Below are 53,521 nucleotides of genomic sequence, written 5' to 3' on the forward strand. Positions count from 1 at the left end.
AGACCGAACTCCGCGCGATGGGCAAGACCGAGGCGCGGGAAATCAGCGACGCACTGTTCGAGCGGCTGTCCGGGCTGGCTCGGGAGAGCGCCGCGTACAGCTATGTCCGCGGCACGATCATCGAACTGAACATGCCGCTGGTGCGGTTCATCGCGGCCCGCTTCCGGCACCGGGCCGAGGACATGGACGACATCCTCCAGGTGGGCACGATCGGCCTGATCAAGGCCGTCGACGGCTACGACCCGCAGCGCGGCGTCGAGTTCGTCACCTATGCCATCCCCACCATCGCCGGCGAGATGAAGCGCTTCTTCCGGGACACCTCCTGGCCGGTCCGGGTGCCGCGCAGCATGCAGGAGCTGTACCTGACGGTGGCCCGCGGCTCGGACCGGCTCGAACAGCAGCTCGGCCGCCTCCCGCAGCCGGAGGAGATCGCCCAGGATCTCCACCTGAGCGTCGAGCAGGCCACCGAGGGCCTGGTCGCGGGCCGGGTCTACCGCCCCAGCTCGCTGGACGCGCTGCGGGACCAGGACACCGACGAGAGCGGCAGCGCGATGCTGGACCGCCTCGGCGGCTGCGACCCCGGCATCGAACTCGCCGACTTCCGCACCGCCGTGCGCCCCCTGCTCGCCGAACTGCCCGAGCGCGAGCAGACGGTGCTCAAGCTGCGCTTCTGGGAGGGCCGGACCCAGTCCGAGATCGCCGCGCGGATCGGCGTCTCCCAGATGCACGTCTCCCGGCTGCTCTCGGCCACGCTGACCCGGCTGCGCGAGCAGCTCGAGGACCGCGACGCGCCGGGCTGGGCAGACCAGACGGCCGAGGAGGAATGACCTTTCCCCGCGCCGGGTGTTTCCGACCCCCCGCAGCGGTTACTCGCGCTGCGGGGGGTTGTCGTGTGAAGGGCTGAAGGAGGAGCACCGTGTCCCCGAAGGTTTCCGACCACATCCTGGAACGACTGCGCGCCTGGGACGTCCAGTACGTCTTCGGCTATCCCGGCGACGGCATCAACGGACTGCTCGCGGCCTGGGGCCGCGCCGACAACAAGCCCGTCTTCGTCCAGGCCCGGCACGAGGAGATGGCCGCCTTCGAGGCCGTTGGCTATGCCAAGTTCTCCGGCCGCACCGGAGTGTGCGTGGCCACCTCGGGCCCGGGCGCGATCCACCTGCTCAACGGGCTGTACGACGCCAAGCTGGACCACGTGCCGGTGGTGGCCCTGGTCGGGCAGACCAACCGCAGCGCGATGGGCGGCTCCTACCAGCAGGAGGTCGACCTGCTGAGCCTGTACAAGGACGTCGCCGCCGAGTACTGCCAGATGGTGACCGTCCCCGAGCAGCTGCCCAACGTGCTCGACCGGGCGATGCGCACCGCCGCCGCCCGCCGCACCGTCACCGCCGTGATCGTGCCCGCCGACGTCCAGGAGCTGGACTACAGTCCGCCGGAGCACGCCTTCAAGATGGTGCCCTCCAGCCTGGGCTCCCCGCAGTGGACGGTCGTCCCCGAGGACGACGAGCTGCGCCGGGCCGCCGACGTGCTCAACGCCGGCAGCAAGGTCGCCATCCTGGTCGGCCAGGGCGCCCGCAGCGCCCGCCGGCAGGTCCAGCAGACGGCCGAACTGCTCGGCGCCGGGGTCGCCAAGGCGCTGCTAGGCAAGGACGTGCTGCCCGACACGCTGCCCTACGTCACCGGGTCGATCGGCCTGCTCGGCACCCGCCCCTCGTACGAGCTGATGCGCGACTGCGACACCCTGCTGACCATCGGCTCGTCCTTCCCGTACAGCCAGTTCCTGCCCGAGTTCGGGCAGGCCAGGGCCGTGCAGATCGACCTCGACCCGTTCATGGTCGGGATGCGCTACCCGTACGAGGTCAACCTGGTCGGCGACGCCGCCCGCACGCTGGACCGGCTGCTGCCGCTGTTGGTCCGCAAGGAGGACCGGGACTGGTACCGCACCATCTGCGACAACACCGAGCGCTGGTGGGAGGTGATGGAGCGGCGCGCCGGGGTCGAGGCCGACCCGATCAACCCCGAGTACGCGATCCACGCCCTCGACCACCTGCTGCCCGACGACGTCATGGTCAGCGCCGACTCCGGCTCCGCCGCCAACTGGTACGCCCGCCACCTGCGCTTCCGCGGCCGGATGCGCGGCTCGCTGTCCGGCACCCTGGCCACCATGGGCCCCGGTGTCCCGTACGCGATCGGCGCCAAGTTCGCCCACCCCGACCGGCCCGCCATCGCCATCGTCGGCGACGGCGCGATGCAGATGAACGGCCTCGCCGAGCTGATCACCATCGCCAAGTACTGGCAGCAGTGGGAGGACCCGCGGCTGGTGGTGGCGGTGCTCAACAACCGCGACCTCAACCAGGTCACCTGGGAGATGCGGGCCATGGAGGGCGCCCCGAGCTTCCTGCCCTCCCAGCAGCTGCCCGACATCGACTACGCGGGCTTCGCGCGTACCCTCGGCCTGGGCGCCGAACGCGCCCTCTCGCCGGGCGACGTCCCCAGCGGCTGGCAGCACGCGCTCACCGCGGACCGCCCGTTCGTCCTGGAACTGCGCACCGACCCGGCCGTCCCGCCGATCCCGCCGCACGCCACCTGGGACCAGATCCAGGCCGCCGCGGCGTCCGTGCTGCGCGGCGACGCCGACCGCACGGCGATGGTCCGCCAGGGGTTCAAGGCGAAGCTCCAGGAGCTGCTGCCGTCCTTCGGAGGCCGGCATGGCCATCACTGACCCGCTCCGCCGGGGCACCGGCCTGGTGCTGCGCAACGTCCGCACCGGGCGCTTCCAGCGCTCGCTCGCCCTCGCGACCGGCGTCGGCTCGGTGATCACCGCCGCCGAGATCTACCTGGAGCACGACCGGGCCGGCTTCGGCAACCGCGTCATGTGGTGGCCGGTCTGGCTCGGCCCGGTCGGCGCCGTCGCCGGGGTGGCCGGGGCGCTCAGCCCCCGGGCCGCGCGCACCCTGCTGCCGGTCGCCTCCGCGTCCATCGTCGCCAACGGCCTGCAGGGCACCTGGCTGCACGTGCGCGGCATCGCCGAGAAGCCCGGCGGCTGGGAAATGGCCCGCTACAACGTCGAGATGGGCCCGCCGCTGTTCGCGCCGCTGCTGATGAGCTTCGTCGGAGGGATGGGCCTGGTGGCCGCCGTACTGCGCCGGGAGTCGCCCGATGCCTGAGCCCCGCTTCCCCGGTTTCGACGTGCTCTCCCAGGCCCGGTACTGGGACCGCGAGACGACGGCCGTCGTGGTCGCCCGCACCGGCCCCCAGCCACCGCTCAGGTTCTTCACCCCCGCCGAGGAGGCCACCGCCCGCGCCCTGCTCGACCAGCTGCTCGACCACCCCGACGTCCCGCTGCTGCCGGCGATCGACGCCCGGCTCGCCGAACTGGAGACCGACGGCTGGCACTACGCCGACATGCCGATGGACGACGAGGCCTGGCGCCGCTCACTGCACGCCCTCGACGAGGAGGCCGACGGCCCCTTCGCCGCGCTCAGCGAGGTCCAGCAGCGGGCCCTCATCGGGCGGGTCCAGGAACTCACCGGCGAGCACTGGCACGGCATGCCCGCCAAGCACGTCTGGAGCCTGTGGACCAGGTACGCCTGCACCGCGTACTACTCCCACCCCACCGCCTGGAACGAGATCGGCTTCGGCGGCCCCGCCCACCCGCGCGGCTACCTGCGCCTCGGCACGGACCAGCGCGAACCCTGGGAGGTCGCCGACGCCCACTCCAGCCCGCCCCGGCCCCCCGACGACGAGCCGCCCCACCCCGTGCCCCCCGCCACCGACCCCGGTCGGCACTCCCGGCTGCGTGCCGCCGCAGGAACCGTACGGGCCAACGCCGCCGCCCAGCGCGAGGTCCGCCGCACCAACGCCTCCGCCTGGCTGCTGCCCGAGGACGGCCAGGGCTTCGACCACACCCTGCGGCGCGACATGCGGCGCTACGCGGACTCCGACGAGGTCGACCTGCTGATCGTCGGCTGCGGCGCGGGCGGCTCCACGCTGGCCCAGCGGATGGCCCGCCGGGGCTGGAGCGTCGTGGTGCTGGAGGCCGGCCCGTTCTGGGACCCGCTCACCGACTGGGTCAGCGACGAGGCCGCCTCCCACCACCTGTACTGGACCGAGCCCCGACTCATCTCGGGCAGCGACCCGGTACCGCTCGGCTCCAACAACTCAGGCCGCGGCGTGGGCGGTTCGATGGTCCACTTCGCCGGCTACGCGCCCCGCTTCCACCCCTCCGACTTCCGCACCCACAGCCTCGACGGCGTCGGCGCCGACTGGCCGGTCGACTACGACGACCTGCGCGACTCCTACCGCCGCGTCGAGTACGAACTCCCCGTCGCCGGCCAGTACTGGCCCTGGGGCGACCCCCACCCCTACCCGCACCCGCCGCACCCCGTCGGCGGCAACGGCGAGATCTTCCTGCGCGGCGCCGCCGCCCTCGGCATCCAGGCCCGGGTCGGCCCGGTCGCCATCACCAACGGCCGCTTCGGCCGCCGCCCGCACTGCATCTACCGGGGCTTCTGCCTCCAGGGCTGCAAGGTCAACGCCAAGGCCTCCCCGCTGATCACCCACGTCCCCGACGCCCTCGCCCACGGCGCCGAGATCCGCGCCGACTGCATGGCCGCCGCCGTCGAACTCGGCCCCGACGGACTCGCCCGCGGCGTCCGCTACTTCCACAACGGCCGCGAGCACCTCCAGCTCGCCCGTACCGTCGCCGTCGCCGGCTACGCCATCGAGACCCCGCGGCTGCTGCTCAACTCCGCCTGCCCGCGCTTCCCCGACGGCCTGTGCAACGACCACGACCTGGTCGGCCGCTACGTCATGGTGCAGGGCGCCCCGCAGACCTCCGGCCGCTTCGAGGAGGAGATCCGCGCCCACAAGGCCCCGCCGCCCGAGGTCTCCACCGAGCAGTACTACGAGACCGACCCCGACAAGCCGTACAAGCGCGGCTTCACCATCCAGAACATCTCCCCGCTGCCCATCACCTGGGCCGAGCACGTCGTCGCCCAGGGCCACTGGGGCGCCGACCTGCGCAGGTACCTCTCCGACTACGTCCACTGGGCCACCCTCGGCGCCATGGCCGAACTGCTGCCCCAGCCGGACAACCGGATCACCCTCGCCGAGCAGACCGACCGCTACGGACTGCCGGTCGCCAACTTCGCCTTCTCCCAGTGCGACAACGACCGGATGCTGATCAAGGCCGCCCGCGGGGTGATGGAGTCCATCCTGCGCGCCGCCGGCGCCAGCGAGGTCATCACCATCGACCGCTACGCCCACCTGGTCGGCGGCTGCCGGATGGCGGACAACCCGCGCGCCGGGGTCGTCGACCACCGGCTGCGCACCTTCGCCGTGCCCAACCTGCTGATCACCGACGGCAGCGTGCTGCCCACCCAGGGCAGCGCCAACCCGGCGCTGACCATCATGGCCCTGGTCGACCGGGCCGCCGGGCTGCTGGCGGCGGGCGAACGCTCCGGACTGCGGGCACCTTCGTGATGCCCCGGCGCCGGCTCCGGCCCCGGCTTCCGCTCCCGCTCCGGCTCCGGCGCAAGGGAAAGGACTGAAGACCATGACGACCACCGCGGCGGCGCTCTTCGACGTCGACGGCACCCTGCTCGACACCACGTACTTCCACGCCCTCGCCTGGTGGGAGGCCCTGCGGCAGTACGACCGCACCCTGCCCGTCGCCCGGGTGCACCGGGCCATCGGCATGGGCTCCGACCAACTCCTCGACCACCTGCTCGGCACCGAGCGGGACCACGGCGACGACGAGGGCATCACCGCCGCCCACGCCGCCCTCTACGCCCGGTTCTGGCCCCACATCCAGCCACTGCCGGGCGCCGCCGACCTGTTGCGCGCCTGCGCCGACCGCGGCTGGGCGGTCGTCCTCGCCAGCTCCGCGTCCGAGCGGGAACTCGCGGTGCTGCGCCGCGCGCTCGACGCCGACGAGGCGATCACCGCGGTCACCTCCGCCGACGACGTGGAGGCCACCAAGCCCGCCCCCGACCTGGTGCGCGCCGCCCTCGACCGTGCGGGTGCCGAGCCCGAGCACGCCGTCTTCATCGGCGACACGGTGTGGGACGTGACCGCGGCCGGCCGCGCCCGGGTCCCGTGCGTCGCGGTGGAGAGCGGCGGCTTCGACACCCGGGAACTCCTCGGCGCGGGCGCCGCCGAGGTCCACCGGGACACCGCCGAACTGCTGGCCGACCTCGACCGCAGCCTGCTGGGCCGCCCACCGGCCTGAGCCGCCCCGAACCGGGGCGGAGTGAACTCCCCTGGGCGGGGTACCCGTGGGAGCGTCCCGAACGGATCCCACGGAGGAGGCCGCGATGGACCGGCACGCCGAACACCCCGATCTGCCTCGCACGGCCCGGACGGAGCCGGACGGCTGGCCGCTGGACGAGCCCGGGGGCCGTCTGCCGCCCGACCGGGCGCAGGCGATCCTGGAGGCGGCGAAGCGGATCGGCTCGCTGCTGAAGGCCAAGGACCACCCGTTCGCGCTGGCGGGCGGGGTGGCCGCCTACGCCCACGGTGCCGACGTCCGGCTCCAGCACGACGCCGACTTCTGCATCCGCCGCGAGGACGCCGAGGCCGTCACCCACACCCTGCGCGAGGCCGGGCTCCAGGTCTTCCTGCCCCCGGAGGACTGGCTGATCAAGGCCCGTTGCCTGGGCCAGGACGTCGACCTGATCCTGGAACTCGCCAAGCGGCCGGTCACCTCGGAGCTGCTGGACCGCGCCGAGGTGCTGCCGGTGGACTCCGTGCGCATGCCGGTGCTCTCCGCCACCGACCTGGTCAGCGGCCTGCTCGCCGCCTTCTCCGAGCACCACTGCGACTTCGGGGCGGCGCTCTCGGTGGTACGGCCGCTGCGGGAGAAGATCGACTGGCGGCGGCTGCGGGCGGAGCGCGGCGAGCAGCCGATGCCCGCCGCCTTCCTGTACCTCCTGGAACGGCTCCAGGTGATCGAGCCCGAGGAGGCCGCCGTATGACCGCCGCCGACGCCACCGGATCCGACGAGGCCGAGTACCGGCTCGCCCATCTGCGCGACCGCCTCGCCGACGACGAGGTCGGCGAGTTGGGCCTGCGGATCGAACTGCACGGCAGCCACGTCACGGTACGCGGCACCGTGCCGAGCGAGGAGCGGCGCGCCGCCGTCGAGCGCATCGTCGCCGAGGTCATGGACGGACTGAAGGTGCACACCGACATCGTGCTGGCCGACGACCGGCCGCCGACCTGGGCGGAGGACCTGCCGTGATCCGGGTCGCCGCGGTCGGGGACATCCACCTCGGCCCGGACAGCCGGGGTCTGCTGCGGCCCGCCTTCGCCACCCTGGACGAGCTGGCGGACGTGCTCCTGCTGGCCGGTGACCTCACCCGGCACGGCACCCCCGAGGAGGCCGCGGTGGTGGGGGAGGAGGTCGGCGGACTGCCCGTGCCGGTGATCGCCGTACTCGGCAACCACGACTACGACGCCGGCCGGCCGGAGGAGGTCACCCGGATCCTGGCCTCGCACGGCGTCCAGGTGCTGGAACGCAGCTCGACCGCCGTCCGGGTGGACGGCACGCTGGTCGGCGTGGCCGGCACCAAGGGCTTCGGCGGCGGTTTCGCGGGCCGCAGCGCCGGCGAGTTCGGCGAACCCGAGATGAAGGCCTTCGTCCGGCACAGCCGCGAGTGCGCCGACGGGCTGCGCACCGCCCTCGACCGGCTCGCGGCCGAGGGCTGCGACCTGCGGATCGCCCTGACCCACTTCGCCCCCGTCCCCGACACCCTGGCCGGGGAGCCGACGGAGATCCACCCGTTCCTGGGCAGCTACCTGCTCGCCGAGGCGATCGACGGGGCCGGCGCCGACCTTGCCCTGCACGGCCACGCGCACCTGGGCACCGAACGCGGCCTGACCGCCTGCGGGGTGCGGGTGCGCAACGTGGCCCAGCCCGTCATCGGCCGTGCCTTCGCCGTCTACCGGCTGCACCCGCCGGTCGGCTGACGCCCGCCCTACTGGGCCAGCCGGGCCGCGGACTCCAGCAGCATGGCGTGCACGAACGCCTGCGGCAGGTTGCCGCGCTGCTGGCGCTGGGCGATGTCGTACTCCTCGGAGAACAGGCCGGCCGAGCCGCAGAGGCCGCGGGTGGTCTCGAACCAGCGGGCGGCCTCGACGGCGTCGCCCTGCTGGTGCTCGGCGAGGGCCATCAGGAAGCCGCAGAGCACGAACGCGCCCTCGGCCTCGGCGAGCGGGCGTTCGTCGTGCCGGAAGCGGTAGGCGTAGTGCCCGTCGGTGAGCTGCTCGCGGCAGGCCCGCAGGGTGGCGACGGTGCGCGGGTCGTCGGGGGGCGGCCAGCCGCGCACCGGCGGTAGCAGCAGGCACATGTCGGCCGCCGGGTCGTTGGGGGAGCGCTGCCAGCGGCCGGACGGGTGCAGGGCGCGGCGGGCGGCACGGGCGGACAGCCGGTCGGCCAGCGCGCTCCACTCGGCCGCGAGCCCGTCCGAGAGCCCGGCTGGCCCGGCCACCTCGGGGCGGCTGATCGCGCGCAGCCCGGCAGCGCAGATCAGCCTGCTGTGGGTCCACAGGCGGGGTTCCAACTCCCAGATGCCGGCGTCGGGTTCGCGCCAGCGGGCGGCGATGGCCGCGGTCGCCGTACGGGCCGCCCGGCGGGACTCCGGATCGAGCCGGCCGTGCCGGGCGGCGGCCGCGAACAGCAGCAGGGCCTCGCCGAAGGCGTCCAGCTGGAACTGCCGGGTGATCTGGTTGCCGACCTGGTCGTGGCCGCCCGGGTACCCGGGCAGGTCGACGGTGTGCTGGTCCGGCACCTTCCCGCCGGTCACGGTGTAGGCGGGGGCGAGGCGCGGCCCGTCCTCCTCCAGCCGCGCGGTGGTGAACCGTACGGCGTCGTCCAGGAGCCGGTCGGGCCCGCAGGCGGCGACGGCCTGGCCGGCCAGGCACTGGTCGCGGATCCAGACGTAGCGGTAGTCGTAGTTGCGGCCCTCCTCGGCGCGTTCGGGCAGGCTGGTGGTGGCCGCGGCCACCATGCCGCCGGTGGCGGGGGAGGTGAGGCCGAGCAGCACGGCGTACGAGAAGCGGGCGTCGCGCTCGTCGTAGGTGTGCCGCAGGTCCGGCACGGCGGCGTGCCAGGCGTGCTCGGTGGCCCGCCAGCACCGTTCGGGGTCCGGCGGCGGCCCGTCCAGGCCGTGGTCGGAGACCTCCAGGACCAGGTCCAGCCGCTCACCCGGGGCGAGGGCGACCTCCGTGGCGAGGCATCCGTCCGGTCCGGGGCGGGCCGCCGCGGCGCCCGTCCAGCGCAGCCGCAGCCGCCCGGCGCGGATCGTCCAGCCGTTCGCCGTCCGCTGGGGAGGGTGCGGGCGGTCCGTGCCGAAGCCGGTGCCGGCCGCCAGCCGCAGCCGCAGGCGGACCGGGCCGTAGTCGGCCTCGACGCGGCGCAGCAGCACCAGCCGGTGCGGGTCGGCGGGCAGGGCGAGGGCCTCCCGGCAGACCACCATGCCCTGCTCGGTGATCCACCGGCCGCGCCGGACCAGCCCGCGGTCCTCGTAGTAGCCGCCGGGGACGAACCGGCCGACCGGGGTCACCGCGTACTCGCCGGTGCCGCCGACCAGTCCCGCGAAGACCGGTTCGGAGTCCCAGCGGGGCGCGCAGAGCCAGGCGACCTCGCCGGACGGTCCGACCAGGGCGCCGCGTTCGCCGTCGGCGAGCAGGGCGTACTCGCGCAGGCTGCGGGGCGGGAAGGCCGTCAAGTGAGTCTCCCTCAGGCGGTTCGGGGCAGGACGTGTTCGCGGTAGAAGTCGAAGAAGCCCTCCTGGTCCGGGCCGATCTGGCCGACGTAGACCTCGTCGAAGCCCGCGTCGACGTAGCCGCGCAGCCGGTCCAGGTGCTCCTGGGGGTCGTCGCCGCAGGTGACCGCCTTGGCCACCATCTCCTCCGTCACCAGTTCGGTCGCCTGCTCGAAGTGCCGGGGAGTGGGGAGCACTTGGGCGAGTTCGCCGGGCAGCAGCTCGCTCGGCCAGAGCCGGTGGACGGTCTTGACCGCCCGTTCGCGGTCGGTCGACCAGCACACCTTCACCCCGCCGATCACCGGTCCGTTGCCGCCCGCCGCCCGGTAACGCCCGATCAGCTCGGTGTCGGGGGACATGGTGACCAGTCCGTCCGCGTACTCCGCCGCGGCCTCGGCCGCCTTGGGGCCGAACGCCGAGACGTACACGGGCAGGCGGCCCTCCTTCGGCGGGGTGTAGAGCCGGGCGTTCTCGACGGTGTAGTGGGTGCCGCGGTGCGAGACGAGGCTGCCGGTGAACAGCTCGCGCATCACCGAGACGGCTTCCTCCAGCATCTCCGTCCGTACGTCGAACGGCGGCCAGCGGTCGCCGAGGACGTGCTCGTTGAGCGCCTCCCCGGTGCCCACGCCCAGCCGCAGGCCGCCGGCCAGCTGCACGTCGGCGGTGGCCGCCGCCTGGGCCGTGACCGCGGGGTGGAGCCGTACGGTCGGGCAGGTGACCAGGGTGGTCACCGGCAGGCGGGTGACCTGGGAGAGTGCGCCGATCACGCCCCAGACGAACGGGCTGCTGCCCTGGGCGTCGTTCCACGGGTGGAAGTGGTCGGAGATCGCGAGCCGGGTGAAGCCGGCCCGCTCGGCCAGCTCGGCCTGCTCGACCAGCTGGGCGGGGGTGAACTCCTCGCAGGACAGGAAGTAACCGAACGCGGTGGTCATGACGGCCTCGTTCCTCGGTGGGCTCCTCGGGTTTCCTCCGGGGAGCGGCTAACCCGGGCGGGCGCGGTGAAACGTCGGCGTCGTCCGCCCGCTGCCCCACGCGCCGGGCCGTCCGCCTGCCGGGCGCCCGCCGTTTGCGGCCCGCGGCACCGGGTAGTCGCCGAGGTCCCCGGGCGCGCGGGGACCTCGGCGAAGGTGACCACCCACGGAGGCGCGCGAGGCGGTCCTGCCGAGGGCGTCCGCTACCCGGCCCGGGCCGGAGGCTGCCGCGCGTAGCGGTGCGACCGCTTCAGCGCGCCGGGGTGAACTCCGAGAGCCGGTCCAGGCCCATGGCGACCGCTGCGAAGCCGCGGTCGAGCATCTGCAGCTCGTAGTCCTCGACAACGTCGGTGAGTTCGGCCTCGCCGCGGTGGACGGCGGCGAGTGAGCGGCAGAGCAGCGCGGCGTCGCGGAACGCCGTGTTGGCGCCCTGGCCGGCGCTCGGCGGCATGGCGTGGATCGCGTCGCCGAGCAGGGTGACCGGCCCGGTGCCCCAGTGGGATACCGGCTCGGCGTAGCGGATCGTCAGCGGCGAGCTGTTGCCGGTGTCGGACTGCCGGACGAGCTCGACCAGGTCGGGGTGCCAGCCGTCGAGCAGGCCGAGCAGCCGGTCGCGCACCTGCGCCCATTCCCCGGGCTCGGGGCCGAGCGGCTCGGGGAGCATCGCCACCCAGCGCAAGTAGCTCTCGGCGTCCGGCAGTTCCACCTCCGGTGCCAGTTCGGCCGCGGCGAGCCGAGGTGGGCGCCGGAACTCCATCCGGCCGACCAGCAGGTTCAGGCCGGAGCCGTGCACCAGGGTGCCGGAGCCCGGCACCAGCGCGGCGAGGCGCTCGGTCAGCGGCGTGCGGCCGAGCAGTGCGTTGCCGGGGACGTCCACGACCTCGGCCCCGGGCAGCAACTGCCGGCGGACCGCCGAACCCACGCCGTCCGCCCCGACCAGGAGGTCGCCCACCGCGCTGCCGCCGTCCGCGAGCCGGGCCTCGGCCCGTCCGTCCGCCCGCTCCCGGTAGCCGGTCACGGCCCGGCCGAACTCGACGCGGTCGCCCAGCCCGGCGAGCAGCAGCTGCCGCAGCACGTGCCGGTCGGCGGCCGTGCCGTCGACCGTCGCGCTGAGGTGCCGCAACTCGTTCAACTGCCGGTCCACCAGCCGCCGTTCGCCCGCAAGCGGGCCGGTGACGGCCTCCAGCAGGGGGTGCAGCCGGGGCGGCAGGCACTCCCGCAGCGCGGCGATCCCCGGCCCGTCCAGGCCGATCCGGAAGCCCTGGTAGCGGCTGTCCGCGGCGGGTTCGCGCTCGAAGACCCGGACGTCGATCCCGGCCCGGACCAGTCCCTGCGCCAGACAGAGGCCGCCGATCCCGGCCCCGGCCACCAGCACCTTCATGCTCTTCTCCTCGTTCCTCGTCATCGGGGGAGTCGTCGTCCCGTCGTCCCGTCGTTCGGGTGTCAGTCGCGCGGGTCGAGCAGGACGACGGCGGCCGAGTACGGCGCGAGCGAGCCCGGCGCCGAGCCGTGCCGGACCGTCGGCGCCCCGTCGCCGTCGTGCCAGGACAGGGCGTGCCGCACCCGGTAGTCGCCGGGCAGGGAGAGGCGGAACGGCTGGGCGTGCTCCGGGTGCTTGTTGACCAGGGCCAGGATCCGCTTCGCCATGGCGCTCTCCCGTGCGTGTGTTCGATTGATGCACCGTCAGCTTCGCCGATCCCGGCCCCCGGGCGGCAGGACGCTTCGTCACCGATCGGAGATGACAGCTGTCACCTCCGGCGCCCTGACCGCTGTCAGTCCTGCGGCGCCTCCGTCCGGACGAACCCGTGGCTGCGCTCCACCTTCGCCACGTGCAGCGAGTAGCGCTGGTACCACTCGGCCCGCCCGCGCTGCTGCGCCGCGCGGTGCTCCACGTCGGTCCGCCACGCGGCGAGGGCCTCGGCGTCGCGGAAGTACCCGACGGTGATGGCCAGCCCGCCGGGCGACTGCGCGTAGTCCATCCCCAGGTACCCGGGGATGTCCCGGACCAGCTCCTTCATGCGCGCGTCGGTCTCGCTGTAGCCGCTCTGGTCCGGAGTCCGCACCGCGGTGAACACGGCGACGTAGTAGGGGGGTTCGAAGGCCTCGACGGGCACGGCAGGTGCTTCCGGGTGATCGCTCATGGCGCCACCGTAGGGCGGCCCGCGCGCGGTGATCCAGCGTCCCGCCCGAAACGGGACGCACCGGGGACGAGGGACAGGGCCCGGCGGGACAGCGGGTGCGGGATCGCCCGGCAAGGGCTCCGGCGTCACCCGACCGGGTGAGCCGCCGGCAGGCCCTCCGGAACCCGGCCCCGACCGGGCCCGCCCCGGCCGGAGGCCGCCGTCGGCGGTCCCGCGGACCCCGCCCGCGCGGTTCTCGACCGGCGCCCGGCCGCCCGGGCTCGTAGCGTCCCGCCCGAGGGCCCGAGCGCCCTCGCCGGCCCCGGTTCGGCCCCCGAGCCGGGCACCGGAACCGGACTCCCGAACCGGACCCCGAACCGAGGAGGCAGCCATGGATGCCGCCCGTACCCCGTCACCGCCGCCGAAGGCCACCGCCGCACCCACGGCCCGGCCGAAGGGCGCCAGGCCCGCCTGGTCCGCACCCGCGGTGGAGTGCCACCGCACCGGCGCCGAGGTCACCGCGTACGCCGGACGACGGGCCCCGCAGTGGCCCGACCGCTGAGCCGCGAGCGGTTCGCGGCCAGGCCGCACGACCTGCGCGGACGGCACCGGGACACCAACCAGTCCCACCTGCGCCCGCACTCCGGTGGCTGCACGCCACCGGAGCTGCGGCGCCGCACCCCGGAACTCGTCCTGGACCACTGCGTCACCGGGACCCAGCAGCAGGCCGCCGCGGACGCGCCGGCCTTAAAGTGCGAGGTCCTGCGGGCCATGCCGGACGCCGTCGACCACGGGACCGACCGGTGAGCACCGCCCGGGCCGTCCCGACCGCCCCGGACGTCCCCGTCCCCGGCCTCCGCCCGGGCGTCCGGCTGGTGCACGACCCGGTGCGCGGCCGGTCCGCGCTGCTCCACCCCGAGGGCGTGCTGCTGCTCAACGACACCGCCGCCGCCGTCCTACGGCACTGCGACGGGCGCCGCGACGCGCGCTCGGTCACCGCCGGGCTCGCCGAGGAGTACGACGGGGTGGACGGCGCCCAGGTCGACGCCCTGCTCACCGACCTCGCCGAGCGCCGGCTGCTCACCCTGGACGGGACGGGCGCCCCCGTCCTGCCGGCGACGGCCGCCGCACCGCCCGGCGGTGCCGTCCGCACACCCGCCCCGCTCGGACTGATCGCCGAACTCACCTACCGCTGCCCGCTCCAGTGCACCTACTGCGCCAACCCGGTCGAACTCGCCCGCTACCGCGCGGAGCTGGACACCGACCAGTGGCTGGCCGTCATCGACCAGGCCCGCGGGCTCGGCGTGCTCCAGCTCCACCTGACCGGCGGCGAACCGCTGCTGCGCCGCGACGTCACGCAACTGATCGCGCGCGCCGCCGAGTCGGGCCTCTACACCAACCTGATCACCAGTGGCGTCCCGCTGGCCGCCGGGTGCGCCCGCGAACTCGCCGCGGCGGGCCTGGACCACGTGCAGCTCTCGCTCCAGGACGCCGAGCCGCGTCCCGCCGACGCCGTCGCAGGGATCGCCGCCCACGACCGGAAGCTCGCCGCGGCGCGGCAGTTCACCTCGGCCGGCCTGCCGCTTACCGTCAACGCCGTGCTGCACCGGGGCAATCTGGCCCGGCTCGGCGCCCTCACCGACCGGGCGGTCGAACTCGGCGCCGACCGCGTCGAACTCGCCCACGTCCAGTACTACGGCTGGGCCCGGCGCAACCGCGGCCACCTCGCCCCCGGCGAGGAGCAGGTCCGGCAGGCCGAACGGGACGTCGCCGCCGCCCGACAGCGCCACCGAGGGCGGGCCGAGATCGTGTACGTCCCCGCCGACCTGCACGGCGGCACGGTCAAGCCCTGCATGAACGGCTGGGGGCGGGAGCAGTTGGCGGTCACCCCCACCGGCGGCGTCCTGCCCTGCCTCGCCGCCGCACAGCTGCCCGGTCTGGAGGTGCCCAACGCGGTCACCGATGGGCTGGCGGCGAGCTGGCACGACTCGACCGCGTTCAACCGGTTCCGCGGCACCGACTGGATGCCGGAGCCCTGCCGCGGCTGCGCCCTGCGCGAGCTGGACCACGGCGGCTGCCGCTGCCAGGCCTACCAGTTCACCGGCGACCCGGCGGCGACCGACCCGGCGTGCCGGCTCTCGCCGCACCACCACCTGGTCACCGACCCGGTCCCGGCCGAGACGGCGGCCCCGGTGCCCCGGCGCTTCCGGTGAAGGCGAGCCGGAGCGCCGGGAGAAGGAGCACGCCGTGAAGATCAGGGTCCTCGGGACCGCCGCGGGCGGCGGCCTGCCGCAGTGGAACTGCGGCTGCGCCGAGTGCGGCTGCGCCCGCCGCACCGGCGCCGCCCGGAGCCAGGACTGCCTGGCGGTCAGCGGCGACGGCCGCGCCTGGTACCTGGTCAACGCCTCCCCGGACCTGCGGTCCCAGCTGCTCGCGGCACCCGAGCTCGCCCCCGCCCCGGGCACTCGGGACACCCCGCTGCGCGGCGTCCTGCTCACCAGCGGCGAACTCGACCACACCCTGGGCCTGTTGACCCTGCGCGAGGCCGCCCGGCTGGCCGTGTACGCCACCGCGCCGGTGCGCCGCGCGCTCCACCGGGCCTTCCCCGTCGGCCCGCTGCTCTCCTGCTACACCGAGGCCGACTGGCTCACCGTCACCCCCGGTGAGCCCGTGGAGCTCGCCGGCGGGCTGCGCGCGGAAGCCTTCGCGCTCGGCGGCAAGCGCCCCCGGTACGCCGCCGACCTGCCCGGCGAGGGGGAGGGCGACCGTACGGACTGGGTGACCGGCTACCGGTTCACCGAGGAGGGTGGCGCTGCCCGCGCCGTGTACGCCCCGGGGCTGGCCGACTGGACCCCGGCCGTGGAGCGCGCGGTGGCCGGGGCGGATGTGGTCCTGCTCGACGGCACCTTCAGCACGGCCGACGAACTCGCCGAGCGGACCGGCGGCGCCCGCCGCTCGCCCGGCATGGGCCACCTCGCCGTGCGGGACTCGCTCCCGCACCTCGCCCGCCGACCCGGCCCCCGCTACCTCTACACCCACCTCAACAACACCAATCCGCTCGTCCGTCCCGACCCGCCTGGGGCGGCGGAGCTGGCGGCGGCGGGCGCGGCGGTCGCCGAGGACGGCCTGCTGATCGAGCTCTGACGGCGACGGGCGGGCCCGCCGCTCATGCGGCCCGCAGTTCCGCCGTCGCGCCCTTCGACAGGCTGACCCGCACCAGTGCGGCGGCGAGCCGGGCGTGCTCCTCGGGCGGGACGAGGTCGCCCAGACCGCCGGGTGTGTGCGGCAGGCCGAGGTCCGCGGCCGCCGCACACGCCCGCTCGTCGAAGAACGGGCGCAGCCACGGCCACACCGTCTGGACCTCTCGGCAGAAGATGTCCGCGCCGACCGGGCCGATCCGGGGCACCTCCTGGAGCAGCTCCCGCAGGGCGTCCGGATCGCCGTCGGCCTCGTCGCCCAGTCGGCGCAGGTCGCCGTGCCAGCGGTCGAGCACCAGCTGCGCCCCTTCGCCGAGCGCGGTCGCGGTGCTCTCGTCGTACCGGACGTAGTGGGCGCGGCCCAGCGCGTCCACCCGGTCCTGCCAGCGGGAGTCGGCCATCGCGCGCGGCGTGCGGTACCCGGCGGCGGACAGCTCCCGGGCGGCCCCGATGGCGGTCTCGGCGCTGATCCGGATCGAGCACAGGACGGTCATGACCAGCAGCCGGTACAGCGGGGAGGGCTTGTCCCGCAGCGTGATGCCGGCCTCCTCGGCGTACGTCCGGCCGTGTTCGGCGAGCAGCCGGGAGGTGATCGTGTCGACGCTCATCGTGCTCTCCAGCGAGTGGGTGTCCGTCAGGAGCGGGCGAGCAGCGCCCGGTGGGTGCCGCGGTGGCACCTCGCCGGCCACTGGCGCTCGGCGGGCGCCCCGGGCGAGACCCGGGCGGTGACGGCCGGTCAGCCTGCGCCGGGGAGCCGTACCTCCAGGTGTCCGGAGAGCACCCGGGTCTCCAGCACCGGCTGCGGCGCGGTGGCGGGGCCGCCGGCCACCTCGCCGTCCCGCAGCCGGAACTCGCTGCCGTGCCAGGGGCAGCGCAGGCAGCCGTCGACGACGCTGCCCTCCGAGAGCGGGCCGGAGAGGTGGGCGCAGCGCTCCGCGAGCACGTGGCAGCGCTCGCCGTCGCGGACCACGACCACGGCGAGTTCGCCGACCCGGCGGCGGACCGGCTGCCCGACGGGGAAGTCCTCGACCGGGCCCAGCGTGGCCCAGTCCGGCGGCGCCAGCCGGGGCACCGCGGCGGCCCGGTCGGGGCCGGCGGCCTGCCGGTAGGCCAGGTGTCCGCCGAGCACGCCGCCGGCCGCCACGGCGGTCATCCCGGCCCAGCCGAGCAGCCGGCCGCGCCCGCGGTGCCCACGGCAGCGGGCCAGTAGCGAACCGGTGTACAGCAGCACACCGCCGGTGTTGGCGAGCGCGTGCACCAGCCCGGTGCGCCGCCTCGGCGCGTCGAGGCGGGACCAGTCCACCCAGCCCGCCAGCGCGGCGGGCCCGGCGGCCAGCAGGCCCGCCGCCACCAGGACGTCGGCCGAACGGCGCCGGCCGGGCGCCAGGTCGAGCAGTCCGGCCGACGTCCAGCAGCCGATCGGCAGCTGGACCAGCGCGGGGTGCAGCGGATGGCCCAGCCAGACCCCGTGCAGGGCGTCGCGGTACGGGCCCAGCGGGAGGGACTGGAACGCGTCGGCGAGCGGCTGGGCCGGGGTGTCCAGCACCTCCCAGTGCGCGGGTGCCTCCAGGGCGCGGCGCAGTCGACGGGACCAGCGGTGGGTGTGCAGAGCTGAGGTGTCCATATCGGGCGGCTAGCCGAACCCGGCCCGGCCAAACCCGCCCTGACGCGCACCTCGGCGGCGGAACGGACGGCGGCCCCCACTCCGCACGGGAGTGGGGGCCACGGGGGTCCTGCCGGGTCAGGCCTTCTTCCTTGCCTCCGCGACCGCGCCCTGGACGGCGGCGACCCGCAGGTCGACGAACGCCTGCCGGGGGTCCTTGAAGTTGGTGAAGGGCTGGGGGATGACCCGGCCGAGCGCGCGGTACTGCTCCAGCGCCTCGGTCGGGCGCCCGGCCCGGGTCAGGGCGTAGGCGAGCCAGCCGCGGGCGTACCCGGCCCGGGGGTGGTCGGGGTCGGCGGCCGCGAGGTCGGCGAGGGCCGCGTCCAGGGCGGCACCGACCTCCGGCCGCTTCCAGGCGGTGAGCTTCTCCCCGTCCTGCCCGAACTGCTCGAAGTAGGCCTCCAGCTTGATCGGGGCGAGCAGGCTGCCGGCCGGGGCGGCGTCGATCGCACCGTCGATGAATCCGTGCATCAGCTCGTGGCTGCCGTGCCACTTGTCGCACCAGTACTGCAGCGCCCGGCTGTGCGCCGACCAGTGGTGCGGGTCGCGCTCGACGAGTTCGGCCCAGAGCTCCCGGAAGCGGTCGTTGGACCAGTTGAGGCCCATCGCGATGGAGGTCTGGACGACCCACGGGTTGGGGTCGTCGTCGGGGGCGAGCGCGACGGCGGCCAGCGCGGCCTCCTCGGCCTCCAGCAGGACCCGGTGGAAGGCCTCGAACTGTTCGCGGGTGACCTGGTCGGCGCGGGCGCCGGTGCGGATGTTCCAGGCCAGGTAGACCAGGGCGTCCGCGTGCAGCAGGGCGGCGGTGAGGTCCTGCGGCCGCTCCGCGCGCCAGGCGCGCAGCCACCCGTCGTCCTCGGCGGCGAGCCGGGCCAGCTCGCGCTGCCGCAGCCAGCGCAGGTCGGCGGTGGCCTCCGCGGTGAGGTAGGCGGCGGCCGGCCGCCAGTCGCCGGCCTTCGCGGCGGCGAGCGCGGCGGTCTCCTCGGGGTCGGGCTCGCCGTCCAGGACCATGTCGCCGGCGGGCAGCAGCCCGTGCTCGGCCGGGACGATGGTGTTCTTCGCCCGGCCCTCCGCGGCGAGCCGCGCCTCGTGACCGGCGATGGTGGCCTTGGCCCGCTCCAGCTGGGCCAGCTTGCGCTTCGCGAGCCGGGTCATGACGACCGGGAACAGCAGGACGAGGCCGACGACGGCCAGCACGATGATGCCGATCAAGGGTGTTCCTTCCGTGGGGTTCGGTCCGCCGGGCCGTCAGACGGCGGGGGCGCTGGGCGCGGGGAGGCCGGCCCCGGTGAGCAGCGCGCGCAGCGGCGCGGTGTCCGGGGTGTCGGCGCAGGCGGCGTTCAGGGCCGTGTCGAAGCCGTCCTCGAAGCCCTCCGGCAGGCGGAGCTCGGCGGGCCCGGACCAGGAGAGCTCCCAGGCGGCCAGGCCTGCCTCGGCCAGTGCGGTGACGACGGCGTGCGCCAGTTCCTCGCGCAGCACCGGGCGGGCGAACTCGCGGGCGGCCCGGCCGGTCGCGGCGGCGGCCTGCTCGCTCTTCGGCAGCCGGTCGGTGAACTCCCAGGCCCGGCCGGCGTCGACGGCGTCGAGCAGCCCGTGCACGGTGGCGGGCAGGCCGAGCCCGGCCAGCGCCCGGTGGGCGGGCGCGGACGCCTCGCGGGCCCGGCTCAGCATCGCCGTGCGGACCAGCTCGGGCCACTCCACCCGCTGCTTGCGGGCCGCCTCGGGGACCAGCGTGACGACCTCCAGCTCGGCGAGCACCCGTTCCGCGTCCTGCAGCAGCGCGAGGGCGGGGCCGGCGGCACCGGGGCCGCGCCCGTCGTCGGGCAGGCCCTCGATCGCGGCGACCCGCAGGCGGATCGGCGGGTGCGAGTCGAACGGGTCGGGATCCTCCTCGGGCAGGTCCAGCGCGTGCTCGGCGAGTTCCGCCCGGCGCTCGGGGTCGCTCAGCAGGTGGAGCAGCCCGCCGTAGACCTGGCCGGGCGGCGGGAGCAGCCCGGCGTCCCAGCCGATGGTGGCGTAGCGGCTGAGGTAGAAGTCCTGGGCGGCGTCCAGGCTCGGCAGCTTGCGCAGTGCCGAGGCGGTGGCGTCCCGCCCGGCGAGCTGGGCGGCGACCTGGTCGGCCGCGTACTCCTGGCGGCGCCCGACCGCCTCGGAGACCCGGAAGTAGAGCCTGGCGTAGAGCGCGAAGAGCTTGGCGAGGGCCCGGTCGACGCCGCCGCCCGCCTGCTCGCCGGACGGCTTGCGGCCCTTGGCGAGCCGCTTCTCGGCCTTGGCGGCGAGCTTGGCGGCCTCCTCGGCCTGGTGCTGGTCGGCGCGCTGGTGCAGCCCGCCGACGGTGTGCAGCAGGGCGCGGCGGCCGGCGACGGTGACGGCGGCCAGCTTGACGTCCCGGTTGCTGTAGTGGCCGAACTCGTGCGCCAGGACGGACTCCAGCTCGCCTTCGGTGAGGCCCAGCAGCAGCGGGGCGCCGATGACGAGGTGGCGCTTGCCGGGGATCAGGCCGAGCAGCCTGGTCTCCTCGAACACGCCCGCGTTGACCTGGGGCACCAGCCGGATCTCGGCCGGTCCGCGGACGCCCGTCCGCTCGGCGATCCGGTCGACCACGGCCCACACGGCGGGCTGCCGCTCGCGGGTGAGGACCACGCCGGGCATCTCGCCGTCGTCCTTGCGGCGGCGGGTCAGGAACACGACCCGGACCACGGGGTAGCCGATCGCGGCGCTGAGCGCCCAGATCTTGACCAGCCCCGGGCTGAAGTGGCCCAGCTCCTGGAACAGGGCGACGTCGAGGGCCAGCAGGCCCGCGAGGATGCCGAGGGCGAGCAGGTAGAAGCCGGCGAGCAGGGCCACGGCCGTGACGGCTCGGCCTGATGTGCTCATGGCAGTGGAACGCTGGGGCGCGCCCATGCGATGGTCCTCCCCCTGGGCGCGACGGCAGGGCGGCGCGCGGTGTCTGCATGGTGAACAGGTGTACGACGAGTGAAGATCGTAGCGGTCGCCGGAGCGCCCGCACACCGGAGTTTCCGGTCCCCGGGCGCGGCTCCGACCTGCGGGTTCGTCGTGATTTCCGATTCGTGCAGGCTTGCGGGGATTCTTTTGCCGGGTTCGGCCGTAGTGGCCGAGAGTAACGATTTCGCACACGCGCACGACGGTGGCCGGGGGCGCACCGCCGACCGACGCGTCCCCGGCCCGTTCTGCCCGGGACACCTATACCGCGGATCATGCTGCGGCGCGCAGCGACCACCAGGACCCCCGGGCCCCGCCCGAACGGCGGCGCGATACGGAAGGCCGGCGAACTGACCGGCAGGGGCCTGGTTCCCCGCGTTGATCGGGTTGCGGTCAGGACGCGTCCAGAGGGTCCCCATGCCCCTGGTCGATGTGACGGCGCTCAGCCGACGGGTCGCCGGGTACGACGTGGCGGCGGGCAGCCGGGTTGCCGGGACGGGCGGTGTTTCCGACCGCCGCCCCCGGGCAGCCGCCGGGTGTCCGAGCCGCTGCCACCTGGGACGACATCATGACCACACCCGATCCTGATCCCGACTACACCCCCGCGCTGGACGAACACGGCGCACTACCCGGCGGGGACACGCCGCCGGCCGAAGGGGGAATCTCCGGCATCTCCCATCCGGAGCCCGTGGAAGTGCGGCGGGCCTGGGGGCCCTGGCCCGCCGTCGTGATCGTGCTGCTGGCGCTGGCGGTCTCCGTCATGCTGGTCGCGATGATCTTCGTGCTGACCTGACGTGCCCTCCGGGCCGTCCGGCCCCGGGTCAGCGATTGCCCGCCGCGAGTGCCTCACGGACGGTCACCAGGCAGGGGTCGCAGTACCGGTCCGGCACCTCCGCGCCGGTGCCGTCGGCTGCCGGAACCACCCGCTGGGACGGTTCGAGGAACCGCCCGCACAGTGACGCCGTCGCGTCGTCCTTCGCCACCACGTGCCACACCACGGCGGGCGGCGACACCGCCGGGTCGTGCTCGGCCCACATCTCGTACACGGCGACCTCCGGGTCTCGGGGCTCGGTCACCCCATGCAAACCCGGGACACCCGGGTCGGCCACCGGGCCGGGCCCGGTGGGATGGTTACACCGCTCCGGGGCGGGCACACGCGCGGTCGGCCGGGACGGACCCGGCCGGGAGACACGAGGAGGCCCCAGCATGAGCATGGTGAAGGAGTCCGTGGACGTCGACGTCCCGCTGCACGCCGCCTACAACCAGTGGACGCTGTTCGAGGAGTTCCCCCGTTTCATGGAGGGCGTCGACGCGGTGACCCAGCTCGACGACCGCCACAACCACTGGCGCACCAGCATCGGAGGGGTCAGCCGGGAGTTCGACACCGAGATCGTCGACCAGCTGCCCGACGAGCGGATCGCCTGGCGGACCATGGACGGCGGCGACGTGGACCAGAAGGGCGTGGTCACCTTCCAGAAGCTGGACGACCTCCACACCCGGGTCAACATGGCCATCGACTTCCGGCCCGAGGGCATGGCCGAGAAGACCGCCGACGTCCTGGGCGTGGTGGACCGGCGGGTGAAGGGTGACCTGAGGCGGTTCAAGGAGTTCATCGAGGAGCGCGGCCGGGCGGAGGGCGGGTGGCGCGGCCGGATCACGCCGAGCTGACCCCACACGTCGGTGCGGCCCCGCTCCCCGGATCTCCGGGGAGCGGGGCCGCACCCGTGGCTGCGCCGTCCCCGGGCGTCAGCTCTCGGTCGGCTGCTCGCCCTCAGCGTCCTCGACGCCGGTCGCGCCTTCGACGGACTCCGGTGTCTCGATGCCCCGCCGGCCCGTACGGTCCTCCGTCCGCCCCGCGCGGGTGTCCGGGTCGGCCGGTTCCGGCTCGTCCGCTCCGCCGTCGGAGCGGATCCGCACCGCCTCCTCCTCGGCCGACAGGCCCGCGGTGTCGCCGGTGGCCTCGCCCTGGAGGTCGGTGTGCCGGTCCGGGAGGTCGAGCCGGCCGGCGGCGTCCTCCGGCACGTCGGCCACGGCCGTCCGCTCGTCGGTCTCCGGCTCCTCCTGGGCGAGCCGGGCGTCCAGGGACTCCCCCTCGGCCTGCTCGGCCCCGGTCGTGCCGTGGGACTCGGCGGCCACCGGGGTGTCCCCGGGGACGGCGGCGATCTGCGGGTCCTCCGACCACTCGCGGGCCGGGGAGCCGTCCTGGAGGTCGGGGATCCCCTCGTCCTCCGGCTCGGCGCCCGGGTCGTGATGGCCCCGCTCGGGCTCCGGCAGCGGTTCGTCCGTCTCCGGCACCGGCTCCCCGGCCCCACCCGGGCCGGTCCGGCTCGTTCCGGAGGGCGCACCGGCCGACGGCGGCGGATCGACCGAGGTCGGCGGCTGGTGCACCGGTCCCGCGTAGTCCTCGTCCGGCTGGACGCCGGGCACCGGCCCCTCGGCGATCTCCGGTTGCTGCTCGGCGCTCCCGGCCACGTTCGGCGTCCCGCCCTTGCCGATCGGCGACGGACGGCGCTCCGGACCCTCGTCCCGCTCCTCAACGGGCTCGGTCCCGGCGGTGTCCGCCGGGCCGATCGCGCCGCCCATGTCGTGCAGCGGCCGTTCGTGTGACGATCCGTTCATGGTGTTCCTCCCTGCCGTGTGCGGCCCGGTCGACGGGGCCCGATGACGCGCCTACCCGCCCGCCGCCGCCCGTACCGGCCGGTTTGCCCGACCGATGCGGGGTAGGCGCGCGGCATGGAGGACTTCGGAACCCCGGCGGACGACTCGGCCGCCGACGACAGGGAAGTGTTCGACCTGTGCGACCACTGCGGCCGGGTCGTCGCCGCCGCGGACCTGCTCAGTGCGCTGGTCCCGGACTCCTCCGCGCTGCACCCGAGCGATCCGGAGCTGGACGGCAGACGGGTGCTCACCGCCTGCACGGTGGAGCATTTGGCCGAGCTGGTGGAGTACTACCGCGACCGCCCCTTCGTCCTCGAGGAGCAGTGGGCCGGCAAGGTCTGCCGGGCGCTGGCCGAGCAGGAGGATGCCGTCCCGCTCAGCCTGGTCGCCCGGATGAGCGGGCTGTCCGTGCAGCAGGCGGCGCAGGGCGTGGAGTGGCACAACGCCCGCGCCCGCGAATGGCAGGCCCGCTACGGCGACGACGCGGCCGCCGACGAGGACGAGGACGAGCCGTGAACCCGACGGCACGGCGACCGACCACGGAGGATGACGAACCATGAGCACCGCCAAGCGCTACCGCCTGGTCGCCGCCGACCCGTACCGGGAGTTCGTGCTCACCGCCACCGGGGCGATGGGCAGCGAGGGCACCCAGGTGTACGTGGACGAGTCCGGAGCCGTCCGCGCCGAGATCGACGGCGACGGCGAGGTGCGGACCATCACCACCGCCCTCCCGCTGGGCCGGCCGGTCCGCGCGGAGCCGCTGGACTGACCGCCGCCCCGACGGGTCGGACGAGCCGCCGGCTGATCCCGAGGTCGCGCCCGGGACCAGCCGGTGACGGCTGTGCCGACAGCTATCGGGCCGACGGCGGTTGCGCCGACGGTCGTGCGACGCCGGCGGCCCGCGCCTCACGGCGCGTCCGGATCCGTCGCCGGGGGCTCCGGGTGGTCGGGCTGCTCCTCGTCCTCCTCCAGGCCCGCCGCGGGTGCGTCGGGGTCCGGGGGACGGGGGCGCGGCGGCCGGCTTCCGTCGGCCGGGGACCGCTCGGCCTCCTCCGGGCCGCCGTGCCGGTGGCCGGCACGACCGCGCGTCGCCACCGCCCAGGAGCGTCGTCTGATGCTCACCACTGCCTCCACCGTTCGGTGCGGGTGTCTTCGTCCCGCCGGTGCCGCGCGACTACCCGGATCGGAACCCACGAATCCGGCATGGCCGCGCCGATGCCGGGTAGCCGCCGACATCCGGGGGCGCGGCCGCCGCGCCCGAGGCCGGCCAACGCTGCCAAGGAGGAGCGATGACGCACACCACCAAGGTCCTGGCGATCGTGACGAACTACGGCGTCGAACAGGACGAACTGCTCGTCCCCGTACGGCACCTGCGCGAGAACGGCACGCAGGTCGACATCGCCGCCCCGGACCGGGACGACATCCGCACCCTGGTCAACGACAAGGACCCGGGCGAGATCGTGCGCCCGACCCACACCCTCGGCGAGATCGAGCCCTCCGGCTACGACCTGCTGCTCATCCCCGGTGGCACGATCAACGCGGACACCCTGCGGCTGCGCCAGGAGGCGGTCGCCCTGGTGCTCGCCTTCACCACCTCCGGCCGGCCCGTCGCCGCCATCTGCCACGGCCCGTGGATGCTGGCCGAGGCGGGCGTCGCCTACGGCAAGCGGCTCACCTCCTACCCGTCCCTGCGCACCGACCTCGCCAACGCCGGCGCGACCTGGGCCGACGAATCGCTGGTCACCGACGACGCCAACGGCTGGCGGCTGATCACCTCCCGCAACCCGGGTGACCTGGACGACTTCCTGCGGGGCATCGACTCCGCCCTGAGCGCCCGCACCGGGGCCACCGCCTGACCGCCGGGGCCACGCCTGCCCGGGCCCGTCACGGAGCCCGGCCCGGAGCGCGACCGGCGAAGGCCCGTACGGTGCCGCACCTGGCGGCCTCCGTACGGGCCTTCGCTCCGCGCCGGTTCGGGCCGGTTCGGCTCCGCTCGGGCTCAGGGCGAGTGCTGCCCGCTGTTGTCGTGCCCGGTGAGACGGTCGCGCAGGGCGGTGATCGCCCCGGCGCCCGGCGGAAGCCCCCGGACTGCCGGACCTGCCGGACCCGCTGGACCCGTAGCGCCCGGTGGACCCGCCCGGGGCTCGCGCAGCCGGCGCTCGCACCGACGCAGCTCATCCGGCCGGGCCCGGGCCCGGAGGGCGGGGAAGAGCTGCTCCTCCTCACCGCGCAGGTGGGTGCGGAGCACCAGGAGCAGGACGGCGGTGGCCCGGCGCCGCCCGGTGACGGACAGCCGGCAGTCGTCCGCCCGGTCGAGCAGCCGGCGGATCGACGCGTGGGTACACCCGGCGGCGTCCGCGAGCGCCCGTCCGACCGGCAGGTACCGGCGCGCCAGCGGGTAGAGGTGCTCCTCCTCGGCCGCCAGATGGGGCAGGAGGAGGCGGCGCAGGGCGGCGAGCAGCCGCAGGTCCTCCTCGTCGCTGGTTCCGCCGCGGGTTCGGACGCCGTCCAGCTGTCGCAGCAGCGCCTCGATGGCCCGGTGCTGGGCGCACAGCCCGCTCGGGAACCCTTCGGCAACCTTCATGGGGACCTCCGTTCGACGGCGGGAGAGTGCTTGAACGGACTTGAACGAACGCGCCTGCCCGGTCGGGCCCCGGACAACCGCGCCGCGGCCCGACCGGCCAGGGAGTCGTCATCCCGCTGCTCGGGGGTGGCGGCCGGGGACGGGTCGGCTCAGCCGGTGGAGTCCCGACCGGGGGTGAAGCGCTCCTGATACCGGCGCACCGCCTCGTCCAGGACGTTCCGGCCCAGCCAGGCGAGCGGCAGTGGGTCGGCGATCAGCGGTTCGTGGTCCGGCCCCGCGCCGACCACCCGACCGGTCAGCACCCACGGTCGGCGCTGCGGGCAACTCTCCGCCAGTTCCGCGTACTTCATCACCCGGCGGGCGACCCAGTCAGCGGCGGGCCGCGGCCACCACGGCTCGGGGCGCAGCGGGGTCACCGACAGCCCGGGCAGGGGCACGTCCGCCTCGTAGTCGCGGCTGAGGGCCCCGTCCCCGTCGGGGCCCTCGGAGTACCGCAGGTAGACGTCCAGGTCGCCGGTGGCGAGCGAGGTCAGCAGGGCCAGATCGTCGATCAGGCCCATGCCGTCCTCGCCGCTCGTGCTGTGCATCTCCCGCCGGCCTCGCTGACGTCGGTCGTCCCGGTCGTCGGTCCGGAGCCGGGACGTACCTGGCGGCTGCCCGGACCGGACGGCGGCGAAACTGCCGACGTCAGCGGCGTAGGCGGCGTTCCCGGGGGTCGTGCGGCGGGCCGGGTTTGTCCCCGGGCCGCCCGGGGACACGCCCGACCGTCGGGGGCGATTGTCGAGGAGGAGACCCGCGATGTCGAACGATGCCATCGTCCTGCTGCGGGAGGACCACAAGGAGGTCCGCCGCCTGTTCCGCGAGTACCAGGGGCTCGCCGACGGCGACGACGGGGCGCGCCGCAGGACGGTCCAACGGATCGTCGAGGAGCTGACCGTCCACACCTACCTGGAGGACGAACTGGTCTACCCCAGGATCCGCCAGGAACTGCCCGGCCTCGCCGAGGAGATGGACCGCGCCGAGCAGGAGCACCACGTCGCCGACCTGCTCTGCGAGGAGCTCCACGGGATGTCCCCCGACGACAACGGCTACGACGCCAAGACCGCCGTCCTGATCGACGCCGAAGAGCGGCACATCGAACACGAGGAGAGCGAGGTGTTCCCGAAGGTGCGGGCCGCGCTCGGCCGCACGGAACTGCGGGAGCTGGGCGAGCGGATGCAGGCCGTGCGCGAGACCGCCCCGCGCCAGCCGACCGCCGGCGGCGTCCTGCACCGCATCGCCGACGCGCTGGAGGGCTGACCCGAGCCCGAGGCGGCGAGCAGCACCCGGAACAGCCGGACCGCGAGGAAGGAACTCCCGTGCGGCACGACGAAGACCTGACCCTCTCCCCGCAACTGCTCAGCAGCCTCTGAACCGGAGGGCCCCGATGTGCGCAGCCGCTTCCCGTAGTGCCCGGCACTCCGGTGGGAACGCCGTCCGTACCGGCCGTGGGCGCACCCCATGACGGGCCGGCGGGCGGCCCTCGGGTGGACCTTCCTCACCAGCCACGCCCGCGTAGTGGTGCAGATAGCCCGCGACCCGGGGGTTCGGGTGCGGGACATCGCCGCCCGCTGCCTGCTCACCGAACGGGCGGTGCAGCGGATCATCGTCGACCTGGAAGAGGCCGGGTACCTCACTCACGAGCGGCGGGGGCGGGTCAACCACTACCGGGTGATCACCGGCAAGCAACTGCGTCACCCGGCCGACGCCGGGCCCACCCTCGCCGAGCTGCTGGCCGCGCTGCTGCGCTGACCGCAGCTCGGCGCGGGTGGGCCGAGGGTGGGCGGGGTCAGTCGGTGGCGTTCTGGAGGCCGACCCGGACGAAATGCAGCAGGTCGGCCACGGTGAGGGCAGTCAGCCCGGAGCAGACGAGTCTGGTCGCCCCGGGCGCGAACACCTGAGCGCCGGTCAGGCCCGTCGCGATCCACAGACCGGCGCAGAACGGGCAGGTGATCAGCAGGGCGGCTTCGCCGGTGTCCGCAGGCGGTCGGCCTGCGGTCACCATCGGTACCACCGGCCGCCGCCACCCCGGCGGCCTCCGGCGAACGCGAAACCGAGGAGCCACAGCACCAGTACGGCGAGGGCGATCCACCACAGGGCGTGGACGGCGAAGCCCGCTCCGCCCAGGATGATCGCCAGCAACAGGACGAGAATGATGAGGACCATCGGATTCGGCCTTCTCGTGGGGTGCGGATCGTTACGGATCCGGCGTGGGCCCGCTCCGGCAGGGTCCATATGCGCGGACGCCGGTCCGGCTCCGGAGAGTTGACCGCCCCGCGTATCCTGCCGAAGTGTCTTCACCACATGCCGGAAGCGATCCGGCCGTCGTGCTGTCGGGCTACGGTCCCGTCGGCCGTGCCTACGCCGAGCGACTGCTGACCCGGGGTGAGGGGCTCGCGCGCGACCACGGCGTACGGCCGAGGCTCGCGGCCGTACGCGTCGGCACCGCACAGGTCCTGCTCCCCGACGGCGGACCCGTCCCGCCGCGGGCGGACTGGGCCCCGCCGGCCGAGCTGGAGGAGACCCTCGACCGGACCGGTGCGCGGGTGCTGGTGCAGGCGCTCCCGTCCTCCCCGAAGGCGCGGCAGCAGGCCGCCGAGGAGGCCGTGCTGGCGCTGGGCCGAGGGGTCCACGTCGTCACCGCCACCAAGAGCCACCTGTTGAGCCACTGGAGTGAACTCGGGGAGGCCGCTCGGTCGGGCGGCAGCCTGATCAGGATCTCCGGCGCGACCGGCGCGGCCCTTCCGGCCGCGGACCTGGCCCGCACCGGAGTGCGCGGGCTCGGCTGCCGCTCTCTCCGGGCCTGCCCCAACGGCACCGCCACCTTCGTGCTCGACCGCCTGGCGGCCGGCGACTCCCTCGACCGGGCGGTCGGCGAGGCCCGGTGCCGCGGCATCGCCGAGGCCGACCCCACGGCCGACCTCTCGGGCGGCGACGCGGCCACCAAGGTGCGGCTGCTCGCGGCCCTGCTGTGGGGCTGGGAGCCGTCCGCCGTCCGGGTCGGCACGGAGGCCGTGGACGCGCGGACCGGCCCGGCGGCGGTGGCCGCGGCCGTCCGGGGCAACCGGCTGCGGGCCGTGGCGAGCGCGAGCGCGGACCGCCCGTTCGTGGTCGAGGTGCGCCTGGAGGAGACCGTGCCGGGCGACCCACTGCACGCGCTCACCGGCCCGGAGAAGGCGGTCGTCTACGGCTGCCCCGACGCCGGGGACATCACGGTCAGCGGCGGCCGGTCCAGCCCGCTCGGCGCGGCGCTCGCGATGTTGCGGGACACCCTCGACGTGACGGCCCCGCGCGGGTACGGCTTCGGCTGAGGCGGACGGCCCCCGGGGGCCGCGGATCGTGGAGGCGTTGTGGGCACGGATCCAGCCGGCGGGCGGGCGGCCGAGCGGGCGGACGGCGGCGCGGGCATGCGGCCGTGGCGGTTCGTGGTGTGGTTCGGCACCGTCAGCCTGCTCGCGGACTTCGTCTACGAGGGCGCCCGTTCCATCACCGGACCGCTGCTGGCCTCGCTGGGCGCCACCGCGACGGTGGTCGGCGTGGTGACGGGCGCGGGCGAGGCGGCGGCGCTCGTCCCGCGCCTGCTGTCGGGGCCGCTGGCCGACCGCACCGGGCGGTTCTGGGCGCTGGCGATCGGGGGTTACGTGCTCACGGTGGCCTCCGTCCCGCTGCTCGGCGTGGTGGGCTCGCTCGGCGCGGCCTGCGTGCTGGTGATCACCGAGCGGGTCGGCAAGGCGATCCGCTCCCCGGCCAAGGACACCCTGCTCTCCCACGCCACCGCCGCCACCGGCCGGGGCCGGGGCTTCGCCGTGCACGAGGCTCTGGACCAGGTCGGCGCCGTCGTCGGCCCGCTCACCGTCGCGGGCGTGCTCGCGGCCACCGGCGGCTACGGCCCCGCGCTCGGCGTCCTCGCCGTCCCGGGCGTGGCCATGCTCGGTCTGCTGTGGTGGCTGCGCACCCGGGTGCCCGACCCGAGCCGCTACGAGTCCGCGCTGCACCCTGCTCCGGAGCCCACCCCGGTGGCGCCCGTACGGATGCCGCTGCCCCGCGCGTTCTGGGCCTACGCCGCGTTCACCGCAGCCACCATGACCGGCTTCACGACCTACGGCGTGCTCTCCTTCCACCTCGTGCGGCGCCACCTGCTCCCCGCCTCCGCCGTACCGGTGCTGTACGCCGGGGCGATGCTCGCGGGCGCGCTGGCGAGCCTGGCGACCGGCTGGCTGTACGACCGGATCGGCCCGCGCACCCTGGTGGCGCTGCCGGTGCTGGCCGCGGCGGTGCCCCCGCTGGGCTTCAGCGCGGCGGTGACGGCGGCGGTGGCCGGTGCGCTGGTGTGGGGCGCGGCGCTGGGCGTGCAGGAGTCGACCCTGCGGGCCGTGGTCGCCGACCTCGTCCCCGCGCCGCGCCGGGCGACGGCGTACGGGGTGTTCGCGGCCGTCGTCGGCGCCGCCACCCTGGCCGGCGGGTCCCTCACCGGCGCTCTCTACGCGGTGTCCGTGCCCGCTCTGGTCGTGACCGTGGTCGCCGTCCAGGCGGCCGCCCTGCTGCTGCTCGTCGCCGTACGCCCGGGCCGTCGCTGACGTCACCGCTGACGTCACCGCCCCGCGGCCGCCCTGCACCTCCCGCCGGCCTCCGCGGTCGCCGGGGCCGGGGGCGCTTCACCACGCGCGGCTGATTCCGCACTCGATCCCGTACTTGACCCCGCACCCGATCCCGCACCCGATTCCGCACCTGATCACGGCGCCGCCCGCAGGGCCGCCTCGCAGGCGGGGCAGCGCCGGTCGGCCAGGGCGGGCGGGTACCAGGGCTCGCCCGGGCGGGTCGGGCGGTAGTGGGAGTGCTCCATCGGGTCGGTGTCCAGGCCGCACAGGGTGCGGGGGAGCGGGTCCTCGGGCACGTCCGGGTCGCCGCCCGCCGCGTGCACCGCGCACACCACCGGCTCCACGCCGTCCGGCCCCAGGGCCTCGTCCTGTTCCAGTTCGAACAGGACCACGATCGCCGTCATGTCGTTCCGCCCGTCCGGCGCCGTCGGCCGGTCACCGCTTCTTCTTCGCCAGCCACTCGGCGAGCACGGCGGCCTGGCTGTGGTCGACGTCCTTGGTGGCGGTCAGCAGGGTGAGCCTGTCCTGGGCGGCGAGTTCGCGCAGGTGTCCGGCGGCCTCCTGGTGGTCGGCGTCGCGCAGCTCGGTGAGGTAGCGGCGGCGGAACTCGGCGAAGCGCTCCGGGTCGTGGCCGTACCACTCGCGCAGCTCGGTGGACGGGGCGACGTCACGCAGCCACTCGTCCAGGTGGGCGTCCTGCTTCTTCACCCCGCGCGGCCAGACGCGGTCCACCAGCACGCGCTGCCCGTCCTGCGGCGAGGAGCCCTCGTAGATCCGCCGGTAGGTGATCTTCGCGGTCATGACGGGCCCTTCCGGTTCGCGCGGTGCGGTGGGGGGCGGCGGGCGCCCCACACCAGCGTGTGCCCTGACCGGGGGGATCCGCACACCGACGGCGGCCTGCGGCCGGCGCTGCCGCGTGGCACCCGGGCGCGCCGTCCGGCCGCCGCTAGGGTCCCGCCGGGGGGTGCCATCGGCTCCGTCACGGAGGTTCCATGAGTGCGTCCGACACCGCCGCGCCGCCGCGCACCCAGGTCAGGGTGCGGCGGGGCAGTAGATTGCTGGGCTGGCTGTTCACCACCGACCACAAGGTGATCGGCAACCTCTACCTGGTGACGGCCTTCGGGTTCTTCCTGGCGGGAGGTGCGATGGCGCTGCTGATGCGGACGCAGCTGCTGGGCCCCCACACCGGGTTCCTGTCGAACGAGCAGTACAACCAGATGTTCACCATGCACGGCACGATCATGCTGCTGCTGTTCGCCACCCCGACCTTCGCGGGCTTCGCCAACGCGATCATGCCGCTGCAGATCGGCGCCCCCGACGTGGCCTTCCCCCGGCTGAACGCCTTCACCTACTGGGCGTTCCTGCTGGGCGGCCTGATCGTGCTGAGCGGCTTCCTCACCACCGGCGGGGCCCCCGCCTTCGGCTGGTTCGCGTACGCGCCGCTGAACGGCCCGGCGCACTCGCCGGGGCTGGGCGGGGACCTGTGGGCGCTCGGCCTGGTGGTGGCCGGGCTCGGGACGATCCTCGGCGCGGTCAACTTCATCACCACCATCACCTGCCTGCGGGCGCCGGGGATGACGCTGTTCCGGATGCCGATCTTCACCTGGAACGTGCTGTTCACCTCGATCATGGTGCTGCTGGCCTTCCCGGTGCTCACCGCCGCCCTGCTGCTGCTGGAGGCGGACCGCAAGTTCGGCGCCCACGTCTACGATCCGGCCAACGGCGGGGCGCTGCTGTGGCAGCACCTGTTCTGGTTCTTCGGCCATCCGGAGGTGTACATCGTCGCGGTGCCGTTCTTCGGCATCGTCACCGAGATCATCCCGGTCTTCAGCCGCAAGCCGATGTTCGGTTACTACGGGATGATCGGCGCGACCGTCGCCATCACCTCCCTGTCGATGTCGGTGTGGGCCCACCACATGTTCGCCACCGGGCAGGTGCTGCTGCCCTTCTTCTCGATGATGTCCTTCCTCATCGCGGTGCCCACCGGGGTGAAGTTCTTCAACTGGATCGGGACCATGTGGAACGGCTCGCTGTCCTTCGAGACCCCGATGCTGTGGTCGATCGGGTTCCTGGTGACCTTCCTGTTCGGCGGCCTGAGCGGAGTCCTGCTGGCCGCGCCGCCGATCGACTTCCACGTCACCGACAGCTACTTCGTGGTGGCCCACCTCCACTACGTCCTGTTCGGGACGGTCGTGTTCGCGACCTTCGGGGGCTTCTACTTCTGGTGGCCGAAGATCACCGGGAAGATGCTCGACGAGCGGCTCGGCAAGGTGCAGTTCTGGATCCTGTTCGTCGCGTTCCAGACCACCTTCCTGGTGATGCACTGGCTGGGCGCCCAGGGCATGCCCCGGCGCTACGCGACGTACCTGGCGGTGGACGGCTTCACCACGCTCAACGTGGTCGCCTCGATCGGCGCCTTCCTGCTCGGGGTCTCCAACCTCCCGTTCTTCTACAACGTCTGGATCACCACCCGGCACGGCACCCCGGTCGAGCAGGACGACCCGTGGGGCTGGGGCCGCTCACTCGAATGGGCCACCTCCTGCCCGCCGCCGCACCACAACTTCCAGGTACTGCCCCGGATCCGCTCCGAGTCGCCGGCCTTCGACCTGCACCACCCCGAGGTCCCGACGGAGGAGTCGTCGAGCACCTCCGGACAGTCGCACGCCGGCCGGACCGGAGAGGAGGAGGGGCGATGAAGGCCGAGGGATGGCTGTTCACCGTGATGACGGTGTTCTTCGCGGTGACCGGACTCGTGTACGGATTCTGGGCCCGGGAGCCGGCCGGCAAGGCGATCCTGACGGTGGCGTTCCTGATGTCGGCGCTGGTCGCGCTGTTCTGGTTCGTCCAGCACCAGCGGAAGGGCGGCGGACGGCCCGAGGACCGCAAGGACGCCGAGATCGTGGAGAGCTCCGGGTCGAAGGGCTTCTTCCCGCCCCGCAGCGGCTACCCGGTGCTCACGGCGCTGGGCGTGGCGCTCTTCTCGCTGGGCCTGGTGTACGCCCTGTGGCTGATCGTCTGCGGGGCGGTGCTGCTCGGCTTCGCCGTGTTCGGCTTCATCTTCCAGTACCACGACCGCGGCGACGACGGGGCCTGAGCCGCCGGAACAGCCGGCCCAACGGCCCGCGTCCCCCGACGGGGGCGGGCCGCTCGGCCGCCGGCCGCGGGGCGTGCACCGGATCGGTGAGGACGGCCGTGACGGCGCGGGACTCCTGCTCGGTGGCGGGCAGCTCGACCCGGTCGCCGTGGTACCAGGAGCCGAGCGCCGCCCGGACCCGCTCGGTGCGCGGGGCCCCGGGCAGCGGTTCTTCGGGCTCCGGAACGTCCCGGACCAGCATCGCGTACCGCTCGGCCGCCGGCACCGGCCGGTGGTGCCCGTCGAAGCCGCCCACGATCGACTGGTCGATCCGGCCGGTCTCGTCGCCCTCCAGCAGCCGGTGGCGGTCGCGGGCCTGAAGGGCCAGGCAGATCCGGCGGGTCACCACGAAGGTGAGCGGCGGCGCCAGGAAGAACGCCGCCCGCAGTCCCCAGGTCAGCGAGTTGACCGAGATCCCGAAGTAGTACGCGATCACGTCGTTGCCGCCGGCGACCAGCAGCACCGTGTAGAAGGCGACCCCGGCCGCCCCCAGCCCGGTGCGGACGGGCTTGTTGCGGGGTCGGTCGCACAGGTGGTGCTCGCCGCTGCCCGGGGTCAGCCAGCGCTCCACGAAGGGGTAGGCGTACAGTCCCGCGAACAGCAGCCCGGGCACCACCAGCGCGGGCAGGAAGACGTTCCAGGAGACGGTGTGCCCGAGCACCCCCGTCTCGACGGCCGGGATCAGCCGCAGGGCGCCCTCGATGAACCCGATGTACCAGTCGGGCTGGGCGCCCGCCCCGACGACGTCGGGCCGGTAGGCGCTGTACCGCCAGATCGGGTTGATCTCCGCGAGCACCGCGGACAGCGCCAGGACGCCGCCGACGGTGAACGCCAGGCCGGTGGTGCGGACCAGGAACTGGGGGAAGAACGGGTGCCCCACCACGTTCCGGTTGGTGCGGCCGGGCTCCGCCCACTGGGTGTGCTTGAGCACCACCACCAGGGTCAGGTGGGCGCCGATCAGCGCCAGCAGCAGCCCCGGCACCAGGAGGATGTGCACGGTGAACAGCCGCGGGATGACCGCGTGCCCGGGGAAATCGCCGCCGAAGACGAAGAAACTGAGGTAGGTGCCGACCACCGGCACGGAGAGCAGGACGCCCTCGGCGATCCTGAGCCCGGTGCCGGACAGGGTGTCGTCCGGCAGGGAGTAGCCGGAGAAGCCCTCCAGCAGGGCGAGGGCGAACATGGTCAGCCCGATCACCCAGTTGAGCTCGCGGGGGCGGCGGAAGGCGCCGGTGAAGAACACCCGCAGCAGGTGCGCGCAGATCGAGGCGGTGAACAGCAGGGCGGCCCAGTGGTGGATCTGACGGACCAGCAGGCCGCCGCGCACGTCGAAGCTGATCCGCAGGGTCGAGGCGTAGGCCTCGGACATCCGCACCCCGCGCAGCGGCAAATAGGAGCCGTGGTAGTCGAGGTCGGTCATGCTCGGGGTGAAGAAGAAGGTGAGGAAGACCCCGGTCAGCAGCAGGAAGACGAAGCTGTACAGCGCCAGCTCGCCCAGCAGGAACGACCAGTGGTCGGGGAACGCCTTGCGGAGCAGTTCCTTGCCCGCCTCGGCCAGCGGGAGCCGCCCGTCGACGGCCCGCACGGCGCGCTCGCCGCGCGTCGGCCCTGCCGGGCTCGTCCCCACCTGCTCGTCCCGGTCCGCCAGGCCGTCCGGAGGTGGGTCGATGCCCTGATTTCCGTCCATAGCGGGCAACCTAGTGGGAACCGCCGCGTCCGGGCGCGCAGGGCGTCGCGATCCTCCCTCCGAGCGAGCGACGGAGCACCCTATCGGAGCAACCCACGCGGCCCGGGCGGTCTCGTGGCTCCCGTGAGCCACGAGACCGCCCGGCCGTTCCCGGCTATCCCCAGTAGCCAACGTGGACCGCGGAGGCCTCCTCGAACAGGAACGGGCCGGACACCTCCACCGTGTTGCCGCCGGCCGCGAACACCGTGCGGCAGGGCAGTTCGAGCACCGGCTCGTCCGGGTCCACGCCCGCGATGGCGTTCAGCTCGGTGGCGGCGAGCGCGTAGACGACCCGGCGGATGCCGCTCCAGTAGATCGCCCCGGCGCACATCGCGCAGGGCTCGGTGCTGGAGTAGAGGGTCGCCTCGGCGAGCTGGTGCGGGGCCAGGGTGCGCGAGGCCTGGCGGACCAGGTTGATCTCCGCGTGGGCGGTGACGTCGTGGTCCGTCAGGACGGTGTTCTCCGCCGTGAGCAGGACGGTTCCGGCAGGGTCGGTGAGCAGCGCGCCGAAGGGGTGGTTGCCGTGGGCGCGGGCGGAGGCGCCGAGCTCTATGGCGGCGAGCAGGTAGTCGGGGGAGTGGTCGGCCATGACGGGGTCTCCTCGGGGCGGTGCAGGTCGTGGAGTTAAACGTATAACGTCACAACTGGTGGGTGGTGGTCAGGTGCCGTAGCCTCCTCCGCCGGGGGTGCGGATCTCCAGCGTGTCCCCCGCCCCGACGTCGGCGATGCCGCAGCCGGGCAGCTCCTCGACGCTGCCGTCGGCACGCAGGATCCGGTTCTCGCCGAGGCCGCCGGGGGAGCCGCCGGCCAGGCCGTACGGGGGGACGCGGCGGTGGCCGGTGAGCAGACTGACCGTCATCGCCTCGCGGAAGCGCAGCCGGCGCAGCGCGCCGTCGCCGCCGTGCCAGCGGCCCTCGCCGCCGCTGCCGGGCCGGACGGCGAACTCCTCGACCAGGACGGGCAGGCGCAACTCCAGGACCTCGGGGTCGGTGAGGCGCGAGTTGGTCATGTGGGTCTGGACGACGTCGGCGCCGTGGAACCCGGGCCCGGCGCCCGAGCCGGAGGCGATCGTCTCGTAGTACTGGTGGTGTTCGTTGCCGAAGCTGAGGTTGTTCATCGTGCCGGAGCCCTCGGCCTGGACGCCGAGCGCGGCGTACAGTGCGCCGGTGATGGCCTGGGAGGTCTCGACGTTGCCCGCGGCGACGGCGGCGGGGTGGGCCGGGGAGAGCATCGAGCCCGGGGGGACGACGATCCGCAGCGGGCGCAGGCAGCCGTCGTTGAGCGGGATGTCGTCGTCGACGAGGGTGCGGGAGACGTACAGGACGGCGGCGGTGACCACGGCGGAGGGGGCGTTGAGGTTGCTCGCGAGCTGGGGCGAGGTGCCGGTGAAGTCGATGGTGGCGCTGCGGTCCGCGCGGTCCACCCGGACCTCGACGGCGATCACGGCGCCGGAGTCGGTCTCGTAGCGGTACGAGCCGTCGCCCAGGCCGTCTACGGCGCGGCGCACCGCCTGCTCGGCGTTGTGCTGGACGTGCCGCATGTAGGCCTGGACGACGTCCAGGCCGAAGTGCTCGATCATCGCGTTGACCTCGTCGACGCCCTTGCGGTTGGCGGCGATCTGGGCGCGCAGGTCGGCGAGGTTGGTGTCCGGGTCGCGGGAGGGGTACCGCGCCCCGGTGAGCAGCCGTACCGTCTCCGCCTCGCGCAGCCGGCCGTCCACCACCAGGGGCCAGTCGTCGAAGAGCACGCCCTCCTCGTCGATCTCGCGGCTGGCGGCGGGCATCGAGCCGGGGGTGATGCCGCCGATCTCGGCGTGGTGGCCGCGGGAGGCGACGAAGAACAGGACGTCCCTCCCGGCGGCGTCGAAGACCGGGGTGACCACGGTGACGTCGGGCAGGTGGGTGCCGCCGTGGTACGGGTCGTTGACCGCATAGGTGTCGCCCGGGCGCAGCCGGGGGCCGCGGCGGCGGATCACCTCCTTGACGGTGGTGCCCATCGAGCCGAGGTGCACCGGGATGTGCGGGGCGTTGGCGACGAGGTTGCCGTCCGGGTCGAAGAGCGCGCAGGAGAAGTCCAGCCGCTCCTTGATGTTGACCGACTGGGCGGTGGACTCCAGCCGGGCGCCCATCTGCTGGGCGATCGCCGTGAAGAGGCTGTTGAACACCTCCAGCAGAACGGGGTCGGCGGCGGTGGTGACGGCCTCCTCCGTACGGGCCCCGACGTGCTCGACCAGCAGGTGCCCGGCCGGCGTCACGGTCGCCCGCCAGCCGTCGTCCACCACGGTGGTGGCGTTGGCCTCGGCGATCACGGCCGGGCCGGCCACGGTGCGCCCGGCGCGCATGGACTCCCGCTTCAGCAACGGGACCCGGCGCCACGCACCGCCGGTGCGGAGTTCGACGGTGAGCGGCTCGGGCTCGGGCTCGGTCCCGGGGTCGGGGGAGAGGGCGACGCCGAGCTCCGGTTGTTCGGTGAGGCCGGTGCCCTCGACGGCGAGGGCCTCGACGACCAGCGGGCGGTCCATCAGGAAGGAGTAGGTGGCCCGGTGCCGCTGCTCGAACTCGGCCCGCATGTCCGCCGGTTCGCCGAGCGGGACGCCGATCGTGGTGTCGGTGCCCCGGTAGTGCAGCCGGGCCCGGCGGGTCAGCCGGATCCGCTCCTCCGGGACGCCCTGGTCGAGCAGCCGGCCGGCGGCATCCGCCGCCAGCTCGTCTGCCCGCTCCCGTACGGCGGCCATCTCGCCCTCCGCCAGCGGCCGTTCGACGGCGTGCTCGCGCAGCACGGTGGTGTCGGCCAGGCCGATGCCGAGGGCGGACAGCACACCGGCCATCGGCGGGACCAGCACGGTACGGATGCCCAGCGCCTCGGCCACCGGGCAGGCGACCTGGCCGCCCGCGCCGCCGAAGGTGGTCAGGGCGTAGCGGGTGACGTCGTGGCCCTGCTGGACGGAGATGCGCTTGATCGCGTTGGCGATGTCGCCGACCGCGATCCGCAGGAAGCCCTCGGCCACCTCCTCGGCCGAGCGGTCGCCGATCTCCCCGGCCAGGTCGTTGAACTGACGCTCGGTCAGTTCGCGGTCGAGCGGCTGGTCGCCGTCCGGGCCGAAGACGTGCGGGAAGTGCTCGGCCTGGATCCGGCCCAGTAGCAGGTTGGCGTCGGTCACGGTCAGCGGCCCGCCCGCGCGGTAGCAGGCCGGACCGGGGTCCGCGCCGGCCGAGTCCGGTCCGACCCGCAGGCGCTCGCCGTCGAAGCGCAGCACCGAGCCGCCGCCCGCCGCGACGGTGTGGATGGCCAGCATCGGTGCCCGCAGTCGCACCCCGGCGACCTGGGTGGTGACCACCCGCTCGTACTCGCCCGCGAAGTGGGACACGTCGGTGGAGGTGCCGCCCATGTCGAAGCCGATCGCCCGGTCGTACCCGGCCAGTTGGGACATCCGCACCATGCCGACGATGCCGCCCGCCGGGCCGGACAGGATCGCGTCCTTGCCGCGGAAGTGCCCGGCCTCGGCCAGCCCGCCGTTGGACTGCATGAACATCAGCCGCACGCCCGCGAGTTCGTCCGCCACCCGGTGGACGTAGCGGCGCAGCCCGGGGGCGAGGTAGGCGTCGACCACGGCGGTGTCCCCGCGCGGCACCAGCTTCATCAGCGGGCTGGCCTCGCTGGACAGGGACACCTGCTCGAAGCCGAGCCGCTCGGCCAGCTGCCCGATCTCGCGTTCGTGCGCGGGGTGGAGGTAGCTGTGCAGGCAGACCACGGCGAGGGAGCGGATGCCGTCCGCCAGGCAGCCGCGCAGCTCCTCGGCGAGCCGGTCGAGGTCGGGCGGGCGCAGCACCTCGCCGTCGGCGGTGATCCGCTCGTCCACCTCGACCACCCGGGCGTACAGCGGCTCGGGCAGGGTGATCCGGCGGGAGAAGATCCGCGGCCGGTTCTGGTAGCCGATCCGCAGCGCGTCCGCGAAACCGCGGGTGATGCACAGGGCGGTCGGCTCGCCGGTGCGCTCCAGCAGGGCGTTGGTGGCCACCGTCGTCCCCATCCGGACCGAGTCGACGTCCCGCCCGAGGTCGGCGTCGGGCGGCAGCAGGGCGCGGATCCCGGCCACGGCGGGGTCGCGGTGGTGGGCCGGGTCGTGCGAGAGCAGCTTGTGGGTCAGCAGCCGTCCGTCCGGGGCCAGCGCCACCACGTCGGTGAAGGTGCCGCCGCGGTCCACCCAGAACTGCCAGCCCTTGCGCCTCATGACCGGGTCCCTCCTCAGGCCCCGGCGTGTGCGAACAGGGCGGCGTGGCGGGCGATCGCCCCGGCGTGGTCGGCGCACTGCTGGTAGCAGCAGGCGAGCAGTACCAGGTCGGCGGCGTCCACCGGGTCGGTGGCGCCGTCGCGCAGCAGCAGCTCGTAGAGCAGCCGCTGACGCCGGCCGGTGTCAGGCAGTTCGGTGAGCACGTGGGTGACGCCCTCGGGCGCGCCGGACTCCAGGGCGTCGGCCGCCTGTGCGACCAGGTCCAGCGCGGCTCCGGCGAGCCCGCGCAGCGGGGCCAGCAGCCGGTCTCCGTACGGCTTCCGCTCCTGCCGCGCCCAGGCCGCCTCCAGAAGTCGCTGCACCAGCTGCCCGAGCGCCTCCACCTCGCACCCGACGTGGACACCGACGACGACCCCGGGGCGCCCGTCGAGCGCCGTGGCGGAGTCCTCCTCGATCCGGGCGCGCAGCTCGGCCAGGTCCTTCTCGGCCGCCGCGATCGCGTCGTGGCCGGCGGCGGGGTCGGTCAGTACGGCGGTGGCGCCGCCCAGGGCGGAGTGCGCCAGCCGGACGAGGTCGGCCAGCTCACCCACCAGAGCGCGGTAGCCGGACATCCTCATCACCTCCCACCCCCTCGACCAGTGTCTCCCCGCCGCCGGGTCGGCGCAGCGACCGCTTTGGACACGTACGGCTCATCAATCGTCACGCACGGGTGCGAACCGGCGGAGCCGGGTGCACGGTTTCCCTTAGGGCCGGACAGGCCCTGGTAATGAAGTTCTCCCGTCGCCTTTCGGCCCCGGCGCTCCGCCGAGGCTCAGCGACGGCACAGACCACCGAAGGAGACGGCTGATGAGCCGGATCAAGCCCACCGATGTCCAGAAGGCCCTGAAGGGCGCCAGCTACCCGGCCGACCGTGAGGAGCTCGCCGAGACGGCGCGCTCGAACGGGGCGGACGAGAGTCTCGTGGACCAGATCTCCCACCTCGACACGGACAGCTTCGACGGCCCCGACGAGGTCAGCCAGGCGCTGTTCCGCCGCTGACCCACCTGCGGTGACCGGAGGCCCGGGGGCATCCCCGGGCCTCCGGCTCGTGCTGTCCGTGCGCCGTTCACCGGGACGGGCCGGCCATCGGGGAGGTTGAGCGCACGAGCTGGTCACCAATGACCGTCCACCTGCCGCCCGGTCCGACGGCCCGAGCCGTCAGGGCGTCGCCCCGGCCGCGACCTGGCGCAGGGTGTGGCCGCTGCGGGCGGAGCGGGCGCGGTACGGGTCGGGCGTGCCCTGGGTGGACGCGCGGGCGTCGGCGCGCTTGACCAGCAGCCAGGCCTCCCGGTTGCCGCCGCCGCGCCGGGCCGGGTCGCGGTCGGTGCGGATCCGGGTGAGCGCGTAGCCGCCGTGCAGCTTGTGCCCTTCGAGGCGGAAGGAGGCGTGGCCGCGGTCGAGCGCCTCGGCGAAGGGCACCGGGCGGCCGTCCCGGTCGGTGGTGAGATTGCGGAAGGTGCCCTCGTCCCAGACGATCACCGCGCCCGCGCCGTACTCGCCCTCAGGGATGACGCCCTCGAAGGTGCGGTACTCCAGCGGGTGGTCCTCGGTGGGGGTGGCCAGGCGTTTGTCGTGCGGGTCGGTGGACGGGCCCTTCGGGACGGCCCAGGACTTCAGCACGCCGTCGGCCTCCAGCCGGAAGTCGAAGTGCAGGGTGCGCGCGTCGTGGATCTGCACCACGAAGCGCGGCCGGTCGCCCGGCTCGCCGGGCTCCGCGCCGCGCGGTTCCGCCGTCCGGGTGAAGTCCCGACGGCGGTGGTAGCGGTCCAGGGCGTCGTGGGCGGCCATCGCGTCCTCCCGACGGGTGCGGTTCCGACCCGGAGCGGCTACCCCGACCGCCCGTTCCCACCCCACCGGCTTCCGCTCGCCCCGGAGGTTACGGGCAGCGCCCGGCCGGGCAACCGCCCGATGGGAGGTGGCGCGGATGGACGGGCCGGGGCTCTCCGGGCGCGAACTGCGGATCCTCACGGAGATCGAGAACCACCTGCGGGTGGACCGCCGCCTGGACCGTGCCCTGCGCAGCATGCGGCACGGCCCCCGCTGGCTGGCGGGCTGGATGCTGCGGAAGGCCGCCCGGGTGCCCGTCCTCGTGTTCTCCGTGCTCGGGGGGCTCTGCGCGACCCTGCTGCTGGTCAGCGTCACCGCGCACTCACCCGCCGTGTTCACGGGTTCCTCCCTGGTCTGGGCGTCGTCGATCACGCTGGGTACGGCGCGGGTGATCGCCCACCACCGGGGCATCGCCCCGTGAGCGCGGACCGCCCCGTTCCTCCGGCGGGCCGTGGTCCCGCAGCTCGCTGATCACCGCCCAGGCCACCGACACCACCGGTACGGCGACCACCGCGCCCAGCACCCCGGCCAGCACGGCGCCGCCGATCACCGACAGGGCCACCGCCACCGGGTGGATGCGCACCGACCAGCCCAGCACCAGCGGGTGCAGCAGGTGCCCCTCGATCTGGCCGATGATCACGATCAGCGCGAGCACCAGCAGTGCGACCACCGGCCCCCGCGCGGCCAGCGCCACCAGCGCGGCGACCGCCAGGGCGATCGGGGAGCCGATCAGCGGCACCAGCGCCGCGACGAACTCCAGCACCATCAGCGGCAGCACCAGCGGCACCCGCAGGACGGCCAGGGCGACCCCGACCAGCACCGCGTTGGTCGCCGCCACGATCAGCACCCCGCGGGTGTAGCCGGCGAAGGTGTGCCAGGCCGCCCGCCCGGCCCGGCCCCAGACCGGGCGGGCCCGGCCCGGGAGCTGGTGCTGCGCCCAGGCCCACATCCGGTCGCCGGAGTGCAGGAAGAACACCGAGCAGAACACCGCCAGGGCCAGCCCGGTCGCCATTTCCACCGCCGTGCTGGCCCCGCTGAGCGCGGTGGTCAGCAGGGCCGAGCGGTGCGCCGAGAGAAAGGCCCCGATTTTGGCCCGCAGGGCCGTGACCGTGCCGGCCCGCAGGTGGAAGGGGGCGTGGGTGAGCCACTGGTCGATCCGGCCGAGGCCCCCGCGCAGCTCGTTGCCGATCCCGTTCCACTCGTCGGCGACGTTCGTCCCGACCAGCGCCAGGACCCCTCCGACGAGCGCGACCGCGCACACGAAGGCCAGCAGCACGGCGAGCGAGCGGGGCATCGCCCGGTCGAGCAGGTCGACCAGCGGGCGCAGCACCGAGGTGATCACCAGCGCCAGGAACACCGCGATCACCGGCACCTGGAGTTCGCCGAGGACGTCGACGGCCAGGTACACGGCCACACCGAGCAGCCCCAGCCGCCAGGCGTAGCCGGCGGCGGTGCGCAGCCCGGCCGGGACGTGTTCCGGGGGTTCCGGGGGTGCTGCCGGACGGGGCCGGCGCAACGCCACCCGGGGCGGACGGCTGCCGAGCGGCCGGGGGCGCCGGGGCGGCCGTCCGGGGCCGTTCACGTCCACCGGTCGGCTCCGGGGCGTGCACCGCGCCGGACGGGCAGCACCGGACGCACCGGCCGGGTGGGCCGGTGCGGCCACGGGTCCCGGAGCGGCCTGTTCATGTGCTTTCCTGGGCGGGCCACGGTCGGCTCAGTCCGGCGTCTCGTGCGGCTCCGGCTCGTGGGCCGGTCCCGTCGGTTCGGACTCCCGTCCGCCGTCCTGACCGCGCTGCCCCTCCTCGGGCGCGAGCGGCGGCCCGTCGTCGGCCGCCCCGGATCCGGGCATCCCGACCGGGACCGGCGGGTCCTTCGGCACCGGGTCCCTGGGCACGGGCTCGTCGTGGCCGCGGGCCGGGTCCTGGTCGCTCATGGGGCTCGCCTCCTTCGCCTCGGTCCTGCTCCGGGCCGTGTCCCGCCCGCACCGGGCGGGCTAGGTGGCCTTGTCGTGGTGGATGCGCAGCGGGCGGATGTTCCGCACCCCGGGCTCGTCGTTCTCCTGGTAGTGGGTGAGCCGGACACCGATGTGGTGGTTCTGCACCGGCTTCCAGCCGAGGTACCCGGCGCCGACCGTGCGGACCGGTCCGGCGGAGGCGAGGGCCGGGGCGAAGCCCACCAGTGTGCCGGTGCAGTCCCCCCGGGGGTGGGCGATGCGCACGGGGCGGACCGAACGGCCCGCGATCGTGGGCCTGCTGTCCATGGAAGCCTCCCTGGTGGAAGTCCTGCCCCCAGCGTCTCTCCGGCTCAGGGGCTCGTACACCTCGGAGCCTCCGGATCAGACCTCCCGCCTGCCGCGGCCGAACCTCCCAGAGGGCCGTCCGAGCGGTTCGGCGCGCCGCGCGGCATGATGGTCGGGACGGCACCCCGCCGTTCCTAGCGGACCGGGAGCGCACGATGCCAAGGCCAACCGAGGTCCCCAGCGAGGGCGAGAAGCAGAGCGGGAGTCTGCGCGTCGTGGTGGACGACCGGGTCTCGGTGCGGGTCGTCACGGTCGCCGGGGAACTGGACCACGACTCGGCGCACGTGCTGCGCGCCGCGCTCGCGCAACCGCTGCACGACGGCGTCCGGCGGATCGTGGTGGACCTCGCGGAGCTGCGGTTCTGCGACTCCACCGGCCTGAACATCCTGCTGCGCGCCCGCCTCGACGCGGATGCGGCCGGTCGGACCCTCGAAGTCTCGCGGCCCCGGCCGATCGTGGCCAGGCTGTTCGAGATCACCGGTACCGACACCCTGCTGCGGGTCCGGCTCGACCGCGACGCGGAACCCGGCCCCCCGGCGCCGGAGGCCGCCACCGATGCCTCCCCTCCCGCCTCCCCGCCCGCCGCCTCACCCGAGGCGGAATAGGCGGCGCACCGTGAGCCCGCCGGGGAGTGACGGCTGCACCACGTCCGAGATCCCCGCGCGGATCGGCGAATCCCGGATGCACGTCTCCCGAGTACTGAGCGCCACACCGGCCCGGCTGCGCGAGCGGCTCGCGGACCGCGACGCCCCGGGGTGGGCCGAGGAGTCGGAGGAGTGCGACTGAACCGCCCGGCCACTCAGCGTTTCCCGGCCCCCGCAGTGGACAGTCGCGGTGCGGGGGCCGTCGCGGGAAGGGCATGGAGGAGGAGCACGGTGGCGAGTCGCCAGTCGAAGGGACCGGGCGTGGTGTCCGGCCGCGCCAGTGCACCCGGGGTGTTCACCGCGCAGGCCTCGCCGTGGGCCGAGGGCACCGTGATCGCCCTGTACGGCGAACTCGACCTGGACTCGGTCGCCGAGCTGAACGAGGTGCTCCGGCCGGCCCTGGCCGAGCCCGCGACCGTCATCGTGATCGACTGTGCCGGGCTGGAGTTCTGCGACTCGACCGGCCTCAACGCCCTGCTGCGCGCCCAGGCCCGCGCCGTCGACGACGGCAGCCGGATCGAGCTGGCCCGCCCCCGCCCGCTGGTCCTGCGGATGCTCGAACTCACCGGTGCCACCGATGCCTTCAGGGTGCGGGACACCGTTCCCGGCTGACCGCGCCGACGGCAGGGAGGCGTCGCGCGGCCGGGGAAGCGTAGGAAGGACCGGACCATGGCCGGGCTGCTGATCGACGGTGACGACCTGGTCGTCCGGCTGGCCTGGTGGGAGCGGATCGTGGCCCGCCGCAGGGAGGTGCGGGTGCCGCTGGACACCGTCACGGAGGTCGACGTCCAGCCGGACCGCTGGCGGGCGCTGCGCGGCGTCCGGATCGGCGGACTGGCCGTCCCCGGCGCGCTCTGCCTCGGCGTGTGGCGGCACAAGGACGGGCGGGACTTCGTCGCCCTGCGCGGGCACCGGGCCGTGCTGTGCGTGGGACTGCGCCCGCCCGCGCCGTTCGCCGGGCTCGCCGTGGAGACGGACGACCCGCTGCGGACCGCGGCCGAGCTGCGCACCGTCCGTGGACGCGCCGGCCCCGCCTGAACGGGCAGCCGGGATGGCCGGGGCTGCCGCCCCGGGGCATCCGGTGGCACAGTGGGAGCAGGGCGGTGGCCCGCCGCCCCGCGCCTGGACGCCCAGCGGCGCCCGGCCGTGCGATCCGGACGGTGGACGGATGGACGAGCACCCTGAGAACGGGCTTGCCGAACAGCCGCTGCGGCAGCTGCTCGTCGGGCTGACGGCCGTCCGCGACGGCGACTTCCGCACCCGGCTGGACCCGGACCGGCCCGGGGAGCTGGGGGAGATCGCCACGGTGTTCAACGGGATGTCCGAGCAGCTGTCCCGGGTGACCTCGGAGGTCACCAGGGTCGCCCGCGAGGTCGGTACGGAGGGCCGGCTCGGTGGGCAGGCCCAGGTGCCGGACGCGACCGGGACGTGGCTGGACCTCACCGAGTCGGTCAACGCGATGGCGGGCAACCTGACCGGCCAGGTCCGGGGGATCGCGCGGGTGGCCACCGCGGTGGCCGAAGGCGACCTTACCCAGAAGATCCGGGTGGACGCGCGCGGCGAGATCCTGGACCTCAAGGAGACCCTCAACACGATGGTCGACCAGCTGTCGGCCTTCGCCGACGAGGTCACCCGGGTGGCCGGGGAGGTCGGTACGGCCGGGAACCTGGGCGGGCAGGCGACCGTACGGGGCGTCTCCGGCACCTGGAAGGACCTCACCGACAACGTCAACGTGATGGCCTCCAACCTCACCGGCCAGGTCCGTTCGATGTCCGAGGTGGCGACGGCCGTCGCGCGCGGCGACCTCTCCAAGAAGATCACCGTGGAGGCCAAGGGCGAGGTCGCGGCGCTCGCGGCCGCGATCAACACCATGGTGGACACCCTCTCGGTGTTCGCCGACGAGGTGACCAGGGTCGCCCGCGAGGTCGGCACCGAGGGCATCCTGGGCGGCCAGGCCCGGGTGCCGAACGTCGCCGGGACGTGGAAGGACCTCACCGACAGCGTCAACTTCATGGCGCACAACCTGACCAGCCAAGTCCGCAACATCGCCCAGGTGACCACCGCCGTCGCGGAGGGCGACCTCACCCGCAAGATCGACGTCGACGCGCGCGGGGAGATCCTGGAGCTGAAGACCACCGTCAACACCATGGTCGAGCAGCTGAGTTCCTTCGCCGCCGAGGTGACCAGGGTGGCCCGCGAGGTCGGCACCGAGGGCCGGCTCGGCGGCCAGGCCGAGGTCGAAGGGGTGTCCGGCACCTGGAAGCGGCTGACCGAGAACGTCAACGAGCTGGCCGGCAACCTGACCCGGCAGGTCCGGGCGATCGCCGAGGTCACCAGCGCCGTCGCGGCCGGCGACCTCACCCGCTCGATCAGCGTGGACGCCTCCGGCGAGGTCGCCGACCTCAAGGACAACATCAACGCCATGGTCGAGTCGCTGCGCGAGACCGTCCTGGCCAACCAGGAACAGGACTGGCTGAAGACCAACCTCGCCCGCTTCTCCGCCGCCATCCAGGGCCGCCGGGACATCCAGGCCGTCGCCGACATGATCACCGACGAGCTGACACCGCTGGTCGGCGCCCAGTACGGCGCCTTCTTCCTGGCCGAGGAGACCGACGGCGGCACCGAACTGGTCCGGATCAGCGCCTACGGCCGGGCGGCGGAGGAACTCCCCGACCAGCGCCTCAAGCTGGGGGAGTCCCTGGTCGGCCAGGCGGCGCGCAGCCGGCGGATCATCGCGGTCGACGAACTCCCGCCCGGCTACGCCGTCATCGCCTCCGGCGCCGGGGCCAGCGACGCCCGCTCGCTCGTCCTGCTGCCCATCGCGCTGGAGGAATGGTTGCTCGGCGTCCTGGAGTTCGCCTCCGTACGCCCCTTCACCGAGGTGCACCGCGACTTCCTGGCCCAGTTCGCCGAGGCCTGCGGCGTCAACATCGGCACCCTGCTGGCCAACGCGCGCACCGACGAACTGCTCGGCGAGTCCCAGCGGCTCACCGCCGAACTGCAGGCCAGATCCGAGGAGTTGCAGTCAGGACAGGAGGAACTCCGGCGGTCCAACGCCGAGCTGGAGGAGCAGGCCGCGCTGCTCGCCGACCGCAACCGCGACATCGAGGCGAAGAACCTGGAGATCGAGCAGGCCCGCCAGGAACTGGAGGAGCGCGCCCGGCAGTTGAGCCTCACCTCGATGTACAAGTCCGAGTTCCTGGCCAATATGAGCCACGAGCTGCGCACCCCGCTGAACAGCCTGCTGATCCTCGCCCAGCTGCTCGCCCAGAACGCCACCGGCAACCTCACCGCCAAGCAGGTCGAGTACGCCGGCGTCATCCACTCCGCCGGCGCCGACCTGCTCCAGCTCATCAACGACATCCTCGACCTCTCCAAGGTCGAGGCCGGCAAGATGGAGCTGACCCCGGAACCCTTCACGGTGCGCGAGCTGCTGGAGTACGTCGAGTCCAGCTTCCAGCCCCTCGCCGACCAGAAGGGCCTCGGCTTCGCCGTCGCCGTCGACCGGTCCGTCCCGGACGAACTCGTCACCGACCAGGCACGGTTGCGCCAGGTCCTGCGCAACCTCCTCTCCAACGCGATCAAGTTCACCGACAACGGCCGGGTGGAACTGCGGATCCAGTGCGTCGAGGGCCCGGATCTGCCGCTCGAACTCGGCCGGGTGGGGGCGGCGGTGGCCTTCCACGTGGAGGACACCGGCATCGGCATCGAATCGGACCAGCTGGACACCATCTTCGGCGCCTTCCAGCAGGCCGACGGCACCACCAGCCGCCGCTACGGGGGCACCGGTCTCGGCCTGTCGATCAGCCGGGAACTCGCCCGGCTGCTCGGCGGCACCCTCACCGTCACCTCCATCGCGGGGCAGGGCAGCCGCTTCACCTTCTACCTGCCCGTCGCCTCGTCCGAGCGGCGCGACACCGGGGCGGAGACCGAGCCCGGGGTGCTGGTGGTCGAACCGGAGCCGCCCGGCCTGCTCACCCTGCTCACCCGCGCCGCCGTCGAGTCCCTGGGCGCCGCCGACCCGGCGGTGCGGATCGACAGCGCGCAGGACGAACCGGGCCTGCGGGCGGCCCTCGCCACCGGGTCGCACCGCTTCGTGGTGCTCGACCTCGCCCACTCCGGCCAACTCGCGCCCGCCCTGCTCGACGCGCTCGGCGACGGCGCCGCCGTCCTCGGCTACCAGGGCGACGGAGCGACCGCCCCGGCCGCGGTGGGCGGAGTGGAACTCATCCACGGCCTGGACGACCTGCGCGAACGCCTGATCCAGCGGCTCGGCGGCCGCCACCCGGCCGACCCCGGCCCGGACCCCGCCGCGGCCGCCGACGAGCGGCTCGCCGGGCGGACCGTCCTGATCGTCGACGACGACGTGCGCAACGTCTTCGCCCTGGCCTCCGTCCTGGAGGAGAGCGGACTGACCGTCCTGCACGCCACCGACGGCCGGACCGGGCTCGACCTGCTGCGCGACCACCCCGAGACCGACCTCGTGCTGATGGACGTCATGATGCCCGGCCTCGACGGCTACGCCGCGATCGCCGCCATCCGCGCCGACGAGCGCTTCGCCCGGCTGCCGGTCATCGCCGTCAGCGCGAAGGCCATGCCCGGCGACAAGGACAAGAGCCTCGACGCGGGCGCCGACGACCACGTCACCAAGCCCGTCGACACCACCCGGCTGATCGACCGGATGCACCGCTGGCTGGACGCGCCATGACCGCCCGGCCCGAGCGAGACGACAGCACGGCCCGGGCCCTCGCCGGGACCGTCCGCCGACTGCAGGACGCGGCCGCCCGGCTGCGGGCCGAGGCCCGGACCCGCAGCGTCGTCGACCTGGCCACCGGCATCCTGTCCGAGCGCCTCGGGGTCCTGCCCGCGGAGGCGGCCGCCCGCCTGGTCCGGCTGGCCCGCGAGTCGGGTGTCACGGTCGTGGCGCTGGCCGCGGACATCGTGGGGCTGCCGACGGCCGCAGCCGGAGCGGCTGGGGAGCCGGCGGCGGAAGGGCAGCCGGCGGCGGAGGGGGAGGACGCCTCGGCGGGCGAGACCGACGGGCGGCAGGGGTCCGAGGTGGCGGAGGGGCCGTCCGGAGGAGCACCGGGAGAACCCGCCGCGGGGCCCGCTGCCCGGCTCGCGACCCTCGCGCCGCCCGTCGCCCCCGCCCTCGCCGCCGAGCCCGACCTGCAGCGGGCCGCCGGGGCCGTCCTGGAACAGCTGGCGACCTCGCTCGGCGCCCGCGCCCTGGCCGTCTGGCAGCGCCTGCCGGGCGGTGGGCTCTGCCTCGCCGCGCACAGCGGACTCGCCGAGGCCGAGGCCGAGGCCTGGAGCCGGGTCCCGCCCGGTGTCGCCACCCCGGCCCAGCAGGTGGTCGGCGGTGCGGCGGAGCTGTGGCCCGGCGATCCGGCGGCCGCCGGTCCGTCCATCGGACCCGGGTCCGCCCGGGCCGTCCTGCCGCTGGTGGAGGCGGGCCGACGCCGGGGCGCGCTGGAGGTGCTCTGGCCCGTGCCCGGCCCGTCCCTCACACCGTCCCAGTGCCGGCAGCTGTGGGCCCTCGCCGAGCTCTGCACGACCCTGCTCGGCCCGGTCGGCCAACCGCCGACGCCCGAGGACGCGGACGTCCTTCTGGAGGGCCTGCTCGCCCCCGCGCTGCTGCTGGAGCCCCAGCTCAGGGACGATCAGCTCGTCGACTTCGCCATCCGGCGGGTCAACGCGCAGTTCCGCGACCCGCTGGGCCGCCCCCGCGACGCGCTGGAGGGCGTGTCCTTTCTGGAGGCCTACCCCGCCGCCGGCGCGAGCGGACTCTTCGAACGCCTGCTCAGGGTGCACCGGACCGGCGTCCCGCTGACCGGCGAACTGCTCCAGCTGGTGCTCCAGGACGGCCCGTCGGTGCCCGCCACCGTACGGCTCGCGGTCGCCCCGCTCGGCGGGCGGCTGCTGGTCGGATGGGAGGCGGCGAACGGGTCGTCCGGCGAGGACGAACAGGCGGCGCTGCTGAGCCAGGCCCAGCGACTGGCCCGAGTCGCCGGGTTCGAGGAGGACGCCGACCACCGCCGGATCCGCTGGAGCGACGGCCTGCGGCAGCTCTTCGGCCTGCCCGCCGGAGCGCCGCCCGTCCCGCTGACCGACCTCGCCCGGCACGTCCACCCGGACGACGAAGCCGCCGTGCGCCGCCTGGTCGACACCGTCCGGCACCGGCGGCGCGCCTCTTCCGCGGTGTTCCGGCTGGCCCGCCCGGGCGGTGGCTACCACTACACCCGGGTCATCGCCGAACCCGTCCTCGACGCCGAGGGCCGGCTCGTCGCGGTGCGCGGCGCCTACCACGACGTCTCCGCCCAGCACCGCACCGAGGTCGCCCTCGGCGCCACCCGTGCGCGGCTGGCCGACAGCGAGCAGGAGTCCGCCGAACGCGCCCAGCTCGCCCTGCGGCTCCAGCAGGCCATCCTGCCCGCCGAGCCACCGCGCGACGTGACCGGCCTGCGGGCGGCCGTGCGCTACCGCCCCGCCGCCAAGCGCGACCGGGTCGGCGGCGACTGGTACGACGTGCTGCCGCTGCCCGACAAGCGCGTCCTGCTCGCCGTCGGCGACGTCGCGGGGCACGGCGTCGGCGCCGCCACCGGAATGGTCGCGCTGCGCCACGCGCTGCGCGGCCTGGCGGTCACCGGAGCGGGCCCGGCCCGGCTGCTGGAGTGGGCCAACACCGTGGCGCTGCGGGAACCCGGGCAGGTCACCGCCACCGCCGTGTGCGTGCTGCTCGACCCGGCCGGCGGTGAACTGCGCTGGGCGCGGGCCGGCCACCTGCCGCCCATCCGGCTGGGCAGCGACGGCGCGCACGTGCTGCCGCTGCCGCACGGCGTGCTGCTCGGGGCCCTGGAGGAGGTTCGGTACGAGGAGTACCGCGCGCAGCTGTCCACCGGCGACGTCCTGCTGCTCTACACCGACGGCCTGGTCGAGCGGCGGGACCGTCCGGTGGAGGACTCCGTCGACCAGCTGATCCGCACGGCCGGGGCGCCGGGCCCGGACCTGGAGCTCTACCTGGACCGGCTGCTCGACCTCAGCCCCGCCGACACCGAGGACGACACCTGTCTGATCGCCGTCCGGGTCGAGTAGGGCGGGCGGAACCGCCCCCGGGCCGGGGCTCCCGGAACGTTACGGCCGGAGCCCGACGGGTAGGCGCCGCCTCGGAACGGGGGTGGCCGACACCGGGACGGAAGGGGAATCCCCCATGCTGCTGCTAGGACTTCTGCTGATGGCGGCCTCCGGCGCCTTCATCGGGCTGCTGATCGCCGACAACCTCGCCGGAGGGCCGGAGTACCAGGCGACCGTTCTCGGCACCGAGTTCGTGAAACTGAACAGCCTCGCGATCTTCCTCTCCGGCGTCGCCCTCGCCCTGCTCTTCTGCCTGGGCCTGGCCCTGATGGGCCTGGCCCGCCGGGCCACCCGGCGTCCGGTGGCGGCCGCCGGGTACCGCGGCCGGGCGGCCCGCCGGGTGGAGCCCGTCGCGCCGCCGGAGACCCTCGACCGCCCGGGCGATGCGGCACCCGTGACACGTGACGAGCGAGCCGCCGATCAGGGCGGCCAGGCCGGCGGCATCACCCCGGAGCCGCAGCGGCGGCGCGGCCGGCACCTGTTCGGCCACTGATCCGGGGTACCGAGCCCGCGGAAAGCCGGCGGGACACCACGGAGGAGGGAGGTGCGGTCGGATGGGCGGAGCCCGAGTGCCCGCACGCTCCCGCTCCTCCCCGTGGCCGTGGGCCCGCCGACTGGCGCTGTCCGCCCGGCCGGGTGCGGTCGCCGAGGCGCGTTCCTGCACCGCCGGGTTCCTGGCCGACGTCGGCGACCCCTGCGTGGTCGCCGACGCCGTCCTACTGGTGTCCGAGATGGTCGGCAACGCCATCCGGCACACCGGCTCCCCGGGCTCGCTGCTCCTGGTGCGCCGCCCGGGACTGCTGCGGATCGAGGTCAGCGACGCCAGCCGCCGCCCGCCCCTGCCGAGGGTGCCGCACGGCCCGAGCGAGAGCGGCGGCCTCGGACTGTTCCTGCTGGCCCGCCTCGCCCTGCGCTGGGGCTGGCGCCCGGTGGGGCCGGGCAAAGCCGTCTGGTGCGAGCTGCGGATCCCCGAGGACTGACGGCCCACCCGGCCACCCCTCCACGACACTGCCGCGCCCGCCCCATGCACATGGCACCAGGGTCCCGTTCCGGTCCCGGGCGCCGGCTACCCGCGGTGCGGCCCCCACACGTCGAGGGTGGCCGCCGCCCAGGCCCGCACCCGCTCCGGGAATCCCGCGGCCGGGAAGGTCCCGCCCTGCGCGACCTGCTCGATGGTGACGGCGAAGCCGCCCCGCGGCGCCTCCCGCCCCGGCCGGACCGCAGGGCCCTGCGCGGCCCCGTCCGGCGCGGCCCCGCCCGGCATGGCGCCGCCCTTCACCCGGTGCGAGTTCGCCGCGCGCGCCCGGCCGATCAGCCGCTCCACCGCCGGCTGCCCGCCGTCGAGGTACGCCCCCAGCAGGCCCCGCGCGGCCGCCCCTCCGTCTGCGGGTAGCCGGCCGGGGTGCTGCAGCAGGAAGCAGGACACCGACACCCCGTGCAGCGGCCCCCACGGCTCCGCCCGCGAGTGGTCCAGCGCGAGCAGGCCGTGGAACAGCTCCTCGCACCCCCGCGCCCCGCACTCAGCGCACTCCCCGCGCTCTCCGCGCTCTCCGCGGGGATCCGTCACGCCCGGACCTCCTTGCTCATGTACATCGAGGACACGCCGTAGCCGCTGCGGCGGTACAGGCCGATGGCGGCCTCGTTGCCCCCGAACACGTTCAGGGCGAGCGCCGTCATGCCCTCCCGGGCGACGAGCCGCTCCGCGGCGGTCAGGACGGCGGCGCCGTAACCCTGACGGCGGAACGGTGGCAGGACGTGGATGTGGTACAGCCAGGCGGAGCCGGAGGTGCCGGCCTCGGCGCGCGGGTCGGGGCCGATCCAGGCGGTGCCGACGGTCTCGCCCGCCTCGTTCTCCGCCACCACGAGGTGGTGGTGGGCGGTGTCCCGGCCGTCGGGGAGGAACCTGGCGGTGCCCTGGCGGGTGCGCTCCCGGGCCAGTTCCCGGGGC

The 53,521-nt window shown here is 74.6% G+C and carries 60 protein-coding genes and 1 pseudogene (2 of these 61 only partly in view); 33 read left to right on the forward strand and 28 right to left on the reverse strand.

Translation table 11 applies throughout. The features are described 5' to 3' along the window. The 8 genes from BOQ63_RS42115 to BOQ63_RS42150 all read left to right on the forward strand — a co-directional run. On the forward strand, positions 1 to 827 hold the 3' portion of the coding sequence (locus BOQ63_RS42115; protein ID WP_232790747.1) for a SigB/SigF/SigG family RNA polymerase sigma factor. It extends 91 nt beyond the left edge of the window; the window shows 827 of its 918 coding nt (coding positions 92-918); its start codon lies beyond the left edge, outside the window; it ends in the stop codon at positions 825 to 827. An 89-nt stretch (positions 828 to 916) separates the two neighbouring features. Continuing rightward, entirely contained in the window at positions 917 to 2,722 is a 1,806-nt protein-coding gene (locus BOQ63_RS42120; protein ID WP_030553783.1) for a thiamine pyrophosphate-requiring protein, read from the forward strand. Then, entirely contained in the window at positions 2,709 to 3,167 is a 459-nt protein-coding gene (locus BOQ63_RS42125) for a hypothetical protein (protein ID WP_030289819.1), read from the forward strand. Before BOQ63_RS42120 ends, BOQ63_RS42125 begins: the two co-directional genes overlap by 14 nt. Beyond that, positions 3,160 to 5,484: a GMC family oxidoreductase gene (locus BOQ63_RS42130; protein ID WP_078968648.1), complete on the forward strand. Its 2,325-nt coding sequence runs from the start codon at positions 3,160 to 3,162 to the stop codon at positions 5,482 to 5,484. The genes BOQ63_RS42125 and BOQ63_RS42130 overlap by 8 nt, the downstream gene beginning before the upstream one ends. Before the next feature lie 73 nt (positions 5,485 to 5,557). Then, positions 5,558 to 6,232, forward strand: coding sequence for an HAD family hydrolase (locus BOQ63_RS42135; protein WP_072656093.1), 675 nt, complete (start codon positions 5,558 to 5,560; stop codon positions 6,230 to 6,232). Between the two features lie 85 nt (positions 6,233 to 6,317). Further along, a complete protein-coding gene (locus BOQ63_RS42140; protein ID WP_030553788.1) occupies positions 6,318 to 6,977 on the forward strand; it encodes a nucleotidyltransferase family protein in 660 nt (219 codons plus the stop codon). Further along, positions 6,974 to 7,243: a BON domain-containing protein gene (locus tag BOQ63_RS42145; RefSeq protein WP_030289653.1), complete on the forward strand. Its 270-nt coding sequence runs from the start codon at positions 6,974 to 6,976 to the stop codon at positions 7,241 to 7,243. The genes BOQ63_RS42140 and BOQ63_RS42145 overlap by 4 nt, the downstream gene beginning before the upstream one ends. After that, positions 7,240 to 7,971, forward strand: a complete 732-nt coding sequence (locus tag BOQ63_RS42150; protein WP_030289652.1) for a metallophosphoesterase family protein — start codon at positions 7,240 to 7,242, stop codon at positions 7,969 to 7,971. The genes BOQ63_RS42145 and BOQ63_RS42150 overlap by 4 nt, the downstream gene beginning before the upstream one ends. 8 nt (positions 7,972 to 7,979) lie before the next feature. Here BOQ63_RS42150 and BOQ63_RS42155 read toward each other — a convergent pair whose 3' ends face one another. The 5 genes from BOQ63_RS42155 to BOQ63_RS42175 all read right to left on the reverse strand — a co-directional run bounded on the left by BOQ63_RS42155 (position 7,980) and on the right by BOQ63_RS42175 (position 12,879). Further along, entirely contained in the window at positions 7,980 to 9,731 is a 1,752-nt protein-coding gene (locus tag BOQ63_RS42155) for a glycoside hydrolase family 15 protein (protein ID WP_063738032.1), read from the reverse strand. 11 nt (positions 9,732 to 9,742) lie between these two features. Continuing rightward, on the reverse strand, positions 9,743 to 10,699 hold the full coding sequence (locus BOQ63_RS42160) for a TIGR03557 family F420-dependent LLM class oxidoreductase (protein ID WP_030289650.1): 957 nt from the start codon (positions 10,697 to 10,699) through the stop codon (positions 9,743 to 9,745). Positions 10,700 to 10,988: 289 nt separating this feature from the next. Beyond that, the gene (locus BOQ63_RS42165; RefSeq protein WP_107488612.1) at positions 10,989 to 12,143 is read right to left on the reverse strand and encodes an FAD-dependent oxidoreductase; all 1,155 of its coding nucleotides are present in this window, start codon (positions 12,141 to 12,143) and stop codon (positions 10,989 to 10,991) included. Positions 12,144 to 12,181: 38 nt separating this feature from the next. Beyond that, positions 12,182 to 12,385 (reverse strand): hypothetical protein, encoded by a 204-nt coding sequence (locus BOQ63_RS42170; RefSeq protein WP_030553794.1) that lies wholly within the window; start codon positions 12,383 to 12,385, stop codon positions 12,182 to 12,184. A gap of 125 nt (positions 12,386 to 12,510) precedes the next feature. Next, on the reverse strand, positions 12,511 to 12,879 hold the full coding sequence (locus BOQ63_RS42175) for an antibiotic biosynthesis monooxygenase family protein (RefSeq protein WP_030553795.1): 369 nt from the start codon (positions 12,877 to 12,879) through the stop codon (positions 12,511 to 12,513). Positions 12,880 to 13,249: 370 nt separating this feature from the next. Here BOQ63_RS42175 and pqqA point away from each other — a divergent pair, with 370 nt between their 5' ends. The 4 genes and pseudogenes from pqqA (at position 13,250) to pqqB (ending at position 16,002) form a co-directional block, all read left to right on the forward strand. Continuing rightward, positions 13,250 to 13,420: a pyrroloquinoline quinone precursor peptide PqqA gene (gene pqqA, locus BOQ63_RS42180; protein WP_063738033.1), complete on the forward strand. Its 171-nt coding sequence runs from the start codon at positions 13,250 to 13,252 to the stop codon at positions 13,418 to 13,420. A 241-nt stretch (positions 13,421 to 13,661) separates the two neighbouring features. Further along, a pseudogene (pqqD, locus tag BOQ63_RS42185) lies at positions 13,662 to 13,928 on the forward strand (pyrroloquinoline quinone biosynthesis peptide chaperone PqqD); the annotation flags it as partial. Between the two features lie 39 nt (positions 13,929 to 13,967). Further along, positions 13,968 to 15,071, forward strand: coding sequence for a pyrroloquinoline quinone biosynthesis protein PqqE (gene pqqE / locus BOQ63_RS42190; RefSeq protein WP_499504955.1), 1,104 nt, complete (start codon positions 13,968 to 13,970; stop codon positions 15,069 to 15,071). A 34-nt stretch (positions 15,072 to 15,105) separates the two neighbouring features. After that, the gene (gene pqqB / locus BOQ63_RS42195) at positions 15,106 to 16,002 is read left to right on the forward strand and encodes a pyrroloquinoline quinone biosynthesis protein PqqB (RefSeq protein WP_072656099.1); all 897 of its coding nucleotides are present in this window, start codon (positions 15,106 to 15,108) and stop codon (positions 16,000 to 16,002) included. 22 nt (positions 16,003 to 16,024) lie between these two features. Here the strand turns inward: pqqB and BOQ63_RS42200 are convergent, their stop codons facing one another. The 4 genes from BOQ63_RS42200 to BOQ63_RS42215 form a co-directional block, all read right to left on the reverse strand. Next, a complete protein-coding gene (locus BOQ63_RS42200; protein ID WP_072656100.1) occupies positions 16,025 to 16,663 on the reverse strand; it encodes an endonuclease in 639 nt (212 codons plus the stop codon). Positions 16,664 to 16,791: 128 nt separating this feature from the next. After that, the gene (locus BOQ63_RS42205; RefSeq protein ID WP_107048826.1) at positions 16,792 to 17,679 is read right to left on the reverse strand and encodes a Rieske (2Fe-2S) protein; all 888 of its coding nucleotides are present in this window, start codon (positions 17,677 to 17,679) and stop codon (positions 16,792 to 16,794) included. 117 nt (positions 17,680 to 17,796) lie between these two features. Further along, positions 17,797 to 18,930 carry a hypothetical protein gene (locus BOQ63_RS42210; protein ID WP_454131933.1) on the reverse strand — a complete coding sequence of 378 codons (1,134 nt, stop codon included), beginning with the start codon at positions 18,928 to 18,930 and terminating at the stop codon, positions 17,797 to 17,799. A gap of 36 nt (positions 18,931 to 18,966) precedes the next feature. Next, positions 18,967 to 20,595 (reverse strand): M48 family metalloprotease, encoded by a 1,629-nt coding sequence (locus BOQ63_RS42215; protein ID WP_030289640.1) that lies wholly within the window; start codon positions 20,593 to 20,595, stop codon positions 18,967 to 18,969. A gap of 634 nt (positions 20,596 to 21,229) precedes the next feature. Between BOQ63_RS42215 and BOQ63_RS42220 the strand changes: the two genes are divergently transcribed. Then, complete coding sequence (locus BOQ63_RS42220) at positions 21,230 to 21,454, forward strand: DUF6480 family protein (protein ID WP_030553804.1); 225 nt, start codon at positions 21,230 to 21,232, stop codon at positions 21,452 to 21,454. A 28-nt stretch (positions 21,455 to 21,482) separates the two neighbouring features. Here BOQ63_RS42220 and BOQ63_RS42225 read toward each other — a convergent pair whose 3' ends face one another. After that, positions 21,483 to 21,737 (reverse strand): hypothetical protein, encoded by a 255-nt coding sequence (locus BOQ63_RS42225; RefSeq protein ID WP_030289639.1) that lies wholly within the window; start codon positions 21,735 to 21,737, stop codon positions 21,483 to 21,485. A gap of 130 nt (positions 21,738 to 21,867) precedes the next feature. Between BOQ63_RS42225 and BOQ63_RS42230 the strand changes: the two genes are divergently transcribed. Further along, positions 21,868 to 22,329, forward strand: a complete 462-nt coding sequence (locus tag BOQ63_RS42230) for an SRPBCC family protein (protein WP_030289638.1) — start codon at positions 21,868 to 21,870, stop codon at positions 22,327 to 22,329. Positions 22,330 to 22,407: 78 nt separating this feature from the next. Here the strand turns inward: BOQ63_RS42230 and BOQ63_RS42235 are convergent, their stop codons facing one another. Beyond that, positions 22,408 to 23,280, reverse strand: a complete 873-nt coding sequence (locus BOQ63_RS42235; RefSeq protein ID WP_063756672.1) for a hypothetical protein — start codon at positions 23,278 to 23,280, stop codon at positions 22,408 to 22,410. Between the two features lie 114 nt (positions 23,281 to 23,394). On the opposite strand from BOQ63_RS42235, the gene BOQ63_RS42240 reads away from it, so the two are divergent. Then, on the forward strand, positions 23,395 to 23,835 hold the full coding sequence (locus tag BOQ63_RS42240; protein WP_051747235.1) for a hypothetical protein: 441 nt from the start codon (positions 23,395 to 23,397) through the stop codon (positions 23,833 to 23,835). A gap of 40 nt (positions 23,836 to 23,875) precedes the next feature. Continuing rightward, on the forward strand, positions 23,876 to 24,088 hold the full coding sequence (locus BOQ63_RS42245) for a DUF6296 family protein (RefSeq protein WP_030289635.1): 213 nt from the start codon (positions 23,876 to 23,878) through the stop codon (positions 24,086 to 24,088). Between the two features lie 137 nt (positions 24,089 to 24,225). On the opposite strand, the gene BOQ63_RS42250 is transcribed toward BOQ63_RS42245, so the two are convergent. Then, positions 24,226 to 24,441 (reverse strand): hypothetical protein, encoded by a 216-nt coding sequence (locus BOQ63_RS42250; RefSeq protein WP_141763907.1) that lies wholly within the window; start codon positions 24,439 to 24,441, stop codon positions 24,226 to 24,228. A gap of 167 nt (positions 24,442 to 24,608) precedes the next feature. On the opposite strand from BOQ63_RS42250, the gene BOQ63_RS42255 reads away from it, so the two are divergent. Next, positions 24,609 to 25,175: a type 1 glutamine amidotransferase domain-containing protein gene (locus tag BOQ63_RS42255; protein WP_030553807.1), complete on the forward strand. Its 567-nt coding sequence runs from the start codon at positions 24,609 to 24,611 to the stop codon at positions 25,173 to 25,175. Between the two features lie 143 nt (positions 25,176 to 25,318). Here BOQ63_RS42255 and BOQ63_RS42260 read toward each other — a convergent pair whose 3' ends face one another. Further along, positions 25,319 to 25,903: a hemerythrin domain-containing protein gene (locus BOQ63_RS42260; RefSeq protein WP_072656104.1), complete on the reverse strand. Its 585-nt coding sequence runs from the start codon at positions 25,901 to 25,903 to the stop codon at positions 25,319 to 25,321. A 149-nt stretch (positions 25,904 to 26,052) separates the two neighbouring features. After that, complete coding sequence (locus tag BOQ63_RS42265; RefSeq protein ID WP_030289632.1) at positions 26,053 to 26,490, reverse strand: DUF6098 family protein; 438 nt, start codon at positions 26,488 to 26,490, stop codon at positions 26,053 to 26,055. A 211-nt stretch (positions 26,491 to 26,701) separates the two neighbouring features. On the opposite strand from BOQ63_RS42265, the gene BOQ63_RS42270 reads away from it, so the two are divergent. Then, positions 26,702 to 27,202, forward strand: a complete 501-nt coding sequence (locus BOQ63_RS42270) for a hemerythrin domain-containing protein (protein WP_072656105.1) — start codon at positions 26,702 to 26,704, stop codon at positions 27,200 to 27,202. A gap of 201 nt (positions 27,203 to 27,403) precedes the next feature. Beyond that, positions 27,404 to 27,694, forward strand: coding sequence for a helix-turn-helix transcriptional regulator (locus BOQ63_RS42275; RefSeq protein WP_030553810.1), 291 nt, complete (start codon positions 27,404 to 27,406; stop codon positions 27,692 to 27,694). Positions 27,695 to 27,731: 37 nt separating this feature from the next. Here BOQ63_RS42275 and BOQ63_RS42280 read toward each other — a convergent pair whose 3' ends face one another. Together BOQ63_RS42280 and BOQ63_RS42285 are read right to left on the reverse strand one after the other, a co-directional pair. Further along, a complete protein-coding gene (locus tag BOQ63_RS42280; RefSeq protein ID WP_030289629.1) occupies positions 27,732 to 27,947 on the reverse strand; it encodes a DUF1360 domain-containing protein in 216 nt (71 codons plus the stop codon). Beyond that, on the reverse strand, positions 27,941 to 28,108 hold the full coding sequence (locus BOQ63_RS42285; protein WP_030289628.1) for a hypothetical protein: 168 nt from the start codon (positions 28,106 to 28,108) through the stop codon (positions 27,941 to 27,943). The genes BOQ63_RS42280 and BOQ63_RS42285 overlap by 7 nt, the downstream gene beginning before the upstream one ends. Positions 28,109 to 28,233: 125 nt before the next feature. Between BOQ63_RS42285 and BOQ63_RS42290 the strand changes: the two genes are divergently transcribed. Further along, complete coding sequence (locus tag BOQ63_RS42290; RefSeq protein WP_454131926.1) at positions 28,234 to 29,253, forward strand: homoserine dehydrogenase; 1,020 nt, start codon at positions 28,234 to 28,236, stop codon at positions 29,251 to 29,253. Positions 29,254 to 29,292: 39 nt separating this feature from the next. Further along, complete coding sequence (locus tag BOQ63_RS42295; RefSeq protein ID WP_318277906.1) at positions 29,293 to 30,519, forward strand: MFS transporter; 1,227 nt, start codon at positions 29,293 to 29,295, stop codon at positions 30,517 to 30,519. A 155-nt stretch (positions 30,520 to 30,674) separates the two neighbouring features. On the opposite strand, the gene BOQ63_RS42300 is transcribed toward BOQ63_RS42295, so the two are convergent. Next, positions 30,675 to 30,944, reverse strand: coding sequence for a hypothetical protein (locus BOQ63_RS42300; RefSeq protein ID WP_072656107.1), 270 nt, complete (start codon positions 30,942 to 30,944; stop codon positions 30,675 to 30,677). A 31-nt stretch (positions 30,945 to 30,975) separates the two neighbouring features. Next, positions 30,976 to 31,341: a DUF488 domain-containing protein gene (locus BOQ63_RS42305; protein ID WP_030289624.1), complete on the reverse strand. Its 366-nt coding sequence runs from the start codon at positions 31,339 to 31,341 to the stop codon at positions 30,976 to 30,978. A 191-nt stretch (positions 31,342 to 31,532) separates the two neighbouring features. On the opposite strand from BOQ63_RS42305, the gene ctaD reads away from it, so the two are divergent. Together ctaD and ctaF are read left to right on the forward strand one after the other, a co-directional pair. Next, positions 31,533 to 33,236 carry an aa3-type cytochrome oxidase subunit I gene (gene ctaD, locus BOQ63_RS42310; protein WP_078867636.1) on the forward strand — a complete coding sequence of 568 codons (1,704 nt, stop codon included), beginning with the start codon at positions 31,533 to 31,535 and terminating at the stop codon, positions 33,234 to 33,236. Beyond that, a complete protein-coding gene (gene ctaF, locus BOQ63_RS42315; protein ID WP_030289622.1) occupies positions 33,233 to 33,634 on the forward strand; it encodes an aa3-type cytochrome oxidase subunit IV in 402 nt (133 codons plus the stop codon). Before ctaD ends, ctaF begins: the two co-directional genes overlap by 4 nt. Here ctaF and qcrB read toward each other — a convergent pair. The 4 genes from qcrB to BOQ63_RS42335 form a co-directional block, all read right to left on the reverse strand. Continuing rightward, positions 33,594 to 35,360 carry a cytochrome bc1 complex cytochrome b subunit gene (gene qcrB, locus BOQ63_RS42320; RefSeq protein ID WP_454131923.1) on the reverse strand — a complete coding sequence of 589 codons (1,767 nt, stop codon included), beginning with the start codon at positions 35,358 to 35,360 and terminating at the stop codon, positions 33,594 to 33,596. The two genes, ctaF and qcrB, sit on opposite strands and share 41 nt — an antisense overlap. Positions 35,361 to 35,514: 154 nt before the next feature. Further along, positions 35,515 to 35,988 carry a nucleoside deaminase gene (locus BOQ63_RS42325; RefSeq protein ID WP_030289619.1) on the reverse strand — a complete coding sequence of 158 codons (474 nt, stop codon included), beginning with the start codon at positions 35,986 to 35,988 and terminating at the stop codon, positions 35,515 to 35,517. Between the two features lie 69 nt (positions 35,989 to 36,057). Further along, complete coding sequence (locus BOQ63_RS42330) at positions 36,058 to 39,630, reverse strand: hydantoinase B/oxoprolinase family protein (RefSeq protein WP_072656109.1); 3,573 nt, start codon at positions 39,628 to 39,630, stop codon at positions 36,058 to 36,060. Between the two features lie 14 nt (positions 39,631 to 39,644). Continuing rightward, positions 39,645 to 40,241: a hypothetical protein gene (locus tag BOQ63_RS42335; protein WP_030289617.1), complete on the reverse strand. Its 597-nt coding sequence runs from the start codon at positions 40,239 to 40,241 to the stop codon at positions 39,645 to 39,647. 235 nt (positions 40,242 to 40,476) lie between these two features. Between BOQ63_RS42335 and BOQ63_RS42340 the strand changes: the two genes are divergently transcribed. Continuing rightward, positions 40,477 to 40,668: a DUF2795 domain-containing protein gene (locus BOQ63_RS42340; protein WP_030289615.1), complete on the forward strand. Its 192-nt coding sequence runs from the start codon at positions 40,477 to 40,479 to the stop codon at positions 40,666 to 40,668. Positions 40,669 to 40,827: 159 nt separating this feature from the next. Here BOQ63_RS42340 and BOQ63_RS42345 read toward each other — a convergent pair whose 3' ends face one another. Beyond that, positions 40,828 to 41,457, reverse strand: a complete 630-nt coding sequence (locus tag BOQ63_RS42345) for a DNA polymerase ligase N-terminal domain-containing protein (RefSeq protein WP_030553823.1) — start codon at positions 41,455 to 41,457, stop codon at positions 40,828 to 40,830. A 136-nt stretch (positions 41,458 to 41,593) separates the two neighbouring features. Between BOQ63_RS42345 and BOQ63_RS42350 the strand changes: the two genes are divergently transcribed. Beyond that, positions 41,594 to 41,917 (forward strand): hypothetical protein, encoded by a 324-nt coding sequence (locus tag BOQ63_RS42350; protein ID WP_030553825.1) that lies wholly within the window; start codon positions 41,594 to 41,596, stop codon positions 41,915 to 41,917. Here the strand turns inward: BOQ63_RS42350 and BOQ63_RS42355 are convergent. The 3 genes from BOQ63_RS42355 to BOQ63_RS42365 all read right to left on the reverse strand — a co-directional run bounded on the left by BOQ63_RS42355 (position 41,819) and on the right by BOQ63_RS42365 (position 43,756). Further along, positions 41,819 to 43,078, reverse strand: a complete 1,260-nt coding sequence (locus BOQ63_RS42355) for an AI-2E family transporter (protein ID WP_454132039.1) — start codon at positions 43,076 to 43,078, stop codon at positions 41,819 to 41,821. The genes BOQ63_RS42350 and BOQ63_RS42355 overlap by 99 nt on opposite strands. Before the next feature lie 132 nt (positions 43,079 to 43,210). Continuing rightward, on the reverse strand, positions 43,211 to 43,429 hold the full coding sequence (locus BOQ63_RS42360) for a hypothetical protein (protein ID WP_030289611.1): 219 nt from the start codon (positions 43,427 to 43,429) through the stop codon (positions 43,211 to 43,213). Positions 43,430 to 43,489: 60 nt separating this feature from the next. Then, a complete protein-coding gene (locus BOQ63_RS42365) occupies positions 43,490 to 43,756 on the reverse strand; it encodes a hypothetical protein (protein WP_072656111.1) in 267 nt (88 codons plus the stop codon). A 194-nt stretch (positions 43,757 to 43,950) separates the two neighbouring features. Between BOQ63_RS42365 and BOQ63_RS42370 the strand changes: the two genes are divergently transcribed. From BOQ63_RS42370 to BOQ63_RS42405, 8 genes are all read left to right on the forward strand, one after another. Further along, positions 43,951 to 44,400, forward strand: coding sequence for an STAS domain-containing protein (locus BOQ63_RS42370; protein WP_072656112.1), 450 nt, complete (start codon positions 43,951 to 43,953; stop codon positions 44,398 to 44,400). Between the two features lie 10 nt (positions 44,401 to 44,410). Continuing rightward, a complete protein-coding gene (locus BOQ63_RS42375) occupies positions 44,411 to 44,581 on the forward strand; it encodes a hypothetical protein (protein WP_167395861.1) in 171 nt (56 codons plus the stop codon). An 89-nt stretch (positions 44,582 to 44,670) separates the two neighbouring features. Then, entirely contained in the window at positions 44,671 to 45,051 is a 381-nt protein-coding gene (locus BOQ63_RS42380) for an STAS domain-containing protein (protein WP_232790762.1), read from the forward strand. Between the two features lie 57 nt (positions 45,052 to 45,108). Then, on the forward strand, positions 45,109 to 45,477 hold the full coding sequence (locus tag BOQ63_RS42385) for a hypothetical protein (protein ID WP_030289606.1): 369 nt from the start codon (positions 45,109 to 45,111) through the stop codon (positions 45,475 to 45,477). A 130-nt stretch (positions 45,478 to 45,607) separates the two neighbouring features. Beyond that, on the forward strand, positions 45,608 to 49,147 hold the full coding sequence (locus BOQ63_RS42390) for a HAMP domain-containing protein (protein ID WP_454131918.1): 3,540 nt from the start codon (positions 45,608 to 45,610) through the stop codon (positions 49,145 to 49,147). Next, entirely contained in the window at positions 49,144 to 51,534 is a 2,391-nt protein-coding gene (locus BOQ63_RS42395) for a SpoIIE family protein phosphatase (RefSeq protein WP_454131916.1), read from the forward strand. The genes BOQ63_RS42390 and BOQ63_RS42395 overlap by 4 nt, the downstream gene beginning before the upstream one ends. 115 nt (positions 51,535 to 51,649) lie before the next feature. Continuing rightward, positions 51,650 to 52,066: a hypothetical protein gene (locus BOQ63_RS42400; protein WP_063736470.1), complete on the forward strand. Its 417-nt coding sequence runs from the start codon at positions 51,650 to 51,652 to the stop codon at positions 52,064 to 52,066. A gap of 76 nt (positions 52,067 to 52,142) precedes the next feature. Next, positions 52,143 to 52,553 carry an ATP-binding protein gene (locus BOQ63_RS42405; protein ID WP_094742970.1) on the forward strand — a complete coding sequence of 137 codons (411 nt, stop codon included), beginning with the start codon at positions 52,143 to 52,145 and terminating at the stop codon, positions 52,551 to 52,553. An 86-nt stretch (positions 52,554 to 52,639) separates the two neighbouring features. On the opposite strand, the gene BOQ63_RS42410 is transcribed toward BOQ63_RS42405, so the two are convergent. After that, entirely contained in the window at positions 52,640 to 53,140 is a 501-nt protein-coding gene (locus tag BOQ63_RS42410; protein WP_454131912.1) for a DUF5946 family protein, read from the reverse strand. Next, positions 53,137 to 53,521, reverse strand: the 3' portion of a protein-coding gene (locus tag BOQ63_RS42415; RefSeq protein WP_050367088.1) for a GNAT family N-acetyltransferase. 104 nt of this gene lie beyond the right edge of the window; the window shows 385 of its 489 coding nt (coding positions 105-489); its start codon lies beyond the right edge, outside the window — the gene reads right to left on this strand; its stop codon occupies positions 53,137 to 53,139. The genes BOQ63_RS42410 and BOQ63_RS42415 overlap by 4 nt, the downstream gene beginning before the upstream one ends.

The organism is Streptomyces viridifaciens (assembly GCF_001888885.2).
GTDB classification, from domain to species: domain Bacteria; phylum Actinomycetota; class Actinomycetes; order Streptomycetales; family Streptomycetaceae; genus Kitasatospora; species Kitasatospora aureofaciens.

Excerpts from the sequence above, each read along its gene's own strand:
- BOQ63_RS42360 (WP_030289611.1), bottom strand. The coding sequence starts at position 43,429 with ATGAGCGACCAGGACCCGGCCCGCGGCCACGACGAGCCCGTGCCCAGG.
- BOQ63_RS42350 (WP_030553825.1), top strand. The coding sequence starts at position 41,594 with ATGGACGGGCCGGGGCTCTCCGGGCGCGAACTGCGGATCCTCACGGAG.
- BOQ63_RS42230 (WP_030289638.1), top strand. The coding sequence starts at position 21,868 with ATGAGCATGGTGAAGGAGTCCGTGGACGTCGACGTCCCGCTGCACGCC.
- BOQ63_RS42330 (WP_072656109.1), bottom strand. The coding sequence starts at position 39,630 with ATGAGGCGCAAGGGCTGGCAGTTCTGGGTGGACCGCGGCGGCACCTTC.
- BOQ63_RS42135 (WP_072656093.1), top strand. The coding sequence starts at position 5,558 with ATGACGACCACCGCGGCGGCGCTCTTCGACGTCGACGGCACCCTGCTC.
- BOQ63_RS42305 (WP_030289624.1), bottom strand. The coding sequence starts at position 31,341 with ATGACCGCGAAGATCACCTACCGGCGGATCTACGAGGGCTCCTCGCCG.
- BOQ63_RS42145 (WP_030289653.1), top strand. The coding sequence starts at position 6,974 with ATGACCGCCGCCGACGCCACCGGATCCGACGAGGCCGAGTACCGGCTC.
- BOQ63_RS42340 (WP_030289615.1), top strand. The coding sequence starts at position 40,477 with ATGAGCCGGATCAAGCCCACCGATGTCCAGAAGGCCCTGAAGGGCGCC.
- BOQ63_RS42130 (WP_078968648.1), top strand. The coding sequence starts at position 3,160 with ATGCCTGAGCCCCGCTTCCCCGGTTTCGACGTGCTCTCCCAGGCCCGG.
- BOQ63_RS42260 (WP_072656104.1), bottom strand. The coding sequence starts at position 25,903 with ATGAAGGTTGCCGAAGGGTTCCCGAGCGGGCTGTGCGCCCAGCACCGG.
- BOQ63_RS42365 (WP_072656111.1), bottom strand. The coding sequence starts at position 43,756 with ATGGACAGCAGGCCCACGATCGCGGGCCGTTCGGTCCGCCCCGTGCGC.
- BOQ63_RS42205 (WP_107048826.1), bottom strand. The coding sequence starts at position 17,679 with ATGGACACCTCAGCTCTGCACACCCACCGCTGGTCCCGTCGACTGCGC.
- BOQ63_RS42400 (WP_063736470.1), top strand. The coding sequence starts at position 51,650 with ATGCTGCTGCTAGGACTTCTGCTGATGGCGGCCTCCGGCGCCTTCATC.
- pqqA (WP_063738033.1), top strand. The coding sequence starts at position 13,250 with ATGGATGCCGCCCGTACCCCGTCACCGCCGCCGAAGGCCACCGCCGCA.
- ctaD (WP_078867636.1), top strand. The coding sequence starts at position 31,533 with ATGAGTGCGTCCGACACCGCCGCGCCGCCGCGCACCCAGGTCAGGGTG.
- BOQ63_RS42390 (WP_454131918.1), top strand. The coding sequence starts at position 45,608 with ATGGACGAGCACCCTGAGAACGGGCTTGCCGAACAGCCGCTGCGGCAG.
- BOQ63_RS42370 (WP_072656112.1), top strand. The coding sequence starts at position 43,951 with ATGCCAAGGCCAACCGAGGTCCCCAGCGAGGGCGAGAAGCAGAGCGGG.
- BOQ63_RS42175 (WP_030553795.1), bottom strand. The coding sequence starts at position 12,879 with ATGAGCGATCACCCGGAAGCACCTGCCGTGCCCGTCGAGGCCTTCGAA.
- BOQ63_RS42265 (WP_030289632.1), bottom strand. The coding sequence starts at position 26,490 with ATGCACAGCACGAGCGGCGAGGACGGCATGGGCCTGATCGACGATCTG.
- BOQ63_RS42325 (WP_030289619.1), bottom strand. The coding sequence starts at position 35,988 with ATGGCCGACCACTCCCCCGACTACCTGCTCGCCGCCATAGAGCTCGGC.
- BOQ63_RS42215 (WP_030289640.1), bottom strand. The coding sequence starts at position 20,595 with ATGAGCACATCAGGCCGAGCCGTCACGGCCGTGGCCCTGCTCGCCGGC.
- qcrB (WP_454131923.1), bottom strand. The coding sequence starts at position 35,360 with ATGGACGGAAATCAGGGCATCGACCCACCTCCGGACGGCCTGGCGGAC.
- BOQ63_RS42335 (WP_030289617.1), bottom strand. The coding sequence starts at position 40,241 with ATGTCCGGCTACCGCGCTCTGGTGGGTGAGCTGGCCGACCTCGTCCGG.
- ctaF (WP_030289622.1), top strand. The coding sequence starts at position 33,233 with ATGAAGGCCGAGGGATGGCTGTTCACCGTGATGACGGTGTTCTTCGCG.
- BOQ63_RS42345 (WP_030553823.1), bottom strand. The coding sequence starts at position 41,457 with ATGGCCGCCCACGACGCCCTGGACCGCTACCACCGCCGTCGGGACTTC.
- BOQ63_RS42245 (WP_030289635.1), top strand. The coding sequence starts at position 23,876 with ATGAGCACCGCCAAGCGCTACCGCCTGGTCGCCGCCGACCCGTACCGG.
- BOQ63_RS42275 (WP_030553810.1), top strand. The coding sequence starts at position 27,404 with ATGACGGGCCGGCGGGCGGCCCTCGGGTGGACCTTCCTCACCAGCCAC.
- BOQ63_RS42200 (WP_072656100.1), bottom strand. The coding sequence starts at position 16,663 with ATGAGCGTCGACACGATCACCTCCCGGCTGCTCGCCGAACACGGCCGG.
- BOQ63_RS42385 (WP_030289606.1), top strand. The coding sequence starts at position 45,109 with ATGGCCGGGCTGCTGATCGACGGTGACGACCTGGTCGTCCGGCTGGCC.
- BOQ63_RS42125 (WP_030289819.1), top strand. The coding sequence starts at position 2,709 with ATGGCCATCACTGACCCGCTCCGCCGGGGCACCGGCCTGGTGCTGCGC.
- BOQ63_RS42140 (WP_030553788.1), top strand. The coding sequence starts at position 6,318 with ATGGACCGGCACGCCGAACACCCCGATCTGCCTCGCACGGCCCGGACG.
- BOQ63_RS42235 (WP_063756672.1), bottom strand. The coding sequence starts at position 23,280 with ATGAACGGATCGTCACACGAACGGCCGCTGCACGACATGGGCGGCGCG.
- BOQ63_RS42220 (WP_030553804.1), top strand. The coding sequence starts at position 21,230 with ATGACCACACCCGATCCTGATCCCGACTACACCCCCGCGCTGGACGAA.
- BOQ63_RS42240 (WP_051747235.1), top strand. The coding sequence starts at position 23,395 with ATGGAGGACTTCGGAACCCCGGCGGACGACTCGGCCGCCGACGACAGG.
- BOQ63_RS42285 (WP_030289628.1), bottom strand. The coding sequence starts at position 28,108 with ATGGTCCTCATCATTCTCGTCCTGTTGCTGGCGATCATCCTGGGCGGA.
- BOQ63_RS42395 (WP_454131916.1), top strand. The coding sequence starts at position 49,144 with ATGACCGCCCGGCCCGAGCGAGACGACAGCACGGCCCGGGCCCTCGCC.
- BOQ63_RS42270 (WP_072656105.1), top strand. The coding sequence starts at position 26,702 with ATGTCGAACGATGCCATCGTCCTGCTGCGGGAGGACCACAAGGAGGTC.
- BOQ63_RS42280 (WP_030289629.1), bottom strand. The coding sequence starts at position 27,947 with ATGGTGACCGCAGGCCGACCGCCTGCGGACACCGGCGAAGCCGCCCTG.
- BOQ63_RS42160 (WP_030289650.1), bottom strand. The coding sequence starts at position 10,699 with ATGACCACCGCGTTCGGTTACTTCCTGTCCTGCGAGGAGTTCACCCCC.
- BOQ63_RS42300 (WP_072656107.1), bottom strand. The coding sequence starts at position 30,944 with ATGACGGCGATCGTGGTCCTGTTCGAACTGGAACAGGACGAGGCCCTG.
- BOQ63_RS42255 (WP_030553807.1), top strand. The coding sequence starts at position 24,609 with ATGACGCACACCACCAAGGTCCTGGCGATCGTGACGAACTACGGCGTC.
- BOQ63_RS42165 (WP_107488612.1), bottom strand. The coding sequence starts at position 12,143 with ATGACGAGGAACGAGGAGAAGAGCATGAAGGTGCTGGTGGCCGGGGCC.
- BOQ63_RS42170 (WP_030553794.1), bottom strand. The coding sequence starts at position 12,385 with ATGGCGAAGCGGATCCTGGCCCTGGTCAACAAGCACCCGGAGCACGCC.